The sequence below is a fragment of the Parasutterella muris genome, from assembly GCF_943193095.1.
GTDB lineage: Bacteria > Pseudomonadota > Gammaproteobacteria > Burkholderiales > Burkholderiaceae_F > Parasutterella > Parasutterella muris.
Map to the genome: position 1 here is coordinate 1 of NZ_CALPCV010000014.1, position 56,059 is coordinate 56,059.

The 56,059-nt window shown below is 45.2% G+C and carries 61 protein-coding genes and 1 pseudogene (1 of these 62 cut by a window edge); 41 read left to right on the forward strand and 21 right to left on the reverse strand.

Features of this window, described 5'->3' with window-relative positions:
* Positions 1–524 precede the first annotated feature (524 nt).
* Together NFR90_RS06435 and NFR90_RS06440 are read left to right on the forward strand one after the other, a co-directional pair.
* Complete coding sequence (locus NFR90_RS06435) at positions 525–1,088, forward strand: VRR-NUC domain-containing protein (protein WP_251451563.1); 564 nt, start codon at positions 525–527, stop codon at positions 1,086–1,088.
* Positions 1,089–1,192: 104 nt separating this feature from the next.
* Positions 1,193–3,166 (forward strand): N-6 DNA methylase, encoded by a 1,974-nt coding sequence (locus tag NFR90_RS06440; protein WP_251451564.1) that lies wholly within the window; start codon positions 1,193–1,195, stop codon positions 3,164–3,166.
* 43 nt (positions 3,167–3,209) lie between these two features.
* Here the strand turns inward: NFR90_RS06440 and NFR90_RS06445 are convergent, their stop codons facing one another.
* From NFR90_RS06445 to NFR90_RS06470, 6 genes are all read right to left on the reverse strand, one after another.
* Complete coding sequence (locus NFR90_RS06445) at positions 3,210–3,677, reverse strand: hypothetical protein (protein WP_251451565.1); 468 nt, start codon at positions 3,675–3,677, stop codon at positions 3,210–3,212.
* Entirely contained in the window at positions 3,674–4,156 is a 483-nt protein-coding gene (mobC, locus tag NFR90_RS06450; RefSeq protein WP_251451567.1) for a plasmid mobilization relaxosome protein MobC, read from the reverse strand. Before mobC ends, NFR90_RS06445 begins: the two co-directional genes overlap by 4 nt.
* Positions 4,157–4,286: 130 nt before the next feature.
* On the reverse strand, positions 4,287–5,453 hold the full coding sequence (locus NFR90_RS06455; RefSeq protein ID WP_251451569.1) for a ParB/RepB/Spo0J family partition protein: 1,167 nt from the start codon (positions 5,451–5,453) through the stop codon (positions 4,287–4,289).
* On the reverse strand, positions 5,450–6,316 hold the full coding sequence (locus NFR90_RS06460; protein WP_251451571.1) for a ParA family protein: 867 nt from the start codon (positions 6,314–6,316) through the stop codon (positions 5,450–5,452). Before NFR90_RS06460 ends, NFR90_RS06455 begins: the two co-directional genes overlap by 4 nt.
* Positions 6,317–6,340: 24 nt before the next feature.
* Positions 6,341–6,967: a hypothetical protein gene (locus NFR90_RS06465; protein ID WP_251451573.1), complete on the reverse strand. Its 627-nt coding sequence runs from the start codon at positions 6,965–6,967 to the stop codon at positions 6,341–6,343.
* Positions 6,964–7,251, reverse strand: coding sequence for a hypothetical protein (locus tag NFR90_RS06470; protein WP_251451575.1), 288 nt, complete (start codon positions 7,249–7,251; stop codon positions 6,964–6,966). Before NFR90_RS06470 ends, NFR90_RS06465 begins: the two co-directional genes overlap by 4 nt.
* 297 nt (positions 7,252–7,548) lie before the next feature.
* On the opposite strand from NFR90_RS06470, the gene NFR90_RS06475 reads away from it, so the two are divergent.
* Complete coding sequence (locus tag NFR90_RS06475) at positions 7,549–7,695, forward strand: hypothetical protein (RefSeq protein ID WP_251451577.1); 147 nt, start codon at positions 7,549–7,551, stop codon at positions 7,693–7,695.
* Between the two features lie 58 nt (positions 7,696–7,753).
* Here the strand turns inward: NFR90_RS06475 and NFR90_RS06480 are convergent, their stop codons facing one another.
* Both NFR90_RS06480 and NFR90_RS06485 read right to left on the reverse strand, forming a co-directional pair.
* On the reverse strand, positions 7,754–8,503 hold the full coding sequence (locus tag NFR90_RS06480; protein WP_251451579.1) for an ATP-binding protein: 750 nt from the start codon (positions 8,501–8,503) through the stop codon (positions 7,754–7,756).
* Between the two features lie 14 nt (positions 8,504–8,517).
* Complete coding sequence (locus NFR90_RS06485; protein ID WP_251451581.1) at positions 8,518–9,873, reverse strand: hypothetical protein; 1,356 nt, start codon at positions 9,871–9,873, stop codon at positions 8,518–8,520.
* Positions 9,874–9,981: 108 nt separating this feature from the next.
* On the opposite strand from NFR90_RS06485, the gene NFR90_RS06490 reads away from it, so the two are divergent.
* A complete protein-coding gene (locus NFR90_RS06490) occupies positions 9,982–10,275 on the forward strand; it encodes a hypothetical protein (protein WP_251451582.1) in 294 nt (97 codons plus the stop codon).
* A gap of 30 nt (positions 10,276–10,305) precedes the next feature.
* On the opposite strand, the gene NFR90_RS06495 is transcribed toward NFR90_RS06490, so the two are convergent.
* Positions 10,306–11,019 (reverse strand): hypothetical protein, encoded by a 714-nt coding sequence (locus tag NFR90_RS06495; RefSeq protein WP_251451583.1) that lies wholly within the window; start codon positions 11,017–11,019, stop codon positions 10,306–10,308.
* A 148-nt stretch (positions 11,020–11,167) separates the two neighbouring features.
* Here NFR90_RS06495 and NFR90_RS06500 point away from each other — a divergent pair, with 148 nt between their 5' ends.
* Together NFR90_RS06500 and NFR90_RS06505 are read left to right on the forward strand one after the other, a co-directional pair.
* Positions 11,168–11,419, forward strand: coding sequence for a transcriptional regulator (locus tag NFR90_RS06500; RefSeq protein WP_160335446.1), 252 nt, complete (start codon positions 11,168–11,170; stop codon positions 11,417–11,419).
* Positions 11,412–11,699: a helix-turn-helix transcriptional regulator gene (locus NFR90_RS06505; RefSeq protein WP_251451584.1), complete on the forward strand. Its 288-nt coding sequence runs from the start codon at positions 11,412–11,414 to the stop codon at positions 11,697–11,699. Before NFR90_RS06500 ends, NFR90_RS06505 begins: the two co-directional genes overlap by 8 nt.
* Before the next feature lie 222 nt (positions 11,700–11,921).
* On the opposite strand, the gene NFR90_RS06510 is transcribed toward NFR90_RS06505, so the two are convergent.
* Positions 11,922–12,257, reverse strand: a complete 336-nt coding sequence (locus tag NFR90_RS06510; RefSeq protein WP_251451585.1) for a hypothetical protein — start codon at positions 12,255–12,257, stop codon at positions 11,922–11,924.
* A 237-nt stretch (positions 12,258–12,494) separates the two neighbouring features.
* Complete coding sequence (locus tag NFR90_RS06515) at positions 12,495–12,827, reverse strand: hypothetical protein (RefSeq protein ID WP_251451586.1); 333 nt, start codon at positions 12,825–12,827, stop codon at positions 12,495–12,497.
* 86 nt (positions 12,828–12,913) lie between these two features.
* On the opposite strand from NFR90_RS06515, the gene NFR90_RS06520 reads away from it, so the two are divergent.
* The gene (locus tag NFR90_RS06520) at positions 12,914–13,099 is read left to right on the forward strand and encodes a hypothetical protein (RefSeq protein ID WP_251451587.1); all 186 of its coding nucleotides are present in this window, start codon (positions 12,914–12,916) and stop codon (positions 13,097–13,099) included.
* A gap of 274 nt (positions 13,100–13,373) precedes the next feature.
* On the opposite strand, the gene NFR90_RS06525 is transcribed toward NFR90_RS06520, so the two are convergent.
* On the reverse strand, positions 13,374–13,946 hold the full coding sequence (locus NFR90_RS06525; RefSeq protein ID WP_251451588.1) for a hypothetical protein: 573 nt from the start codon (positions 13,944–13,946) through the stop codon (positions 13,374–13,376).
* 100 nt (positions 13,947–14,046) lie between these two features.
* Between NFR90_RS06525 and NFR90_RS06530 the strand changes: the two genes are divergently transcribed.
* The 5 genes from NFR90_RS06530 to NFR90_RS06550 all read left to right on the forward strand — a co-directional run bounded on the left by NFR90_RS06530 (position 14,047) and on the right by NFR90_RS06550 (position 22,525).
* Positions 14,047–14,772 (forward strand): TrbM/KikA/MpfK family conjugal transfer protein, encoded by a 726-nt coding sequence (locus tag NFR90_RS06530; RefSeq protein ID WP_251451589.1) that lies wholly within the window; start codon positions 14,047–14,049, stop codon positions 14,770–14,772.
* Between the two features lie 10 nt (positions 14,773–14,782).
* Positions 14,783–15,070 (forward strand): hypothetical protein, encoded by a 288-nt coding sequence (locus tag NFR90_RS06535; protein WP_251451590.1) that lies wholly within the window; start codon positions 14,783–14,785, stop codon positions 15,068–15,070.
* Between the two features lie 63 nt (positions 15,071–15,133).
* Positions 15,134–15,394, forward strand: a complete 261-nt coding sequence (locus NFR90_RS06540; RefSeq protein WP_251451591.1) for a hypothetical protein — start codon at positions 15,134–15,136, stop codon at positions 15,392–15,394.
* Positions 15,395–15,602: 208 nt separating this feature from the next.
* Positions 15,603–17,339 carry an ESPR domain-containing protein gene (locus tag NFR90_RS06545; protein WP_277612800.1) on the forward strand — a complete coding sequence of 579 codons (1,737 nt, stop codon included), beginning with the start codon at positions 15,603–15,605 and terminating at the stop codon, positions 17,337–17,339.
* A gap of 11 nt (positions 17,340–17,350) precedes the next feature.
* Positions 17,351–22,525, forward strand: a complete 5,175-nt coding sequence (locus NFR90_RS06550; protein WP_251451593.1) for an autotransporter outer membrane beta-barrel domain-containing protein — start codon at positions 17,351–17,353, stop codon at positions 22,523–22,525.
* A gap of 78 nt (positions 22,526–22,603) precedes the next feature.
* On the opposite strand, the gene NFR90_RS06555 is transcribed toward NFR90_RS06550, so the two are convergent.
* Both NFR90_RS06555 and NFR90_RS06560 read right to left on the reverse strand, forming a co-directional pair.
* On the reverse strand, positions 22,604–22,879 hold the full coding sequence (locus tag NFR90_RS06555) for a type II toxin-antitoxin system RelE/ParE family toxin (RefSeq protein WP_251451594.1): 276 nt from the start codon (positions 22,877–22,879) through the stop codon (positions 22,604–22,606).
* Positions 22,876–23,148 carry a type II toxin-antitoxin system RelB/DinJ family antitoxin gene (locus NFR90_RS06560; RefSeq protein WP_251451595.1) on the reverse strand — a complete coding sequence of 91 codons (273 nt, stop codon included), beginning with the start codon at positions 23,146–23,148 and terminating at the stop codon, positions 22,876–22,878. Before NFR90_RS06560 ends, NFR90_RS06555 begins: the two co-directional genes overlap by 4 nt.
* Positions 23,149–23,219: 71 nt before the next feature.
* Here NFR90_RS06560 and NFR90_RS06565 point away from each other — a divergent pair, with 71 nt between their 5' ends.
* A complete protein-coding gene (locus NFR90_RS06565) occupies positions 23,220–23,597 on the forward strand; it encodes a hypothetical protein (RefSeq protein ID WP_251451596.1) in 378 nt (125 codons plus the stop codon).
* A 4-nt stretch (positions 23,598–23,601) separates the two neighbouring features.
* Here NFR90_RS06565 and NFR90_RS06570 read toward each other — a convergent pair whose 3' ends face one another.
* From NFR90_RS06570 to NFR90_RS06580, 3 genes are read right to left on the reverse strand one after another with little or no spacing between them, the layout of a single operon-like run.
* A complete protein-coding gene (locus NFR90_RS06570; RefSeq protein WP_160335462.1) occupies positions 23,602–23,898 on the reverse strand; it encodes an addiction module antidote protein in 297 nt (98 codons plus the stop codon).
* 24 nt (positions 23,899–23,922) lie between these two features.
* Entirely contained in the window at positions 23,923–24,261 is a 339-nt protein-coding gene (locus NFR90_RS06575) for a type II toxin-antitoxin system HicB family antitoxin (protein ID WP_251451597.1), read from the reverse strand.
* Positions 24,258–24,518 carry a type II toxin-antitoxin system HicA family toxin gene (locus NFR90_RS06580; protein WP_251451598.1) on the reverse strand — a complete coding sequence of 87 codons (261 nt, stop codon included), beginning with the start codon at positions 24,516–24,518 and terminating at the stop codon, positions 24,258–24,260. Before NFR90_RS06580 ends, NFR90_RS06575 begins: the two co-directional genes overlap by 4 nt.
* On the opposite strand from NFR90_RS06580, the gene NFR90_RS06585 reads away from it, so the two are divergent.
* Genes NFR90_RS06585 through NFR90_RS06600 form a run of 4 tightly spaced genes read left to right on the forward strand, consistent with a single transcriptional unit; the run spans position 24,502 to position 28,249 of the window.
* Entirely contained in the window at positions 24,502–25,164 is a 663-nt protein-coding gene (locus NFR90_RS06585) for a lytic transglycosylase domain-containing protein (RefSeq protein ID WP_277612801.1), read from the forward strand. The two genes, NFR90_RS06580 and NFR90_RS06585, sit on opposite strands and share 17 nt — an antisense overlap.
* Positions 25,165–25,182: 18 nt before the next feature.
* Positions 25,183–25,464: a TrbC/VirB2 family protein gene (locus NFR90_RS06590; protein WP_251451601.1), complete on the forward strand. Its 282-nt coding sequence runs from the start codon at positions 25,183–25,185 to the stop codon at positions 25,462–25,464.
* The gene (locus NFR90_RS06595) at positions 25,465–25,794 is read left to right on the forward strand and encodes a VirB3 family type IV secretion system protein (protein WP_251451603.1); all 330 of its coding nucleotides are present in this window, start codon (positions 25,465–25,467) and stop codon (positions 25,792–25,794) included.
* Positions 25,787–28,249, forward strand: coding sequence for a VirB4 family type IV secretion/conjugal transfer ATPase (locus NFR90_RS06600; RefSeq protein ID WP_251451605.1), 2,463 nt, complete (start codon positions 25,787–25,789; stop codon positions 28,247–28,249). The genes NFR90_RS06595 and NFR90_RS06600 overlap by 8 nt, the downstream gene beginning before the upstream one ends.
* A 14-nt stretch (positions 28,250–28,263) precedes the next feature.
* Here the strand turns inward: NFR90_RS06600 and NFR90_RS06605 are convergent, their stop codons facing one another.
* Together NFR90_RS06605 and NFR90_RS06610 are read right to left on the reverse strand one after the other, a co-directional pair.
* Positions 28,264–28,530 (reverse strand): type II toxin-antitoxin system RelE/ParE family toxin, encoded by a 267-nt coding sequence (locus NFR90_RS06605; protein ID WP_251451607.1) that lies wholly within the window; start codon positions 28,528–28,530, stop codon positions 28,264–28,266.
* Positions 28,530–28,796 carry a type II toxin-antitoxin system RelB/DinJ family antitoxin gene (locus NFR90_RS06610; RefSeq protein WP_251451609.1) on the reverse strand — a complete coding sequence of 89 codons (267 nt, stop codon included), beginning with the start codon at positions 28,794–28,796 and terminating at the stop codon, positions 28,530–28,532. The genes NFR90_RS06605 and NFR90_RS06610 overlap by 1 nt, the downstream gene beginning before the upstream one ends.
* Before the next feature lie 49 nt (positions 28,797–28,845).
* Between NFR90_RS06610 and NFR90_RS06615 the strand changes: the two genes are divergently transcribed.
* The 3 genes from NFR90_RS06615 to NFR90_RS06625 are packed head-to-tail and all read left to right on the forward strand — an operon-like array spanning position 28,846 to position 31,430.
* Positions 28,846–29,565, forward strand: coding sequence for a TrbJ/VirB5 family protein (locus NFR90_RS06615; protein WP_251451611.1), 720 nt, complete (start codon positions 28,846–28,848; stop codon positions 29,563–29,565).
* 9 nt (positions 29,566–29,574) lie between these two features.
* Entirely contained in the window at positions 29,575–31,203 is a 1,629-nt protein-coding gene (locus NFR90_RS06620; RefSeq protein ID WP_251451613.1) for a type IV secretion system protein, read from the forward strand.
* A gap of 2 nt (positions 31,204–31,205) precedes the next feature.
* Positions 31,206–31,430, forward strand: a complete 225-nt coding sequence (locus NFR90_RS06625) for a hypothetical protein (protein WP_251451615.1) — start codon at positions 31,206–31,208, stop codon at positions 31,428–31,430.
* Between the two features lie 5 nt (positions 31,431–31,435).
* On the opposite strand, the gene NFR90_RS06630 is transcribed toward NFR90_RS06625, so the two are convergent.
* Positions 31,436–31,789, reverse strand: coding sequence for a type II toxin-antitoxin system PemK/MazF family toxin (locus NFR90_RS06630; protein WP_251451617.1), 354 nt, complete (start codon positions 31,787–31,789; stop codon positions 31,436–31,438).
* On the reverse strand, positions 31,786–32,058 hold the full coding sequence (locus tag NFR90_RS06635) for an AbrB/MazE/SpoVT family DNA-binding domain-containing protein (protein ID WP_160335476.1): 273 nt from the start codon (positions 32,056–32,058) through the stop codon (positions 31,786–31,788). The genes NFR90_RS06630 and NFR90_RS06635 overlap by 4 nt, the downstream gene beginning before the upstream one ends.
* 66 nt (positions 32,059–32,124) lie before the next feature.
* Between NFR90_RS06635 and NFR90_RS06640 the strand changes: the two genes are divergently transcribed.
* The 21 genes and pseudogenes from NFR90_RS06640 to NFR90_RS06740 all read left to right on the forward strand — a co-directional run.
* The gene (locus NFR90_RS06640) at positions 32,125–32,856 is read left to right on the forward strand and encodes a VirB8 family type IV secretion system protein (RefSeq protein WP_251451619.1); all 732 of its coding nucleotides are present in this window, start codon (positions 32,125–32,127) and stop codon (positions 32,854–32,856) included.
* Positions 32,853–33,698: a TrbG/VirB9 family P-type conjugative transfer protein gene (locus tag NFR90_RS06645; RefSeq protein WP_237178763.1), complete on the forward strand. Its 846-nt coding sequence runs from the start codon at positions 32,853–32,855 to the stop codon at positions 33,696–33,698. The genes NFR90_RS06640 and NFR90_RS06645 overlap by 4 nt, the downstream gene beginning before the upstream one ends.
* Positions 33,699–34,922 (forward strand): type IV secretion system protein VirB10, encoded by a 1,224-nt coding sequence (virB10, locus tag NFR90_RS06650; protein ID WP_251451621.1) that lies wholly within the window; start codon positions 33,699–33,701, stop codon positions 34,920–34,922.
* Positions 34,919–37,621, forward strand: coding sequence for a hypothetical protein (locus tag NFR90_RS06655; protein ID WP_251451623.1), 2,703 nt, complete (start codon positions 34,919–34,921; stop codon positions 37,619–37,621). The genes virB10 and NFR90_RS06655 overlap by 4 nt, the downstream gene beginning before the upstream one ends.
* Before the next feature lies 1 nt (position 37,622).
* Complete coding sequence (locus tag NFR90_RS06660; protein ID WP_160335481.1) at positions 37,623–38,138, forward strand: hypothetical protein; 516 nt, start codon at positions 37,623–37,625, stop codon at positions 38,136–38,138.
* 2 nt (positions 38,139–38,140) lie between these two features.
* The gene (locus NFR90_RS06665) at positions 38,141–41,539 is read left to right on the forward strand and encodes an LPD1 domain-containing protein (protein ID WP_251451625.1); all 3,399 of its coding nucleotides are present in this window, start codon (positions 38,141–38,143) and stop codon (positions 41,537–41,539) included.
* A complete protein-coding gene (locus tag NFR90_RS06670; protein ID WP_251451627.1) occupies positions 41,536–42,717 on the forward strand; it encodes an LPD3 domain-containing protein in 1,182 nt (393 codons plus the stop codon). Before NFR90_RS06665 ends, NFR90_RS06670 begins: the two co-directional genes overlap by 4 nt.
* Before the next feature lie 15 nt (positions 42,718–42,732).
* On the forward strand, positions 42,733–43,791 hold the full coding sequence (virB11, locus tag NFR90_RS06675) for a P-type DNA transfer ATPase VirB11 (protein WP_251451629.1): 1,059 nt from the start codon (positions 42,733–42,735) through the stop codon (positions 43,789–43,791).
* Positions 43,788–46,301, forward strand: a complete 2,514-nt coding sequence (locus NFR90_RS06680) for a type IV secretory system conjugative DNA transfer family protein (RefSeq protein WP_251451631.1) — start codon at positions 43,788–43,790, stop codon at positions 46,299–46,301. Before virB11 ends, NFR90_RS06680 begins: the two co-directional genes overlap by 4 nt.
* A 24-nt stretch (positions 46,302–46,325) precedes the next feature.
* The gene (locus NFR90_RS06685; RefSeq protein WP_251451633.1) at positions 46,326–46,748 is read left to right on the forward strand and encodes a hypothetical protein; all 423 of its coding nucleotides are present in this window, start codon (positions 46,326–46,328) and stop codon (positions 46,746–46,748) included.
* A 61-nt stretch (positions 46,749–46,809) separates the two neighbouring features.
* Positions 46,810–47,043 carry a hypothetical protein gene (locus NFR90_RS06690; protein WP_160336195.1) on the forward strand — a complete coding sequence of 78 codons (234 nt, stop codon included), beginning with the start codon at positions 46,810–46,812 and terminating at the stop codon, positions 47,041–47,043.
* Positions 47,027–47,542: an ArdC-like ssDNA-binding domain-containing protein gene (locus NFR90_RS06695; protein ID WP_251451635.1), complete on the forward strand. Its 516-nt coding sequence runs from the start codon at positions 47,027–47,029 to the stop codon at positions 47,540–47,542. The genes NFR90_RS06690 and NFR90_RS06695 overlap by 17 nt, the downstream gene beginning before the upstream one ends.
* Positions 47,543–47,557: 15 nt before the next feature.
* Positions 47,558–48,124, forward strand: a pseudogene (locus NFR90_RS06700) (zincin-like metallopeptidase domain-containing protein); the annotation flags it as partial.
* Positions 48,121–49,995 carry a DNA topoisomerase 3 gene (locus NFR90_RS06705; RefSeq protein ID WP_251451637.1) on the forward strand — a complete coding sequence of 625 codons (1,875 nt, stop codon included), beginning with the start codon at positions 48,121–48,123 and terminating at the stop codon, positions 49,993–49,995. The pseudogene NFR90_RS06700 and the gene NFR90_RS06705, both read left to right, overlap by 4 nt.
* Positions 49,992–51,101, forward strand: a complete 1,110-nt coding sequence (locus NFR90_RS06710) for a relaxase/mobilization nuclease domain-containing protein (protein WP_251451639.1) — start codon at positions 49,992–49,994, stop codon at positions 51,099–51,101. Before NFR90_RS06705 ends, NFR90_RS06710 begins: the two co-directional genes overlap by 4 nt.
* A 33-nt stretch (positions 51,102–51,134) precedes the next feature.
* Positions 51,135–51,893 carry a Fic family protein gene (locus NFR90_RS06715; RefSeq protein WP_160336199.1) on the forward strand — a complete coding sequence of 253 codons (759 nt, stop codon included), beginning with the start codon at positions 51,135–51,137 and terminating at the stop codon, positions 51,891–51,893.
* Between the two features lie 9 nt (positions 51,894–51,902).
* A complete protein-coding gene (locus tag NFR90_RS06720; protein WP_160336200.1) occupies positions 51,903–52,190 on the forward strand; it encodes a hypothetical protein in 288 nt (95 codons plus the stop codon).
* The gene (locus tag NFR90_RS06725) at positions 52,168–52,443 is read left to right on the forward strand and encodes an HU family DNA-binding protein (protein WP_251451641.1); all 276 of its coding nucleotides are present in this window, start codon (positions 52,168–52,170) and stop codon (positions 52,441–52,443) included. The genes NFR90_RS06720 and NFR90_RS06725 overlap by 23 nt, the downstream gene beginning before the upstream one ends.
* A gap of 555 nt (positions 52,444–52,998) precedes the next feature.
* Positions 52,999–54,798 carry a sensor histidine kinase gene (locus NFR90_RS06730; protein WP_251451643.1) on the forward strand — a complete coding sequence of 600 codons (1,800 nt, stop codon included), beginning with the start codon at positions 52,999–53,001 and terminating at the stop codon, positions 54,796–54,798.
* Complete coding sequence (locus tag NFR90_RS06735; RefSeq protein WP_160336203.1) at positions 54,799–55,446, forward strand: response regulator transcription factor; 648 nt, start codon at positions 54,799–54,801, stop codon at positions 55,444–55,446.
* A 43-nt stretch (positions 55,447–55,489) separates the two neighbouring features.
* Positions 55,490–56,059, forward strand: the 5' end (the start) of a protein-coding gene (locus NFR90_RS06740) for an FAD-dependent oxidoreductase (RefSeq protein WP_251451656.1). It continues 807 nt past the right edge of the window; the window shows 570 of its 1,377 coding nt (coding positions 1–570); it begins with the start codon at positions 55,490–55,492; its stop codon lies beyond the right edge, outside the window.

Genomic DNA, 56,059 nt, shown 5'->3' on the forward strand with positions numbered 1-56,059 from the left:
CCGATAGTTTGCTGAGCAAACTCAGAGCTTTGCTTTTTAGAAGCAAAGCCGGATTTTCGCCTTCGGCGTCTCTACCCCCGGCGTTGTCCACAGCCGGGCTTTGCCTACGGCTTGTGGTCAACGCCGCAAACTGCGAGAAGCTGTGCACATTTCACGCCCGAACGCTTGCGTCAGAACTGGCTGTAGTGAGCGGTGTTTGAAATCGTGCTCAGGTTCGAGCGCTTTTTTAGGAGGGTAAAAAATCGTCCTATTGAGAAAAAGTTGTTCCGGAACAACTTTTATACCAATTGCAGTATTTTTTACCCTCCAGAGAACCGATAGTTTGCTGAGCAAACTCAGAGCTTTGCTTTTTAGAAGCAAAGCCGGATTTTCGCCTTCGGCTTTTGGACTTCGGCGTTGTCCACAGCCGGGCTTCGCCTAACGGCTTGTGGTCAACGCTGCACGCTGCGAGAAGCTGTGCACATTGCGCTTAGGTTCGATTAATATTGTCAGCAAAACATTAAATATTCCCCGTCAAGAAATTTATGAAAACAAAATCTGTTGAACCTAATATTGCTGATCTAGCTAACGGTTGGTTGAAATCTTATGGACTTGACTACAAGCTGGAACAAGAAAGTCTTAACTCCGAGATAGATAAGGCCTTAGATGAATACTTGTCAAAAAGCGGCGGAAAAGGAGGTAACCGGCCCGACGCAAAACTGCTTTTACAAGACAAGGAATTAAACTACTGGCCTATCCTTATCGAATACAAGGGTTATAAAGACAAACTAGTGAAGCTTGATGCTGCCGGAAACGTAGACAACACAAAAAGCAAAGGAGAACCTAATTACCAAAATATTAAATCTTACGCTGTCAACGGGGCCGTTCATTATGCGAATGCGCTGCTTCATCACACAAGCTATACGGATGTTATTGCCATCGGCATGACCGGATTCCGTGATGAACTCGGACAGTTACAGCATCAAATTTCGGTTTATTACGTTTCAAAGAAAAATTTAGGTGTCGGACAAAAAGTCGGTGAATATACTGACTTATCATTTTTACCCCCCCCGGATTCAATAATTTTATTGAAAAAATTAGACAGTTAAGTTTAAGCCCCGAGCAAATCGAGCGACTAAGGGAACTAAAAGAACAAGAAATTCAGGCCAGCTTGACCAAGTTAAACAATGATATTTACCAAAATGAAAAAGGGTTGAGTGAAGATGACCGAGTTTATCTTGTTGCCTCATCTATCATTGCAACTCTGGGAGTTCCAGGCAAGGTCAAACCTCTTGAAAAAGATGATTTGAAGTGTTCTCAGGAACCTGAAAACACTGACGGGGAGATTATTCTTAGAAAGATTCGATCATTTCTGAAAGAGAAATCTTTACCAAGCAGTAAAAGAGACCTCATCATCAGAACCCTTCAGAACACGCTTACTAGCGACAACCTGAACAAAGTGACTGCCGGAGAAACTCAGCTTAAAAGAGTATTTAATAAGATTGTTGACGATCTGGGCCGTTATTACAAAATCGGTTTGACAACTGACTTTACCGGCAAATTATTCAATGAAATGTACAGCTGGCTTGGTTTCTCACAGGACAAGCTTAATGACGTTGTTCTTACTCCTTCTTATGTTGCGAAACTTTTGGCAAAATTAGCCAGGGTTGACAGAAATTCCTATGTTTGGGATTTTGCTACCGGCTCTGCCGGACTTCTTGTAGCAGCGATGAATGAGATGCTGATTGATGCCAAAAACAACATCAAATCACCTAAAGAACTGGCGCTAAAAGAGGCACAAATCAAAGCTGAACAGCTCCTTGGTTTGGAAGTTCTTCCGAGTGTCTACATGCTTGCCATTTTGAACATGATTCTTATGGGAGACGGCAGCTCCAACATCATCAATAAAGATTCATTAAATGATTTTGATGGCAAATACGGTTTTGGAAGAACTCAAGAAGACTTTCCGGCAACTGCTTTTATTCTTAATCCTCCGTACTCTGCTGATGGAAACGGAATGATTTTTGTTGAGAAAGCTCTTGGAATGATGACAAAAGGTTACGCTGCAATCATTATTCAGGGTTCGGCAGGGTCCGGGAAAGCGGCTGATTACAATCGCAGAATTTTAGAAAAACATACACTGCTGGCGAGCATTAAGATGCCCGATGACCTTTTTATAGGCAAATCCAGCGTCCAGACTTACGTCTATGTTTTCCGCGTCAATGAAGCGCATCATCCTGATGATAAGGTTAAGTTTATTGATTTTTCAAATGACGGGTACACTCGAACAAGCCGTAAAAAGGCAAGTGTAAATCTTAGGGATACCAATCATGCTAAAGAAAGATATGAAGAAGTCGTACAGCTTGTTCGCTTTGGAGAAAGCAAGTTAAAGCTTCTGACAAAGAAAGAATACTACGAGGGAACCATCGACCCTACCAACGGAGCTGACTGGAACCAAACCGCCCCGATCGACACAAAACCTACTCTCGAAGATTTCAAAAAGACCGTCGCGGATTATTTAGCTTGGGAGGTTTCTACCCTACTCAAGCATCAGGCCAGAGAGGATGATTCTTTGAGAAAACTCACCCCTCTTAACATGAAACTGGAACATGTTAAATGGAGCGAGTTTAAATTAGGAGATTTGTTTGATATACAAAAAACCACAAGTTTCGATTCAGACGAGCTAACCGATGGAGATGCGTATGATTATGTAACCCGTACTTCCAATAACCAAGGGATATTAAGAAAGACAGGGTTTGTTAACCAGTCAAATATAAATAAAGCCGGAGGATGGAGTTTAGGGCTGCTTCAAATGGATTTTTTTTATCGTGAAAGACCATGGTATGCCGGGCAATTTGTCAGACATATCGTTCCAAAAATTGAACTGACAAGGTCATCCATTCTCTTTTTTACTACTGTACTAAATAAACTGAAACCTAAATTGTTATCTGTTTTGGTGCGCCATGTTAATGAAGTCTTTATCAATAGCAAAGTAACACTTCCAATAACAGCCAATGGGAAAATTGATTTTGACTTTATTGACACTCTCGTGAAGGAATTGGAGACAGAACGAGTGGCGAAGCTGGAGGCATATTTAACTGTCGCAAATTTGAAGGATTTTGATAAGAAAAGAACAGCCGCAAAACAATCGGAGAATAAAAGAAGCTGCGTTGGCCACAAGTCGTAAGCTAAGGTTCGGCTGGGTCAACGCTAAAAATACGTTTTCTGCCTCACCGGGAGCGTTCATTATCTTGTTTTTTCTTTTCCGGAAACTGATCCATGAGAAGTCCTAATTTTTCATGCTCCTTTAAAAACCTCAGCCACGCAACGCCGTATTCTTTGCCTATGAAATTTTTAATTTTTTCCCATAAATGAGACTTTTTCAGCAACAGCAATTTAGAAAAAACTTCTTCAGTGTATATATCGTTGCAAATGAAATCTTTGTTCATGCCCTGGGCATAACCAAAATTGCCTTCTGAGACGAGATCGAGTAATGCTCTAATATGGTTTGCTACCTTGTGTGTACCCGGATGATCCGGCACGAGGCTATTGTCCTCAATGCCGTAATCTCCGAAAACAGAATCTTCCGACTCTCTAATCGTTAAGTTTTTCCACTGGATTCCCGGTTGGTGCCAGTCTCCGCAAGTCTCTAAACTGCACCTTAAATTCAATGCGTGAATGCCAGTGATGTATTTCATGATTTTTCTCGCTCGTCGATCTTGGATCGATAATAATGTTCCTTCAGAATGGTTTCAATAAATTTCATGTGATTGAGAACCTTTCTGTTTACGCCGTTGACTGAGCTCACGGCGGTTTCGATTACTTCGGAAGTGATTGAACCCCCTTTGTTCTGTGCGTTCAGCACTCTGGCAACTTGGTTCAGATTTGTTCCGACTTTGTTAATCGCCAAAGTGCTGTCAACTATCTGCTTTTTTGTCTTCTCATCAATCTGCGGTTTGCTCAGCAAAAACTCTCTGATGGCTGCTATGACAACGGTTTGAACGTTCTGGCCTCGCTGCAAAGAGACTCTCTTCAAAGCCTCTGCTTCGCTTTCAGTTGTGCAGATTTTGATCGGACGCGTCTTCTCCTCGATTTCATCCAAAACTGTCAGCTTCGGACTCCAATCCTCCTTAAGCGGTCCCTCTAAAACGAATTTGACATAGGCACTCAGTGACATTCCCTTTGAAAAGGCTAACTCCTTCAGTCGGAGTTTTTCCTTTTTGGACACCCAACAGGAAACAGATTCTTTTCGTTCTCTCATGCGTACTCTTCGGTTTTAAAAGGGCGGCTAATTGCCGCCCAAATCATTAAGCTTCAATGATTCTGTTGATTTGAACATCTTCCGCAGGAATTTCTTCTTCAACACCGTCGTCCCATTTCACGAAGACTCCAAAAGAAGATTTCCTCTTATATAAAAGTTCACATTCGCGCCCCTCAACCAAGCAAAGGATAAGGGGTTTTTTGAAAAGCAAGTTCGGTTCATTTGCTTCCAAAAAATCATCTGTGGCCTTTTCCACATCGTTTGAAAATTCTTCTGACCCGAAATTCTCAAGCGGTTCAGTCTCTGTGCTCTTTTCTTCATCGTTAAAAGCCTCCTCGTCAGAACCAACTTCAGAACTATCATCAGCGTTGTTATCATCCTGAGAATCCGCTTCAACCTTGCTCTCTGTCTCATAGTCATCTTCAAAATCAATGTCGGTATCGGACCCGGTTTCTGTTTTCGTGATCTCTTCGGTCTCCAGAGAAGACTCTTCTATGGCTCCTTGCTCTTCTTGCCTTTGCTCCTGTATTTCTTCGACAGGAGACTCTTCCTCAGCCGGCTTGCGGCTTGGATCAAAGTTATTGGCGTCCGATTTAGTGATAGTTTCCTTTGATTCAATGAACTGCTGAGTTTCCTCGGGATATGTCAGAAAATTCTTAAATAGGAGATACGCCGTCTGGATACTGTTAATTTTTTTAGAACGTACAGCTTCCCTGATACAGGGAGGCATTTCTACCCAAGCAGCCAACTTTGATATCTGTTCTTTTCTTATCCCTAAGTTTTTAGCGATATATGTTTGGGACTCGCCTAATTCGATTCTTCCGCACACAAATTCAGCTAATTCATTGACGTTCAGGTCCGCACGTTTAAGGTTTTCTACCTGCAAATAGCCAAGCTCTTTTTCGTCGGTATTGTTCTTAACGATTGCTTTGATCGTGTTTGAGCCGTTGAGCAAAACTGCTCTGAACCTCCGTTCCCCCGCTATGACGACGTATTGGTCAACGCTGATTTTTCTGAGCACGATCGGCTGAATCAAACCATGCTCTTTGATGCTTTCCGCAAGCTCTGACAGCTGCTCAGGATCAAACTCCTTTCTCGGCTGATTTGGGTCAGGAATGATTTTTTTGAGTTCAATTTCCTGAATCGTCAGTTCTGAGTTCACTACTCGGTGTGTGAAATTTGAACTGTTTCTTTTTAACGCTTCTAAATTCATTCATTTTCTCCGTTTATCTCAAACAATTTTTTAGTTTCCGGGTTCTGTCCAATTCGTATCGGCTTATGAATCGGAAGGCCTAGTTTGTGAACAAGTGAAATCCAAACTCTTGCCAGTTCCGCCGCTTCTTTTCTCGGTTTTCCGCCTTCGGAGAAAAAAACAGGTCGGTGAAACTGCTGTGCGGCTGTGAACTCGCTTCGATCAGAAATGAAACAGAAATCCTTCTCTTCTTTCGTTCTTGGGTCGAATTTCTTTAGGAGCAGATTCCCCGTGCTCTTCATAATTTGATCAAAATTTTCTTTCTGAATGCCCTGCATTTTGACCATGGAAAGCAGCAAACCGACAAGCTCCAGTTCAGTGTTGATCTCCTGAGAAATGATGGAGGCTCTTGTCATGGTTTTGTCAACACCACTGATACTTTCAGCTTTTGCCTGGAAGGGAATTAAATAATTAGTTGACACTGAAAGTGCCGCCAGCTGACGCACATCAGCGCTCGGCGGGCAGTCGATAATGCACAGATCAAAGTTGTCTGCAACGGTTTCAAGCGCGTTGTTAAGGTTCATCGCAACTCGTGCTTCTTCATTGAGACTTTCCAACTCCAGCAGAGTGTCATCGCCCGGTACCACTAGGAATTCAGAATCAGTTGAAATTGATTCACCGTCACGCAAAATTTGACCGCTAGAGGCGGGGTTTAGTGAGCATAGACCCGATTGAGACAGGATTTCTCCGGTGTTGTTCTGTTGATCCAGATCAACCACGAGAACTCGATTTCCAAGCTTGTATCGACAAAAGTAGCCAAACTGCGTTGTGACAAAGGTTTTGCCAACCCCGCCTTTTTCATTGATGACAGATAAGATTTTCATTTTTGCTCCTTGAACATTGAACTGCTATTTGATTTTTTTGAAAGCGACAATTTCATCCGCGTAAAAGGTCCAACCCATAGTTCTGTGCCAGGTGACGGCTCTTTGTCTGCCGTCGGAAAGCTGAACCTCAAACGTTTCTTCAGTTTCCGGTTGAAACTTTGGAAAAGCGTTCCACTCGTCAGAACTTGCTTCTGTTTGGTTTTCAAGCCATTGCGCACTTGCAGGCTGGGAAAACTCTCGAAACGCTTCAATCATGAACTCGGGAATTTGAATCCAATTTTTTTGACTCGTCAGTTTGCCGGTGATGAAGCGACCGTTTTTCAACTTAAGCAACCAGTAATCGCATTCCAGAGGTTTTCCGTCTATGAAAGGTTCAGTGTTTAGACGCGGAGGAATCACGTCCGGCCAATCGTTCCAAGCACCCGATTCATACGTTTTGGTCTCAATCAGATGCTCTCTGCCTGCAATAATTGCCAATTGTTTGTTAGTTACACTCTGTTCGGCAGAGACAGCAAAAACAATGTCGTTCGCGTTGCGGCTCTCATAAGCGGCTCTCAGAATGGAGTCTAGGTCTGCGTGATTCTTTAGGGCGCTTCGGATGATCTCTAAAAGTCGCGGATGAAATTTTGATTCGAGATCAACTTCAATCATTCGTTTTCTCCTGTAGAGGTTGTTTCAAGAGGCTCCCACGCAACCACATTGCGCGAGGCGTATTCAGAAAATCCTTTATGAGTTATGCAGTCAATCGTGAAGCAGACATCATCAAAAAACGTCAAACTCCAGTAACCTTTGGTTGTTTTGATCCCGGTGTCACTGTCCGATTTAACGGCGATTGAAACAAGCTCATAAGGCTGCGGCAAAGTACTGAGATCGTTTTCAGATACCCTTGCCCAATCGATTTTTACCCAATGGTTAGCGAGATTTAAACGAGACATATCGCCTCCTGAAATCGGATAGAATCGCAGAGCAGAATTCGCCGAGGATGTCTTTTTAAGAATGAAAGGCGGTACGGGTGTTCATTTTGGCCCCGTAAAACGGTAGCAGCCCAACTGCTGGTAACAGTCAAGCCGAAAGTAGAATTCTCCGCAATCTCTTTATTGGAATTGCTTCTTTTTGAAGCATAGGCCCCGCCAGAAATGAAAACTTCTAAATTTCTGGAGGGAAGAAAAACACGGGACTCAACCCGCACTTGCCGGTGCGGGAAGAGTCCCTGATTAATAAGGAGATTAGTCGTGCAAGCTAAGAAAATACGACTACTTCTGCTCCTTATCGTGTTGAGGGAATTATCCGTCAATGCTGACTTTGTTGTCAACTTTGAAGGCTCAATTTCCTTTGCGATCCTTGGAGCAGCGGCGCTTTTGCTTTTGATTAAGCAATAGCGTTGTGCAATGCCGGGACGGTTGTTTTGTTCCGGTATTTTTTTTAGATTTTTGGGGTTCACAGGGACTTCCTCCGCCAACTCGGCCAATTGAACACAACGATCTGAGACGATTCACAGACACGATCAAAGGATCGTTCTTCCAGATACTCCTCAATCGAATCAGTGCCCGTCAGGTTCAGGTTTGAGACAAAAATCGTCGGACGCATTGACTCGTATCGGTTGTTGATCACTTCAAAAAGCAAATCCCGATCCCTGGCAGAAGCACTTCGGTAGGCGCCGATTTCATCAATAACAAGAAGATCGACTGCTGTAAATCGTCGAATCATTTCTTCCTGGGTCGTTCCTGTTCCCGCCCAAGTTGATTTGATTTTGCACAACAGTTTGTCCACAGAGGTGAAAAATCCGGAATGCCCGGCTCGAATGACTTGAGAAAGAGTGGCACACGCCAAATGAGTTTTTCCTGTCCCGCATGTGCCGATCAACAGAAGTCCACGCCCATCTGCCAGAGAATTGGTGAAATTATCTGCAAAGTTTTGACAGGATTCGAGCGCGAGTTTCTGATTGTCCGAAGAGACTACGTAATTCTCAAAACTCCTCTCAGCAAAACGAAGTGGAATTTGACTCTCGCCGAAAATTTTCCGAATACGGCTTTCTTCTCGGCAAACAGGACATCCAGCCGATAAAAAGGTGCCCCCGCCGATCAGTCCGTCGTTGCGAAGCATGGATGCAAACCATCCATGCCTTTTACAGCATTTCGCTATGTAGCGGCTTTCATCAATTTTTTCTCTTGGGGTGAAGTTCTTCATGACAACCTCGATTCTCATTTTTTGTAATTCGGATCGATCTTCCAGGTTCCATCAGGCAGTTGGATCAAGCCCTTCGTGTAATCACGCTGAGGCCCTTGTTTGGGTGCGGCTCGAAGCGTTCCGTCCGGAAGTTTGACCACGCCGGCGTAATAATCGCGCTCGGCGAATTTCTTTGGTGCTGTGGGTTTGCTTCGGTTTCTCAGTGCGGCAGATTCTCTCTGGAGAGATTTCACAACAAACGCTATTGCCGAGCTGAGCGGTTTGTTTTCCTTGTCCTTGGCTGCCTGACAGCGAGAGAAAACAGCCTGAAAAGTTTCTAAATCAAAGTTTTTAAAATCCCGCCGAAGATCGTCAATTGCTTGCGAATTCTCGGCTTTTCGTCTCATCCAGCCTTTCAGATTTTTTTCGTCCAGACCGAAATACTTCAAAATCGATAGAAATTCATCTACCGAACATTCCCGATTTTCTTGCGCGAAAAGTTGTTCAACTTGTTTATCCGATACGGATTCCGATACCGATTTATTTTTTTTATTAATAAAATTATCCGAATCAGAATCGGACGCGCGTGCATATGTGTGCGCGCTCGCGTGAGGAGCAGGGACGGCGGTTTCATCGGCGATTTCGGTCAAATCCTCAGAATCCCCGTGATTAAAGACGTTGGGCGTTTCTTCTTCATCAATCGCAAACGCTTTGTTGGCAGTTTGTTGCGTGTTTGTAGCCGTTTTGTTAAACCTTTGTTGTTCGTTTGTTGGCAGTTTGTTGATATTTTGTTGCCCGTCTGTTGATATTTTATTGCCCGTTTGTTGACAGTCCGTTAATGATTTGTATTGTTCTTGTTGATCGTTTGCTAAATGCTTGTTGATAGTTTGTTGTCTATTTGTTGAAAGTTTGTTAAAGCTTTGTTGTTCACTTGTTGGCGATTTGTTGATGTTTTGTTGCTCGTCTGTTGATGTTTTGTTGAAAGGTTGTTGCTCAGCACGCATTTTTTTTGCCTCCGCGCTGGCTAATCCGGCTTTCCGTCGAGCAAGACGTTTTAAAACTTCCTGTTCGATCGCAGCTTCAAATTTTTCTTCAGCTTCTTGTTGAGCAAGGAGCACATTCTCTATTCGCTGATCAACATACAGGCCGTTTTCAAGAATGAAGAATTTGGAGAGAACTTTCTCTAAGGTTCTCTTTTGCTCATTTGTATACTGCGGATAAAGGCCCTCTATATCGTCAACGCTTAATGCTGAGCCCTTCAGAGAGTATCCAAGCCTTAGTTTGAAAAGGCAAATTAACTGAGCATCTGGTAGGCGCATGTAATCTTGCGTGAACTCCTCGGGTGTGATGCTGTACGCCTTCAAAGAGAAGGACAATCCAGACCTAAACATAATTAAATTCCAGTAGGCATAGTCATAGTATCTTTGCTATTAATAATAGTGGAATTTTGCTACTATTTCAATAAATTGTTATAATTAGTCAAAATAAGGAGTAGAAATATGAATCGAGTTTTAGTCCTATCTGTGTTTTTATTACTATCCAATGTGCAGGCCGCTTCGCTGCATACGATTGAAATATCAAATCTCAATTCATCAGAACTAATTAATCTCGCTAATTCACTAAAGGTGGAAAAAGATCAGTGTGCGGTTCAGGATTTAGAAGCTATCGCTGACAGGGCTAGATTTTTAAACGAAAAAAAATCTCTTACGTTAGATAATAGATTTTTAATTATGAATAAAGTTACAAAACAGCGTGTTGGATGTAGGAAGCAAAAACTTTTATTTAGACGTTAGGTTGGACGTGGCCAAGGTGGAGGTGTCTTTTTATAAAGGCTTACATTCCCAAAGCATCTTTACTTTTCCCAAAAAATCAATTTGCTCTTTATTGTCCACGACCTCTTCTAAGAGGTCGCTTTTAATAATAAGCCGCCCATCAATTAATTCAGAAATATTTCTGAATTTTGGTTTTCCATTTGTCTGTATAAGGTAGACTCCATCTCCGGCGAAAGAATTAATCGCCCTGTCAACAATGGCTATCGAGTTCCGAGGCATTGTCTTATACATTGCATTATCAGAAGTTAAATACCCGACGAGCTCAGCTTTTTCAGACTGCTTCATCGCATTTACTAAAAAGTTTGTCAATTGAATTTCTCCTTTTAATTTAGTATTCAATTGCGATTCAAACTCAGTAGTGACGATCTCGTACAAGGGTATCGACTCGGTATTATTCTCGTTTAATGGAGTTATGACTGGAGACTGGATATTCTCTAAATCGGGACGCAAAGGCTGTATTTCTTTGTGAAACTTGTCCATCCATCCAGACGGTAATCGTAAGCGAGCCTCTATATCTCTTGCTAAAGCTGTCCCCATCGTGCGGGATTTTCCAGTTGAAGGAACTATTGCTTTGTTTTTTATTTGACTTAGCGTTCCGTCTTTACGTTTTCTTCCAAGCGCGACATTAAGGTTTGCAATTGTTTTGTATTGCTCGATAAGAAACAAAAGATTTTGTAATCTGTTTTCCCTGATTTCTTCTTTCATGGCTTGCTCCAGCAGGAACTCTAATTATTAGCAGAAGAAAAAAATCAAAAGTCTATTTGCGATTCTTCACTATAGTAGCAACAGATTTTTTATAGTATAATTGCTACAATAACAGTATTAGTTATCAGCTTGAATTTAGCGAGTACTTATGAAGTTGCAAGAATACTTTTTAACAGAAGGCGCGAAAACACCATATGCGTTATCGAAGTACTTAAAAATTTTGCCTTCAAATGTTTACGGGTGGCTGCGGCACAATCGTAACATTCCGGTTGCTCATTGCGCCAAGATTGAAAGATTCACGGATGGAAAAGTTACCTGCGAAGAACTCAACCCTGGCTACGATTGGGATGCGCTGTGGAACGCACTCTCTAACCGTGAGGAGCGCAGAAAAAATGCCTAATGTATATACGCAGCTCAGAGCAGAACAGGTTGCAGATCGTCTGGGGATTTCTCTCTCCACGTTCAACCGTTTAATCAAAACTGAAACAAGCTTTCCCAAACCGATCAAGTATTCATCTCGCTGGGTGGCTTGGTTTGAGCTTGAGGTCAATGACTGGATTTTGCGTAAAGCAGCGGAACAAAGAGGAGTCGAGCCGGAAGTTCTGCTGAGTCATTTGCGTGAAATCGCTCCGCAGCCTGAACAACAACCGGAGCATTTTAATCAAGCAGGGGCTGCGTAAAAAAACAAAAACACAATCCCCCGATAAAAACAAAACTGATCTCAAGGAAAGATGATGCGAACAACTTATGAATTAACGGCAAGTGGAAAAGAATTTTCTTTTCCATTTGCGGCTGACGCTCGTCTTGTAACTAATAAGTATGATTTCATGCGAGTTTTACATAGTGTTGAAGGGTTATGCCCCAAAAATCCTTGTTGCACTCCTCTTCTTTGCCTTAACAGTTTATTCCTGTTTTTTTCTCCGGCCGCCTTTTATGCACAAGGTCCGAGAATGGACAGACAAAGAGTCCCTTCTATATTCTCTTCTGCTAATTCTTCTTTTTGGGATTGCTTTTATTCTTTTCAAAGTGTTGGAGTCCGGTTCGGAGCTCTTTTGTTCAATTTGAATTTTCGCGTCCCTTACTTCAGCTACAGCAAAGGCCGAAAACAAAGCACAAAACATAGACATTGCAGTACACAAGAAATCTGTAAGTTTGGGTTCTTTGTACCAACAAAAAATCAGTGCGAAAAGGCTGGCAGCCAACCAACACATAAATTTATCAGCAGAAGTAAATTTCACTTTTTCCTCCGGGTATTGGGTCGGGATTTTTTTAGGGATATTCAAATTCTACCCAGTACCGCGGAGACCTCAGCCAGACGTCCGATAGTCAAAAACAATCATGACGGATTTAACCTTCTTCAGAACAGTTGTTATCGTATTTTCTACTGTCGCAGTTTTTGTCTGCGCCTGGCAAAACGCGCTTCCTCAAATTACAAATCTTTTCTTGGGACGACCTCTTTCTTCAAACGACAAGCTTTATTTATTAGCCGTTTTGTTTGGGTCAATTATCGGTTTGACTCCAGCAGTCTTAGCAGTGGTGTACGCAGAGGAATTAGTTTCAGCGTTCTCAGATTTTTTCTCTTGAATCAATTGCCTGCTTATAGAAAGAGCAAGCCAAGCACAGCCGGCAGAAATAGCTGTTCCGAGAGCTGTAACGATATCGCAAAGATGTCCTACTTCGTCAGGGTAGCGTTGCTGAATGTACAAGAGAGAATAAGCCAAGGCTACTACGGCAACAACAACGTAAAGGATTTTGAGCGAACTTTTAATCGTGGTCTGAATCAGTTCGCAAATTATTTGAGATTTCATAGTTTTCTCCGCGTATTGGGTTGGGATTTTTTATTGGATTTTCAAATTCTACCCAGTACCGCGGAGACCTCAGCCAGGAGGATCGGATGATGCCTGAACTGTTTTTCTTCATCATTTTCGGCCTGTGCTGCCTGACTATTGCGCCTCTGTTTTTGTTCCAAAACGATGGAGACCCAGTGTCCTTCACTGCACCGGGACTAATGCTGATCGGCATTATGTTTGTCCTCATTGGCTGCTGCGGATTTGTAGGGCTGGAGAGTTACGGGAGCTGATGTGATGAAAACTTTCAATTATCCGATAGGAGACATGGTTATTCCCTATGTCAACTCTATTATTCCTGACATTTTGTTCTTCTTTGTTTTGTGTTTTTTACTACTTTCAATATTTGAAACTCTCCATTGTCTTTTTCTGTTGCAATCAAAAGATACGGAAAGGGTCAAAAAGGAACTTTTCAAGTTGCTGATTGTCACTACATTCCTGTTGCAAAGTGTTGGAGCCTTCTTTCTGTTCAAGGCAATTCTTTCGCCAGCACCCGCATCTGCTTATTTACTCGATGACGGCCTCAACCTTAATAAGTTCTTCTCTAAGAGAGGTATGCAAGCTAATCTGCAAACAATAATCCTCAGGGTAATCCAAAGGGGATAAAACATGAAAATGCAATTCTTGTGCTGGAAAGCTACCTTGATTGAAATGAATTTGAGTGTTTTGAACGAACGCGTTTTTTCTCCTATCGGAAAATTTCCAACCGGCAGGAAGCTGAATTTTGTACACAATGAAGGGGACGGAAACATTGGGAAAGCTTATGTTCAAATACTTTCCCGAAACCCCATCTTTTATCTTGGTACAGCTTGCTTCTATAGCTGGAAGTCTTTGATCCATACGTACGCGTTTTCGATTTGCATCAAAGGAGAAGAAACCATTAGCCATAGTAGCAACACAAGTTATCCCTGTGCAAACAGGGATAACGAAATCCGATATTCGAGCAGTCGGGTTATCTTTGATGTAGAACGCCCACATAACAATAAGCGCCACTGCAAAAGCGTAAGGAGCAACAACCACCCAAATGAAAATGCCACTGAACCTGTCTATTTGTTTTATCGATTGATAGCTAAGTTTCATAAGTTTTTCCTCCGAGGGTTGATTAGTAATTTAAGTGTGCAAACTAAATTCTATTCTTCCCCTCGGAGACCACTACCTATCGCGTTTTGAGGACTCAATAATGAAAACAATCCATCAAATCCCAAAACTTAAAACACTTTTGAGTGCAGCTGTTGTCAGTTCTGCGCTGTTTGCATACGGCTTCCATGCGTTGGCTGAAGACCTGACGGATTACTCGTCGATTCCGGGAATGCCAAAAATTGATCTTTTGAGCGGGGATGATCGCTGGGGCTGTGAAGTGCTTTTATGCCTGGCTAATCCGAACGGTCCTCGTGCGGTTTCGGAATGCAGACCTCCGATTGACAAGCTTTTTGACTGCCTCTCCTGGAGACATCCCTGCAAATTTCCGTCCTGCCCTATGGCTGGAGACGGCAATTACGCAAAGCAGCTGAATGACGGATTTGACCCCTGCTCGATCAGCGGAATGGAAGATGCGCCTCGCGGATTCGTCGTTCAGGGAAATTTGAATGATCCAGAACAGTTCTCAACCGGCAGAAAAAATCAAAAGTATTTGAGAGGTAAATCCACCTTCAATTACGGCGGTGAACATTATTTTGAATCTGATAACAGCGGCTATTGGGGCGGCACTAAAGCCTGCGTCAAAGGTTTTCAGGGGACCGCACTTGAGGCTTATAGCTGCCAGCAGGAATCAGGAGACAGCAGCTACTGGACAACGTGCTACAGGACAGTGCGTGTTTATGACGAAGTCGTCTGGCAAAAATTCCAATCAAGAAGGGCTATTGATGTCGTGATCAACGGACAGACTTGGACACGCGTTCACTGGTGAGGGAAACAACATGAGAATCAACGATAGGATTATTGACAATGCACAAATTTCAATCGTTTCAGACAAAAAGGTTCAAGCCGCAAACGGACTGAAACGCGTAACACTTTTTGAAGCAAAGGTTGCACGAGGGAAAAAGTTTTTGACAAAACAATCCCACAACCTTTCTGAGCTGCTTGAATGGATTTCAGATTGCAAATCCTTGAGCAATGCAAAACCTCTGCCCAAAACGTCAGCCCTTCCGGGGGGTTGGGCTGAAGAGAGGGTTAACTCTTTTTCTACCTCGAGATCAACAACTTGACCCGCGGGCAGAGGTTCTTTTTTTCAAAACAGTTTTCAACCAAGAATTTACAAGGAAGAAAAAATGACAGACAAAAAACACATTCAGAGATTAAAGCTGGTGCTGAAATGCGGCGGTGAGTTCGCAATTGATTTCAACGCTGAAGAAAACGGAAAAATCAATCCGCAGATCGAAAAGTTTGTCCAGCTTTTTTCGGACTTCGATCCTGAAGAGGACCACTCTATTGTGTTCGGCGGAGAACGCATGATCGGAGTACGCATAAGCGAAATCGCCGCATACGAGGTTCTGAGCCTGACTTTCACTCCGAAGAAAGAGAAAGAGTAAAGCGCCGATTTTGTCCGAAGCGGTAGCTGACGAATTTTAAGTGAGCGCTTCCTTGGCCGGCGGCTCTCAGCCGCTTCGGACATCCTCTATGTTAACTAATTATTCGTCAGCGAAGGCCCCGCAAGAAAGAAGCGGTGATGGTTGATTCTTTCTGAACGTTCATTTCGTCAGCGACAAAGCCGGCCAAGTTTTTGATCAAAAAACGAATATGAACAAAATCTTCAAATCCGTATGGAACAATAGCAGAGGCTGCTTTGTGGCAGTTTCTGAGGCAGTATCTTCGCATTCATCTAATAATGGACAATGCGTGATTCCCGGGCTCGTTCTGTCTCTTGTTCTGTCATCTGCAAATGCCATGCAGGTACAAGTGGGAACAATAGGTCAGACATTAACTGGAGGAACAATCTCTCAGAACGAAGACTTCACGTTCTCAGGTTCTAATGCATCAACCGAAACAGTTGGATTGTTAATTGCCACAGGGGCAGATGTCACAAACAATGCCAGCTTAAATTTTCGCAGAGCCGCCTCTTGGAACGGACTGGAGCAACCAATAACTGATATCGGGTTTAAAAACGATGGAACGTTTACCAACAATGGGGAATTGAACTTCAACGGCGGCAATGGAGATTATGGTTCCTTCAGCCATGCCGGAGATGGCTTCCAAATGGTCAACAATGGGCACCTCATTAACAGAGGCACTATCTCCATTAGAGACTGGTTTTCTTATTCCAATGGCAATGCCATAGGTTTTCAAAATAACGGAGTTTTTGATAATTACGGAACATTCACAATTCCAAGATATGAAAATGACTACAACGGTACAGGCAAAACCATGTACGGTTTCTGGAATACCGGTACCTTTAATCATTATTCAGGAACTTTTTATATTAAAAATGACGGCGGAAAAAAGACCGCTTCCAATCAATTTTTCTACAACACTGGAACAATGAACCTTTGGGGTCCCATGAACTTTGAAGGGAATTTCAGTCATGGAAAGTTAACCAACAAAGGAGGCACAATTAACTCTATTGCTGCTAATTTTGTCAGCATTGCAGCCGGAGCACCGATTCCTTTAGATGTTATTGATCCCAATAATGCCGTCACAACTATTACCGCAAACAGCTATAGAGGTGAATCAACGTTAGGCGAGACTCCCGAATGGTACCCACATATGGTTTTTGACGGAGGTACGTTAAATATTATTGATTATGCGCCAAGCTCCCCTGTAGCTGCCAAACTAAGAGAAAAATTCAATGGACAAAACGGAGCACAACTAATTTTTTCCGGCAGCAGGACCAGTATGGCTGCGGACGAATGGAACCTGGCAACAATCAGAGCCATTCAAGCCGAAGGGTTTAATGATTATATTTTTTATCGAAACGATTTAAATGCTCAGAATGCAGGGGTCAATGTAGGTAATTCTTCAAGTATTGCAAACAACATCGGATTTAGGACAATTAACGGTACTTCATCGATTTCCGTAACTAACGGAAGACGATTAACCGTCACCGGGATCGGCTCAGGATATGCAGTTGACAGAGATGTATCAATCAGCAACGGTACATTGCGATTGGGACACTCTTCTGTCGGAACTAACGGAGGCTCAATTCATAACATTGCCTTTTCCGGAGGCGCCTTGGAGATCGCACGGGGAGCTTGGTTAGGCAGCACTGTTCAAGGAAACGGTAATCTCAGTGTTGCTCAAAATTCGAGCCTAGGGCTGGCGGAGATTAAGAACATCGACTGTATTACAAACTCAGGAACGCTGAGCGTAAGTCGTGATGTTGCTGTTAGCGGAACAATTAATAATACAGGCTATCTAACAGTTTCCAATCTATTGAAGTTCGGGACAAACGCTAAATTAATTAACAACGGCGGCACTCTCCAGACTAACAATGTTTTTAACATTTTCGATTCCGTTGGAAGCAGGGGGCGCAAGAACTGAAGTACGTCACCTTGAACGCTTCCGCACCGCAGACGATCAGGACAAGCCTGAACGAATTCTTCAAGCAGTATCTCCCCGGAACTGTTGCTCAAACGTTGGTTAATCATGCCTCTTTTGCCGGTGGAAAAGTCATCGTAACCGGCGTGAATCTAACGCAGACTCAGGCCGACGATCTGACAAAGGCATTTAAAGCACAGTTTAGCGCAACGACCCTTGAGTTCCAAGGCAACATCAGCGGACTTTCATCAAATGATATTTTGACCGTCGCCAAAGCCAATGAACTTTATAACAATGTTGGAGAGCTTCAGAACGTTACAATCCTTAGCCACACGTTGGAGGGTGAAGGGAGCTCAGTTGAGATCGGTGAGAACGGTGTCAAACATTCCGCTGGTTTCAAGGGTGTCAACGATGCAGCCTCTATTACGGTCAAAGACGGTAAAACTCTTGAGTTAGTCGGAGAGAAAGGAGAAAGCTCAAACTTCGTGATGACAGCTGTCAATACAGTTGTTGATGGATTGTCAAAGCTGGTGTTGGGCTCCAAAGGTTTAAGTGAGACGTACTCAGGAAAAGTCGCTGAGGTTCAGCTAACTCAGACCAATGCATCACTGTTGGCAGCCGCCGGGATGTATGAAGTTCAAAGCGTTTCCGGCTCCGGTTCAGTGGAGGTTGATCAGGGGGCAAAACTTGCTGTAAAAGCGGCAGATCATTCCGGTTCTCTCAATGTTAAGGGCTCCCTCGAAGTCAAGGGAGACGCAAATTTTGGTGAAACAGAACTGTCAGCAGGTTCCTCGCTGAACAACTCAGCAAATCTTCATCTGGCATCTATTACTCAATCTCAGGGTTCGATCTATAACCAAACAGGCGGCTCGATTCAATCAGACTCAGGCTGGTTTGAAAACTCGACGCTGAACATTAGCGGCGGATATGTGGACGGGTCACTGATTAAAGACTCTAACGGCAATGCAGCCGGCCTTGGAAATAACACAATTAATATTTCCGGAGCAGGCAAAAACCCGATCATTGTCACAACCGATCCGGCTGAGAGCAAGAAAAATTGGAAGGATTCATTAACGGTTGTCTATGCGCCAGAGTTGACCAGTGAAACGAAAGTCAATATTTATGCTGGCGGAGTTCTACAGGCTGACAAATTGAGCTTTGACGGTACAACTGAGAATTCCGTTGTTTTAGCCGGCGGCGCATTAGAGACAAAGCTGGACCAAGTCTTTAATGACGTCAAACGTGATCTTCTCACCATTGACGGTACAGATTCAAGCGGACAGATTGGAGTTCCGACACACGTTTTAGGAGCTACGAGTGTTGGTTCGCTGAAGGATGACGTAAAAACAGCAATTCAAGGCTCAAGCGGGCTAGTCGTTTTCAACGACCAATATCTGAAAATGTCCGGTGTTGTCCAGGCAATGCAGAACTTTGCAGCTGAAGCTGAGAATCCCGGGACAATCAATCCCGACAATCCTAGTTCTCCGGGAGATACCTCTGATGGACTCTATCTCGCATTTACCGGACAGGTCGATGGGAAATTGACAGTTGATCTAGCAAATCAGTTTGACACAGAGCAAACCGGCGGAGGAGCTCTGACCGGTGTCGTTCTAAGTCATACAAAACTGTACAACGAGTCAACTAACGACCCGGATGGAAACAATCGAAACCTAGTAATCGGCTTTAATGAACATAATCACGAGAATGCAAACGTGATTGATGTCAATAACGGTATTGGATTTTTGAGTGTCGAAGGAGCAGATCAAGTCCATATTGAAAGTGGTAAAGAATTCGCTCTAGTTGGTCATCACGATGATGACGACATCAGAACTGATGAGGACCGAAACAACGTACACAGCGTTCCTGACAGCGTTTTGTTTAACGAAAATACAGCGCTAATCAAGAACGACAACAATGACGGAGGACATGTTGAGGTCTCTGGCAAATTCACCTATGGCAGCTTTGCAGCCCACACTCCAACTCTTGGATGGATTGGTTCTTTGCAAATCCATGAGTCCGGAGAAGTTGAAGCCAAAAACGGCGAGTATGCCGTATGGGATATTGAAAACAACGGGAAAATCCATATCAATAAAGGATCGATCCTTCACTCTCATAATTACACAGGAAACGGGGATTGGCTCAATGAGGGCCAAATCTGGCTTGGCAATTCTCACTCCGGTCAAGTTTCCGATAAAGACCATATACCGTTTGAGATCAAGGGTAAATTTGAAAATGCAGAAGGAGCAATTTTCAGTTCCGCCAATAAGACCAACCTTATTGTCAGCAATGAACTCTTGAATAAAGGCACCGGGCTTTATTCAGTCCTGACAGTTGCTAAAGACGGTTCTTCACACAATAAAGGTGAAGAAAGCGGTAAAGCAATTGATGTTCAAGAAGGAGGTAAACATGTCAATGAAGGCAGCTCTTTCTTTAAGAAAGTCTCTGTTGCCGGTTTGATCCAGAACTTCAAAGACTTCGTTATTGGAAGCGACTCATCAACTTCCACATTAGCTGATCCGGACACGGATGCGGATGCCGATCAGAAAGCTTTTGAAGTAGCTGTCGGAGGTCGATTAGAAAATAAGGGGAATTTAGCAGCGTCTGGCATTCAAACGTCTCAAATCGCCGGTGAATTAGACAATACCGGAGTAGCCAATTACAACGACATGGTTATTGCTGCCACCGGCTCTTCTACCACCTCCAATTATGAAAAAGGAGAATGGCTGACAGTCAACGGAACGCACAGCAATAGCAAGGTTTCAATTTGGAACCGCATTGATGTTGCAAAGACCGGTAAACAAGAAAACTCCGGTTCTTTGGACGTCGGCTCAAGCTTTAATGTAGCCGGAGAATTCGTCAATACGACAACAGGAGTTCTTGATGCTTCAAAAGTTGAGAACACTGAAGTTAGCGGTACTCTGACTAATGCCGGCCATGCTCAGTACAAGGACATGACAATTGCTGCCGGCGGAGACTCAATCAACAGCGGCTATGAAAAGGGTCAGTGGCTGAAGATTGAAGACGGCGGCTCGCACTCTAACTCAGGCGTTTCCATCTGGAACGGCTTGGATGTAGCGGGCGACATGACCAATGAAAAAGACGGAAATCTTGACGCCACACAAGTTGAAAATACTCTCGTTACAGGCAACCTGACAAACGACGGCACCGCTAATTATGACGACATGACGATTAAGGACGGCGGCGTATCGGATAACAGAGGTTATGAAAAGGGTGATATCAAGACCGTCGGTCCGGATGGAACTCATAAGAATTCCGGAACCTCTATCTGGAACGAAATCAAGATTGACGGGGGGATTTTTGAAAACACCGGCAAGACAGATACCGACAAATTGACGATAGATGACGGAAAAGTCGAACTCGGAGGAGGAGAACTTAATGCTAAAGATATCGACTTAAACGGCGGTGATCTAGTAATTGGCAACGATAAGCCTCTCTCAGAGGAAAACAAAGCTCAGGTAGAGTTCGTGCTGGAGAGCAAACCTATTGATACCAATATCTATGTTAAAAACAACGGTGACCTCGGTTTAGGTGAAGATGCGCTGGATTTTGCCGATGTTAATCAGGCACTGGGCATTCCGGATGTTCCCAGTCGTCTCGTGGTAACGGAACCGGTCGTGACGGGTCCCGGCGGTGGTATTGCCGTTGGACCTGAAGTCTGGACAAATGAAAATGAGCATGTGCAGATTGGCAATGGCGACTTGTATTTTGCTGACGGCAGCTACACTGTTGTTAAGGCTCCGGTAGCAGCTGATACATCGATCTTTACGACCACTAGCGACATAGCCAAAGTTACAGTGGAGCCCGGAGCTACTCTAGTTCTCGGAGGACTGGAAGAACCGGGAGATTACTCGATTGTCAGCGGATTTATTACAACCGGTAATGAGGATGATACCGGCTGGATTGGCGGATGGATAGCCAAAGACAATCTGTATGCGTTAGCTCAGCAAGGAACAGGTCTGGAATGGATTCTGACTCTGCACAACGATCCGAAGAATATTTGGGTCAATGCTCAGCTCGCGGATGTCAGAACGCTTTACCCGGATATTGTCATTCCAAATAACGTTAATAAAGCCCTCAACGGTCCCTGCAACGGCGGAGTCGATGAGCAGTTGATCTGCAAAATCCTCAAGGATCAGACAGCCGGGCGCGACCTGAAAACCAAGCTGTTGAATTCAATTGTGGTGATCGGTCAAGCATCCGGTGCTTTGTCTATCACTAATGACTTGGCAGACAATGCAACTGATTCGATTGAAAAACATCTGTCCTTCCGAGACTACGGCTACGCCAACGGTTATCTGAAAGATTACTCAGGGCTGCACCTTTGGGCTGATATTTTGGGCACTCATCTGAAGACTAAATCTCTGGACGGAGCCGGTAACATGACCGGAGGCTATAAGGCTTCTGCCGGAGGACTGGTTCTTGGGGCAGATCATCAGTTTGAGGCTATGCCTTCTGTCAGAACAGGGCTCGCGGCTTCCTTCCAGAAAGGTAAAGCTGATTCCCTCGGTGATTACATCGACACGAAGAACAAATTCAGTCAATGGATGCTCCACGGCTATGTAGCCAAGGACTTTGGTAATGAGCTGAACTGGATTAGTTCAATCAACGTTGGACAAAACATCAGTAAAGCGTCTCAAGGACTGCCCTCTTGGTCAGGCTTCAGTAAAGCAGAAGCTCGAATTAAGAATACGGTGGCTAATGTCGCGACAAAGCTGGAAAAGAATATCCAAGTTACTGACAACTTCCAAGTTGTTCCTCATGTCGGAGTCCGCTGGCTGCGTACGCATACTCAAGGCTATACAACCTCGCTTAACGGTCAAAAGGCTTTTTCCTATGGTCAGACTTCAACCAACTTACTGCAATTGCCGGTTGGGGTCGGACTGCAAGGAGAGGTCAGTTTCGGGCGGTGGACCGTACGCCCACAAGCTGATCTGACTCTGACCTACAGCATTGGAAATTTGAAGAACTCAACAAAAGTATCCGGTGTTTCTATCGGAGAAATGGACTCTATGAGCAACGAGTTTGCAGGCAGGTTCTCGTCCAAGCTTCAAGCAGGTCTGCAAGTTGAAAGAGGCAATGTAACCGGCGGACTTCAATTGGGTTTGACGAAAGGTTCAGCAGGGAAGCTAGATACCGGATTCAAGCTCGAAGGCCGTTATCGCTTCTAACCATTAAAACGAAGAACGGACTCCGCAAGGAGTCCGCTCAACACCGATCAATCCAAAGAAGAGAAAAGTATGAACGAATTACCTTTTCACTTTATTGAAAAGCTCACTGTGAGAGCCAAGTCTAGACAAAACAATCGCTCCCGCTTCAATTCGGTAAACCAAAAGAAAATCAGAAGCGAGGTGCAGTTCCCTGTGAGGAACCCAGTGCCCTACAAGAGGATGATCCTTCCATTTAGGGTCAAGGCAGCCATTTTGAATCTGGTTAATAACTTCTTCCAAATGTCCAATGCTTCTGCCAGATTTCCTTGCTTTCTTCAAATCCTTTTTAAAGGATGGAGAAATTTTGACTTTCATTCTTTAGAGCTTTCTTTGTCAACTTCTTCAATTAAAGCAGAAAAAGAGTCGTATTCGAGTAAGTCTTCGTCTTTGGTATTCATCGCTCGAACAGTCTCCTTATTGGGTACATACGTACTAAAGGGTAGATCTCGTTCGGCAACCAATTTTGTCAAAGTCATCCGCACTAAATCGGATATAGACAGGCCCATAGCAGAAAGAATTTCGCTCGCTTCTGATTTCAATTCTTTGTCGAGTCGGACTCGAATGAAAGAATCAGCTGTTGTCATATCAACCTCCTGTTTTAATTCGCGCCTACATTGTAGCACTTTGAGAGACGCGACTATGGCGGGGTATTGATATGCCAGCAATCCATTGCCCAAAACAAACACATGCTGACCGTTGGCAAAAAATGGCTCCGGATGCAGTTGTTCGCCGCTGTATTGCTGAAGCGCTTTTTGCCCGAGGTGCAACGCTGAACGAAACCGTTGAGACATTGAATCTCAATCGCCACACTGCCGAAGGCTGGCGCTACGTCTATCTCTGCGGTTTAAACGGCAGCGTTTGCAGATTGTTTGATCGAGCCAGCCAGAGGGAGTTCATTGTGCCTCTGCTCAAAGACGGTTTTGGCTACAAGGCCATTTCAAGAACTTTTGGTCTTGACTTGTGGTTTGTCAGAGACACGGCAAGATCGTTCAGGCGAGGTCTTCTCGATTATGAAGGAGGTCTGCATGAATGAGAAATCAAGCAGGCTGAACGTCCAGCTGAACCCCAAGAGCCTTCAGAATCAGGCTCATTGTTGTAAAGCCGGGATTGCCTTCAGGACTCAGTGCTTTATAAAGTCCATCTCTAGACAGTCCGCTTTTACGGGCAACTTCTGTCATGCCTTGAGCTTTGGCGATGTCGAGAACGGCGGAACGGATCAAAGAACCGTCTCCCGGGTCTTCATCAAAACAGGCTCGAAGATACAGGATGTAGTCTCTTTCGTCCGTCAGATAGTCTGTAGGATCATAGGCCTTGCCAAGTTCTGTCTTTCTCATTTAATCAATTGCGAAAGTAAAAGCCTATTCTTGTACGAATCGGTCGATAGCAGAACGAATCACATCATTAATCTTGATGCCGTGCTTACGTGCATAGGCAGCAAGAGCTTGATGCCGTTCAGAGCCCAGGCGAATATTGAGGTTCCCGGAAAAAGGTTTTTCCGGACTGATATTTTCGTTTTTACAGTAGGCCAAGTAATCGTCCACAGTTTGATGAAATGCCTTTTGGAGTTCAATCAATGTCTGAGCTTCGTAAACCAAACAGCAACGAACCCCGAGAACTCTTCCCGTCAGAAGATTATCCGAAAAATCGCAGTCAACCGACCCTTCGTACCCCTTGTATCTAAGCATATTTACTGTCATAAATACCCCATTGTTCTCAATGATTCAACAATATTACGTATGGTTCCTCTTCCCAAAACATTTCTGGGATGGGGGAGAGCACAAAAAATCACGTCGCTTTTAGAACTGCGTGAAACAAAACGCCCGTGTGAACCACCACGATCGCCTATCCAATCAAAACCAAGTGAACTAAGCACAGAGCAAAGCTCATTGAAGGTTATATCCGATGCGGTAGGAAATTTGGTTAGACGGATTAGCAATTTGTCGTTTTTAGTCAAAATATTTCCTCCACTCGTTACTAATTTTAGTAACAAACCAATATTAAAGCAATTTATCTTCGTTCTGTGTGTTGCTGCACCACTGCACCTCGCTCAGGCTGATGAGTTTGCCGATCTTGCTCAGCGCTGCGCTCCGAGTGTTGCCGTTGATACTCTGAGAGCAATTGTGAAGACTGAATCGAACTTCAATCCGTATGCGATCGGCGTTGTCGGCGGCAGCATTCCTCAGCCAAAGTCATTTCACGAGGCAATGGCCGCAATTGCTCGCCTGGAGCTCGCGGGCGCCAACTACTCGGTCGGACTCGGACAAATCAATAAAAGTAATTTTGCAGCCTTTGGAATTGATGCAGCCAAGGCGTTGGACGCCTGCACAAACCTGAGCGTTGCGGCTCAGATTTTGGGCGACTGCTATGCCAGAGCTCAAAAAAACGGCACCACACAATCTAAAAACCTGCATGACGCACTGTCTTGTTATTACAGCGGAAATTTCAAGCAGGGCTACAGCCACGGCTACGTGAACTCTGTTCGCAAAAACGCAGGTTTGAAAAAAATTCCTTCTCTTTCTTCAACAGAAGAAGAGAAGCCTTCAACTCAATCAACTCTGATTGTTTCAACCCGAGACTCTCAAAGAGGCCTCATTTTTTAACTCTAGCAAGGAGAAAACATGCTTAAAACTTTAAAAATTCTTTCCCCCGTTTTGTTCGTTTCGCTCATGATTTGTGAGCCTGCACTGGCAGCCGCTGGGACACAGAGCGTAAACACATTGTTCAACACGATTCTCTCAACCCTTCAGGGCGTATCTCTTGCTGTTGTGACGGTCGCCATTGTGTGGGCAGGCTACAAGGTTTTGTTTATGGGTGTTGCGCTTCAGCAGGTTGCCGGACCGTTCATGGGGGCCGTTGTGATTGCTGCTGCTCCGTGGCTTGCAGAACTGCTGGTGGGTTAAATGCAAATGTCGAGTCCTTTGTTCAAAGGGGCGACGAGGCCCGCGTGCATCGCGGGCGTCCCAATCAAACCTTTTGTTCTGAATCTGGGGATTTGGATTCTGCTTGCAGTATACGTCTGGATTCCACTCATGCTGGTGTGTCCAATCACGCATTTCGTCCTCAGCAAATTTGCTGAAAAGGACGATCAGATTTTCAACCAATGGTTTTCGTACTTTCGGCTGAATCTTCTGGGACATAAGAACCGCCTCTTTTGGAACGGAATCAGCTCATTCAGCCCTCGTCAGCAAAAAGAACTTTTTGTATTTGAAAAAAGAGAAAAGAATGTTTGAAGAAAAACGGAAATTGGCCAACGGGGAGAGGTCGCTTTCGCACTACATCCCGTTTAGTGCGGTCATTGACCGCGGTGTCGTAATCTGCAAAAACGGCGATCTGGTAGGAACCGTCCGAATCTCCGGCCGCGTTTTCGAGGCTGTCAGCAACGAGGTTCTCCAGAGAGACGCTGAAAGGCAAAACAACTTTTTGAAGGTGATGGCGGCTTCGTCCAGCACGGACGAAATGAGCATCAAAGTTCATCGTATTCGCAGAATCATTCATGACGAACTTTCAGCTCCGTCGGACCCGAAAACCGAATTTGTCAATGATTTCATCCGGTCCTACAACTCGGGATTGTCAACGGATTCGCTAATGGCAACAGAGCTGTACGTGTCGCTTATCAGCCACAAAGCTACAAGCGTCAGACTCGACAAGGCAAATGTTGACGAAGTCAAGGAAGAAATCCTAGAGCGTCTTTCGATATTCAAAAAGGTCTTTTCGAACCTGGTTGATTCGCTTGCGGATTATGAACCGGAGATTCTGCGTGAATACAAAAAGAACAACGAAACCTTCAGTCACCAATTAAGTTTCTATAACTTTTTGCTTACGGGTTTTTGGCAGCCTGTCCGAGTGCCGTGCATGCCGTTATCTGAAGTGCTGGGCAATGTCCAAATTTTTTGCGGAGCGGATACGCTTCAGTTTCAGAGCGCACTCTCCACTCAATTTGCTCAGTCAATTGAGCTGAAGGACTTCCCTACAGCCACCTATTCGCGGCTGTTGGATGTGATGCTATACAACAGTGTTCAGCAGGATGCCCCCTATTGTTTCATTGAAACTCAATCTTTTACCTGCATGAGCAAACTGAAGGGGCTGAAGGTCCTCAAACAGCAGCAGAATCAGCTGAAATCTGCCAATGACGACGGTGTTTCCCAAATTCAGCTGCTGTCGTTTGCGCGCGATATGGTTGCAAACGGCGAACTCGTCATGGGTGACTACTCATATTCATTGTTGGTTTTCGGCGAAAACGAGAAAGCCGCGACCAAAAACGCCAACGACTCAATCAAGAAATTGCAGGATGCAGGATTTTTGCCGATTAAATCAACTCTTGCGTTGTTTGCGTGTTTCCTGCATCAGCTTCCCGGCAGCAAGGAACGAGCGAGAATCGCAAAAATCACGAGCATGAATTTTGCGCATCTTGCCTCATTTCACAATTTCCCCTGTGGAAAACGAAACCGAAATCCTTGGGGTGAGGCGGTTGCACTAATGCGCATGCCCTCAAACCAACCCTACTATTTCAATTTTCATTACACCGATCCGAATGTTGACTCAACCGGAGATGTGCCGCTCGGCAACACAGCAATTCTTGGTGCGTCAGGTGCCGGGAAAACGGTTCTTTTGAATTTTTTGCTTTTTTCCGCTCAAAAATTCAGAACCGAAGAAAACGATCTGTCAATCATCCTGTTTGACAAAGATAAGGGCGCTGAACTCGCAATTCGAGCAATGGGCGGCGGCTACCTGTCCATCGAAAACGGCAAGCCCTCCGGGATCAATCCGTTCCAGATGGAACCTACGCCGGAAAACATCCAGTTTCTGATCGGATGGACAAAACGGCTCATTGCCAGAGACGGCCTGCCGATTGAACCGCTTGACGAAAAACGCCTTGCGGACGCCGTTCAAACAGTCATGAGTATGCCGAAGCAATACCGCCGATTAGCAGTTTTGCCGCAATCTCTGCAACAGGGAGATCGGGCTGAGGACGCAAAAAAATCTCTGAAGATTCGCTTAAACAAATGGATCACAACAGGAGCCCTGGCATGGTGCTTTGACAACGAGGAGAACACGCTCGATCTGAACGAATTTAAAAATTTCGGAATCGACGGAACGGATTTTCTTGAAAATGAAGAATGCCGCGGGGCATTCACCGAAATCGTCCTCTATCTGATCGAATCGCAGGTGATGAAAGACAAGCGGCGAACGATCATTGTCATGGATGAGTTTTGGAAGTATCTGGCAGACCCTGCCACCGCCAAGTACGCCTTTGACAAACTGAAAACGATTCGTAAGCAAAACGGGATATTCGTTTTCGCCTCTCAAAGCCCCGAGGACATTCTCAAAAATGAGAGAGGAAGTGCCTTCATCGACAACACGGCAACAAAAATTTATCTGCCGAACCCGGACGCGAACGAACGGGATTATGTCGAGGGATTCAAAACGACGAAGGACGAGTTCAATTTGATCAAAAGCCTTGATCGACAGAGCCGAATGATGCTGGTTAAGCAGGGCTCCGTTTCTGTTCTGCTGAGGCACGACTTGGGGAACTTCCGAAAGGCACTGAAGATTTTAAGCGGCTCAGCAGGAACGACAGCCTTTGGGGAAAAGCTGTTTGAGCTGGTCGGAACTGAACCGAACACGTGGATTCCGTATTTTTTCGGTGAGAAAACGCTACCTGCGCAGCCGAAGGAAGAAGTATGAGTAAAGAAAACCAATCAAAAAAGATCGGAATGAGTTCCGGTACGCACCGCAATGATTTCTTTGTCAGTCTTTTTATAGATCAAAAGCCAGTCAGGTTCCATGTGCAGTTCCCGATAACCTCTCCAATTGCCCTTAAGCGGATGATCACGCAATTGATAAGACAGAGCCTCTTCACAGATAAGGGACTGAAGGACGCGCTCCAATTTTCCAATGTCCTTCCCGCGTTTCTCCATCAAATCCAAATCCTTATCAAAAAGCCTGGTCGTTCCAAAGCGGAGCATTACTTGCCTCGATTTTTAAAGTATGAAGACACACTCTCGTGGTATGTCACGTCCCCATTTTCAGTAGCTTGCATTGCCCGAATCGTTTCTTGGTTTGGAACGTCGATTGAAAAAGGCATTTTCTTTTCATTGACTAATTTGAGAAGAGAAATGCGAAAAAAATCAGAGAAATTTAAACCCATGGAGCTTAAAAGTTCTGAGGCTTCCTTCTTGAGTTCTTTATTAACTCGAATTCGGATTGAGTCATTACTAGCAGTCGTGGGCATTTTTGACCTCCGTTATAACAATGTTGCCACGCATTATAAAGGAAGATAAATGAAATACAAGAAATTATTACTCGCAGCGGTTCTTTCTGCCGGATTGACTTCCGGGGCATTTGCCAGCGGCATTCCAACGGTTGACGCCGCAGCTATTGCACAAATGGTCCAGCAATTGACTCAGCTGCAACAAATGTATTCGCAACTACAGGCGCAGTACAACACTGCCGTCAGTCAGCTGAATGCCATCACGGGCAATCGCGGACTCGGAATGATCCATTACGACTCAAAACTGAGGAATTTGATTCCGCTGGACGCTCAGCTTCGCTTGAACGCGATTGTGCGCGGAACCGGTTCTTTGAGTTCTCTCGGCAAAGAAGTTTTTGACAGGCTGAACCTTGGTCAGGCTTGCGAGAACTACACGGGGGAAGTCAAAGAAAACTGCCTTAAGAGTCAAAGTTTCGTCGCTGAACAGCAGGCAATTCTTGAAGAAACTCAAAAAACTGTGACTCAGAGGCTGGAAAAAGTCGAACTTTTGATGCAGCAGATCAACAGCGCAACAGACGCCAAAGCGATTGCCGATCTTTCCGCCCGCATTCAGGCTGAGCAGGTTGCTCTTTCGTCCTCGAAACTTGCCGCTGAGTTCCAACAGGCTCAAATGAATCAACAAGCTGAGATCGTCAAGGAACAGGCTCGGCAAGAGGCGATGAAGCAAATCTTTCCTGAGCTGACTCAGGAAGATGTGAAAAACGCCCTGAAACCGATAAAGGTGCGATAAGGAGCAAATATGAGCGGGGTTTTCGCGACTTTTGGTGAAGGCATCCGAAGCAGTCTGACTAATTTTGCAGAGGCTGCCTCCGGGCAAATCGCCTCAGAAATTGCGATTGTCGTCTACACCGGCGTTCTTCTCTATTTCATGATCCGTGCTTATCTGCTGATGACGGGGCGAATTGAGGGTGCAATTCCTGATTTGGTAACTCAATGCGCAAAGATCGTGCTGATCGCGTTTTTTGCCTTGAATGCAGGGAATTTCGCAACCTATGTCATTCCGGCGGTCTACGGCGTTGAAAACATGCTTCTTGGTGCTCTTTCAACAGCTGCGGGCCTCGCTGACCTCAATAACTGTTGGTCGATAGTTGATATGACGTGGGAGTCATTCATGAAAGGAGTCTCAGCAATCCAAAACATCTGGAGCAAATTGAGCTGGGGTGTTTTTGGAGACTCAATGGCACTGATCGCGTTTGTGCTCGCGATGCTCGTGCTCATCTTTTTTGTGTCGATCTACTTCATGTTTTTCGCGGTCGGTTATCTCATGCTGTACGAGATATTTCTTGTGATGGGACTCTCCTTTGGACCGCTGTTTATTTGCACCCTGATGTTCCCAGCAACACGCAGCTGGTTCGACGGCTGGCTCAGGGCAATCATTTGTTGGGTTTTCACTCTGGTTGCAATTGCCGGGATGCTTTGCTTATTGGATGGAATTTTTACCACCAATATTGATGAGTTAACTTTGGCGGCTGAAGAAGCCCAAGCTGCTAAGAATTTTTCCACCCTATCTCTAAAACTTGCGACGTTTTCCGTCATCGTTCTTGCGGTTGCGACGGTTGTCAAATCGATTCCGTCCTTTGCCTCCGGCATTACGGGCGGTGTTGCGCTTCAGGCCGCAAGCGTTGCAGGCATGTTCTCAAGTGTCGGTAGAACCATGGCGGCAGCTACCGGCGGAGCGATTCTCGGCTATGGAGCGGCAACTCACAATGACGAGCTGAGGGAGAAAGCACGAAACATTCTTGGCTCGGGAGGATTGACGAACACCGGGTCTTTTGCCTCCGCAGCTATGGGCTATTCATTGGGCTCTGCGGCTCGTCTTTTCGGCTTTGACCATGCAAATGGAGAAACAAACGGAGCAACAACAGCGCCGCCCTCTCAGCAGCAGACTCCTCAAGAGGAAGCTCAAGCGGCACGAAACGCCGCATCGGTCGGCGTTCCCGGTGCATTTGGAGAGTCGTCCGCTCCTTCAGCCGGAGCAAGCGGTTCTCAAAGCGCGTCCGGACCGGCAGGAGCTCCGGGTACAGCAGGATCAACAGGGGAAGCCGGAGCAACAGGAGCCAGCGGAGCAGCCGGGTCCACAGGAACGCAAGGCGCAGCAGGAGCCGCCGGAGTTTCAGGTGTTTCGAGTGCAATGGATAAAGATTCTAATTTCAGCACTGATCACTCACAGTTCGACTACAAGTCCGATTTCAGCGCGTCTGAACACAAGGCTACGGAGGCTGAAGTGCCTCAATCAGCATCCGGCACATCTACTTCCCAATCTGTACCAACAGAAGCCGAGCAAATGGAACAGCAGCAAGAAATCCGCGCTCAGGCCAACGAAAAGGCCGCCGCCGAAATTTTGAAAAAACGAAACGGAGAACAGTAAACATGAAATTCAAACTGATATTTGCAGCAGTTTTCATCCCATTTTTAGCCGGATGCGGCGCCCCGAAACCGCCACAGCCATCCGGCCAAAAGGTTTCAATTGAGGCTTTTGCTCAAAAGCGTTCAGAGGAAAACCGACTGAAGGTTGCCGCCGCACGAACAGGACATCAATCCAAGACAAATTTCCGATTCGGTTACGAGGATGGAAATAAGGAGTCAGGGCAATGAAGAACCTACTCGTCTATTCCAAGGATGAGAGCAAGTTTGCCAAGAACTTCATCGACGATGTATTGAGGAGCGGATTCAACAAAAGCAGCCCTTCTAGCATTGACATCCATCGTTCGGATTTGATCACAAATAATGACTCCGGATGTCTGAAGTCCGGTTCCAATGAGTGGGACCGTGAGGCCATGTTCACGATTAAACGCAGCCCCATTGCTAATGGCGGCAACAATAACTCGATTAGAAAGAGCATTAACCTGTCGAACGCTGACAACGAAAGCAGGACGTACACCCTGCTGTTCCTGTCCCATCGAGGGATCAAAGCCTATGCGAATTATGTCGCCTTGCTGAAGAACTTTGTTCATAACATTTCAGTCCCAACGGGTTTCATTCGATCCCACGCCGCATACTCTTCTTCAAGCAAGGGCATGATTTGCTTGTGTTCTTCAAGCAGCTGGTTCAAGTCATATTTCGGAAGTTTTCTGCGCTTTGGCTTTGAGTCAATGACGAGCTTCCCATTATCAAACGTGTATTCAACGTTGTCCCCGGCTTTTGCATTCAGCAGATCCAGCAGCGTTTTCGGGAGTGTGAGGACAACAGAACCTCCAACCTTTCGCAATGCGAGTGTTGCCATAAGTACCTCTTAACACAAAAAGTTATTTAAAAGTTAACAAAAATTATATCAATATTAGGGAAAAATATGTTTTTAAGAAAGAAATCAAGTCCCAAGATTGAGGCTAAACCTCAGGAAAAGAACGCTCAGGACTACAAGTATGCGGAAGCATTGGATTGGACCGCCGAGCGCCTCGCTCTGAAGGAGAAGCAGGCCAGGCTTGGTTGGAACGTCGCCAAAATCCTCACTCTTGTGTTGGTTTTGGTGTCCATTGTTGCAATCGTGATTGCGCTCAAAAAGGAAAGCTATCCATTCATTGTTGAGCTCGATAAATCAACCGGAACAACACGAGTCATTGACATTCGCGACCCACAAAACATTCCGGTTGACGAGATGATGGATAAGTACTGGCTGAACCTCTACACCTTAAGTCGTGAAAGTTATGATTATCGAACACTCGAAAACGATCACGCCAGAGTTCGTCTGATGAGCGTACCCGAGGTTTTTTCCCCGTACGACAACCAATACGGAGTAGACAACAAGAAATCTATTCAAAACCTGCTCGAAGACAAAAAGAAAATCGTCTGTGAAATTGAATCAGTCGTTCCAAATGGCAACGGCATTGCCACCGTCCGATTCACCAAGCGTCTTTTAGACACGTACACAAATCAGGAAGAGGCAAAAAATTCTTGGCGTGCAACGATCGGCTACGAGTACAACCCCACCTTTGAAATGAGTGAGTCTCAGCGCCTTATCAATCCGCTGGGATTCACAGTCACTTCTTGGCGTGTTGATCCCATCATGGGAGGTGCACAATGATGAAAAAAATGCTCCTCTCTCTGATGCTTCCCGCCGCATTTCTCACGTTTTTTGAGTGCGACGCTCTTGCTCTTGAAAAAACTCAGGTCAGCAGCCTGGACCGCCGAATCCAGCACACTGAATACAAAGAAGGCCAAGTCTATCCTGTAAATGCGGTAAACGGTGTTATCACCACAATCATTTTTTCCCCCGGTGAAAAGGTCTTGGACTACGGTTCTGGGTACTCCACTGCTTGGGAGTTCATGGCAAGAGAGAACCACTTCTTTCTAAAGCCAAAAGCTTTCAACGGCACAACGAACCTTGTTGTGGTTACCAACAAGCACACCTACTTTTTTGATGTGAGGCTTGTGGGCAACCGCCCGTCCGCCACATACAGTCTTGCATTCAGCTACCCGGCGGAAGAAGCTGCAAAAGCTCAGGAAGAAGCCCGCAAAAAAGTCATCGACTCCTTACTGGATGACAAAACAACTCCTGAAGCCGCAGCAGAAAGCAAGGCAATTAACAGAAGTTACACCGAAAACTTTGGGTCGTCAGAACTGAGCCGTGAAATTGCACCGCTTGAGGTTTATGACGACGGACTCTTTACATATCTGAAATTTGATCGCCAGACAGATTTTCCTGCGGTCTACAGGGTGGCGGAAAACAACGTGGAAACGCTGCTGAACAGTCACGTAAAGGGAGATTGGCTCGTTATTCACGGCGTTTACAAAGAACTCAGGCTGCGCGCCGGGTTTGCCGTCGTCGGAATTTACAACGAGGCCTTCACAGGCGGCGGTCAAAGCAGTGATTCCGGCGTTTCACTGCCCGGGCTCAAACGAGAACTGATAAAGCAGGTGAATTAAATGACAGACACGACAAACAAACCGAATGGAACCGAAGCCGAGAAGACAGAGAGTCTTGGGATTCCAAGCGTCGCAGCTCGAAAGCAAAACAACTCTAGAGTCGGAACTTTCTCTGCACTGCTTCTGATTCTGGTTCTTTTAATCGTTATTGGTTTTGGGTTTTACCAAAAAAACAAAACCAACTCAAAGCCGGATGACAAACCGCAGGTTGAACGAGGTTTTTCGTCAAAATCTTTGACGCTGCTTCCTCTCTCGGAAATTCAGCCGATTGAGGAGCCTAAGCCCGTCATTAAGGAGCCTGAACCGCAGCCGGTTCAGCTTCAGCAGCCAGAGCCTCAAATCGTTCCTCTCAGTGTTCCCGATCGGGCGATAGCGATGAAAGAAGAGAAAAAGGAACCGACTTTGGAAGAAAAGCGGAACATGGCTCCGATGATGGGACAAGCCAGCTCGATTGCGAGCGATACCGAAACCAAGGGTCTTGCTGCGAGCTTCCGAGAGGAAGGCTACAACTCAGGTCAAGGGGGCGGAGGAAAGCTCGGCAACCTGCTTTCATCCGTCTCGACGCCTGCAACCCGTGCGGCCATGATGCCAGATAGAAATCTTCTTCTGGCCAAAGGCACATTTATTGACTGCATCTTGGAAACGAAGCTGGATACAACAGTTCCCGGGATGACGAGCTGCGTTTTGCCCAGAGACATTTATTCAGCAAACGGAAAAGTGCTGCTTCTGGAAAGAGGTTCTAAAGCAATCGGCGAATACAAAGGGGCAGTTGAAAACGGCCTCAATCGAATTTTCGTGCTTTGGACCCAGATTCAAACGCCTAAAGGCGTGCGAATCAATTTGGACAGTCCGGCAACCGATTCGCTCGGAGGAGCCGGCATGGCCGGAGACATCGATTTTCATTGGTGGGCTCGTTTTGGCAATGCCCTCCTTTTCACATTGGTTCAGGACGCGTTTGAGTTTGGCATGACCAAACAGAGCGAGAACAACGGCGGCGTGAATTACTACCAAAATTCGGAAGACGGCATGAAAGAAATAATCCGTGAGGCGATGCGCCAGAGCGGAAACATGCCGCCGACGCTGACAAAGAATCAAGGCGAGCGCGTGGGAATTTTTGTCGCGCGTGATGTCGATTTCTCCACGGTGTATCGACTGAATCCTATAAAGAACGTTGTCAATAGCGTTATCGACTCATCAAAGCCCATAGGAGTAAACAAACAATGACGGAAAAAGACGAATTCATCAAATTTTCAGATGACATTCTGTCCAGACAGGATGAAATTTCTTTGAACACTACCATTGGGCCGGTGTTTGTGGTTGAGGACAACTACTACAACGCCTGGGCAAGCTCCTTGACAGAAGAAGAGCAGAACGCGCTGGATGAAATCGTTCCCTCCGAATTCGTCCTTCCGCAGCAGTTTGACGCAAGAGCGGCTGCCGAGGCACTTGAAAAAATGACCCAGGCCGCGGAACTTCGATTTGAAGATTTCCTCAAAGGCAAATCGGTCAGTGAAGATGAGATTTCCGAGAAGCTCAGCGAGATTCCTGATTTCGGTGCAAACGCCTTCGTCAAATGTGCCGACTTGCGTGTCCGCTTTCCTCTCAATGCAAAGGAGTCTCCTGTCAAGTCCTTTGAGAAGATCGGGAACGAATTTGCGCTCACTCTGAATACACAGAAACTGCATGATCAGGATCGAGACGAACTGATGAATTGGAGAGACCTGGAAGAGCGAGTCCGAGATGGATTTTTAGTGAGAAATCTGTTGGATTTCGACGATTTTTCAAACGAAAAGATCAAAGCATTTTGGCAGGAGCATGTGAAAGCGCCCATCAGAGAGCACTTAGAGAGAGCAGCTCAGCCGGAGTTCAGTCTGAAACTGCACAACAACGAATTTTCACTCTCGGAGGCCGTTTCCAATCGAATTTTTGAACCTGCCAGAGAGTTCTTCAGCAAACACAAAAATGAACTTATGTCAGAAAAAAACGAAAACAAATTGAATGAAATCAATCAGAATTCTTACGAGGAACTCATCAGCAGGTATGCCGAGCAGGATGAGTTCCGTCAGAATCCGAAACTTCTTTCAAGTTTAAAAACGCATCTTCATCTACTTTTTGAACAGGCACAGGCCAACGGAAAGGAAATCCCGAAGGATATCTTTGACATTGGTTTGAAAGCCGCTCCGGCTGCCGAGCCGGCAATGAATGAAAATGACGTGCCCATCGGATATTTTTCTCTTCACTTTGATCTGAATGCCGACTACTTAAAAGAATTTTCGCCAAAGACACAGGAAGCTATCAAAAACGCCTTCGGGCAAGCGTCGATTGAGGACGGGGCACGGCTTGGCTCCTCCACCCATAATGCGATTGAAAAAATTAATGCCTCCATCACTCAGACTGCGACAAAAAATGGCGAAAAACAAGCCGTTGATATTGAAAAACTGATTAAGGACTACCAAATCACAGCGCATCTGGGGAACATGAAGCTGGTTGTCGCCCAAAAGGAACAGAACGGTTTGCGTCCGGAAGGACACAATCCGTTCTACTTGGGCAACGAAACGTTATCAATCAATCAGGCTCGATTCGACAAAGAAAAAGGCGGTTTTGTTTTCCAGGTGAAGGAAATTTGTTATTTACCAAATGAATGTCAAAAGATTGAGGCTTTATTTTCAAGTAAAAATCTGCCGCGCCTTGCAGAGAAATTTCGGAGTATGGAGCCTGCATGCTCACAGTTTGATGCAGAGCCCTTAAAGCGAATCCTTACGCGTGAGGCCGACAATCTCAACCGACAGCTGAGGACTGATTTCACCAATCCAATTGAACTGATCCTTCCTCCGAAAGCAGAGACTTTAACAGAGTGCGTGGAACACACTTATCTGCGCAACTGCGCACAGAAAATAAAAGAACTTTGCCGAAATGAAACAGAGTACATTCTGTCGAATCAAAAAAAATTCACTGACGACATTCAACGTTGGGGTACTGAGGAGATTCGGGTTGTTAACAACAAACCTCTGAGTACGGAAGGCCTGGATGCTGAAGACCTGAAAGTTGTTCAACAGGTTATTCCTGAGCAATTTGTTTTGCCGAGAGACTACAACAGCATTAACCTCAAAAAGCCCGCTGAAACGTTTGAGCTCATGACTCAGAATGCGGAATTTCAGCTGTATGACCATTTTGAAAAAAAATATTCACCGGAATTTGCAAAAAAGCAGCTCGATATCGTTCCGCTTTTTCTTCTTAATGCCGAGATTCGCTGCGCCGATCTGAGAATCCGTATTGATCCCTACGATCAGGAATACTCGCCGGTTGTTGATTTCACTCGTCATGGTGACAACAAATTCTCCGTGGACATTGACTGTTCTAATCTCGTTGGCACTGAGGTTGAACACCTGGCAATGGATAGAGAAATCTCCGATCTGGTTAAGGATCGGTTCATCAGTGAAAAGCTTCTGCGTGAGGAGGATTTTTCAAATCCAAACGTCGAAAAATTCTTCGAGCAGGAGGTTAAAGAGGTCGCAAAAGAGTTGAGTGAAAAAGCCGACCAAGGAGATTGCATCCAATTAGATTTCCACAGAGGCGAAACAACTCTGAGGGAAATCGCGGTCAACCGAATTTTTGAACCTGCCAAAGAACATTTCAATGAGCGAAAACAAGAGCTTCTAGCCGAAGAAAAAGACACGTCAGGCGGCCTCAACAGAGCCAATCAGCAGGCATTTGACGTTCTTGTCAAAAGCTATGCCGAAAAGAGCGAGTTTCAAAACAACCCCAAACTGCTTTCAAGCCTGAAAACCAACCTTCATCAGTTGTTTGAACAGGCTCAGGCCAACGGTCAGGTGGTTTGTCTCAATCGCTTTGCGATTGATGCTCCAAGCCGCAACGCCACAGTGGTTCAGATGAAGCAGCCGGCAAGAGAAAAGGAGAAATAAAATGACGATCGAATACTCGGAACAGCTTGAAAAATTCAGCTTTGATAGCTCCATCTCTCCCCAATACATTCCTTACATAGTCTATGGGCCGGACAGCCTCGGCGACAGTGTTTCCGAAGCAGAGGTTCAAAAAATCGATCAGTTCCTTGAAAAATACGAATTCGTTAGTTTTGACGAGAACAGACTCGAATCACCTGATTTCGGAAGATGCAGCATTTCCGGTATGCAGGGCGAAGTTGTTCCGGCAGTTTTTATCAACAAAGAGGCTGTCAAAGAGGAAGAGCAAAGACGCGCAACTCAAGAAAAAATTTCCGGCATGAGTGCAGAAAACCGAGAAACGTTTGAAAAGGTTTTCCAGGCGCATGTCAATCAGAAGGAATTCAAGGAGCATCCGAAGCTCGTTGAGTCGTTCCGATCAAAACTTGCTGACGTGTTTGTTGATGCCAGTCGCCGTGGAATTCAATTGAAAGCCTCGGAAAAAGAAGCACCGGCAAAAGAAATCAACCGAGAGAGGTGAAAATGTCACTCATTGCTGAACAGCTAGGTTTCGACTTCTTCTTTGCTTCTGAAGTTCAACGCACTGAAGATACTGCGAAGACCGAAAAAATTCATGAAGAAAACAACCAACGCATCAACGACGATTTCAGCACACATCCGATTTATCAATGGGTCAAGCAAAACGCTCCTGCGGTTAAAGAGATCGACGGTGAAAAAATTCTAAAAGCATTTGAAATTCCCGGGCTGCTTAAGCAGTTGGAAACAGAAAATGGGAACTTTCTAAGACAACCTGAACAGCTATACGAAGCAAAGCGGAAAACTTACCAAAATGGTAAGTCTTTGGACGGAGAAGGAGAACGACTTCTTGAGCAGGCTGCCCGTTTGAGCATGCTTAGCGAGATTGTTCATTTTGTAGGATTTGTGAAGCTCCCTACATCAGAACTTTCTTTGCCAAACGATTACGCAAGCAAACTTTTCAATCTGTCATACGAAGCTGACACTGCGTTTTTTTATCACAGAGACACCCTCAAACACAATAAAGACGGTTCTCTAAAGCTAGAAGATTTCGGAGAGGATTTAAACAACACGCGCAAAGGCAGAGGCGCAGGCAAAAGTGCGGATCAAGAGCTGCCATATGACCCGGCAGGCGATTTGGAAAAGCGGCTTGCATCGAACTCACTTGAAAAAGTTTGGCCAAAAGAATCGATCATTGAGCTGCACAAGAAAAATCCCAAAGCTGCAGCCTGTCTCTGGTTGGTTCGTGAATCTCTGGGCGAAAGACGGCCTAAGAAAGGGTCATACCCGTATCGAAGCTATCTGAAGACGGCGGCAGCCGCCATCAATCTGCATCGGCAGGTCGTCACCGGAAAGCTCGCACCGGAAGCTGAAACTGAGGCCTTCGACAGCTTCTACAACGCACGTGACAAATATGAAACGTTTTCACACATCAATCCGAAATACTGGAGGTTCTTTAATTCGAGTCATCTCAACAATGCCAAAGATGTTTGCAAATGGAACCATCTGAATTTATCAGACGGAAGCGACATTAATTCCTACAAATTTCAGTGCATCCTTCCCGGAGCAATGAATCCAGAGAACAATCTGCTCAGTCTAAAGACTCACAAAGGAGTTGTGCTTGACTATTACGCCGTTGCGGTGGGCAATACTGCGGAGGAATTTGAAAAAAATATCGAAAGGCAGCTCAGCGTCACTTTTGCGGATTGGGAGCAAACTGCCGACAAAGCCTCACAGGAAAAGAAACCAAAAACAAAACCGGAACTGCCGATTCGATTGTTCGGACGCGGCAGACGCGACACAAACACCTTTGAAATCTACGGTAAACAGGGATCAATTGAACTTCAGCTTACAGAGAAGATTTCGTTTGAATCGGAAAAGGCTTTCCGCGACTATTTCAAAGATCATAGAGTTGAGCTCGAAAGTAAATACCGCGAATTAAGAGCCGAGTACTCGAAAACTGAAAAAGATTGGAGAAACGGTTCTCCCATTCGCGAGAGAATCGGTCCAGATTGGCGAAACGGCAAAGATGCAACGCCAGACATGTTCATGAACACCTTCGGTTTCAGAGGCGTCGAATTCGGCAACTGGGTGAAACAAGGAAAAAACGGCAGAGAGCGCCAATGGATGCTCAACAATGCATATGATGCACTTTATGATCTCTCAAAGATTTTGAACATTCCCCCCAAAGCGGTTGCCCTGGACGGAGAGTTGGGACTGTGCTTCGGTTCGAGAGGCTTTGGAAGTGCATCCGCGAACTATGAGCCGGAAAATCGAATCATTAACCTCACTAAAACCAAGGGTTACTCAAGCTTGGCTCATGAATGGTTCCATGCACTGGACCACTACATCGCACGAACAAACTACGAAACCAAATTACAGCAAAAATCCTTCATGAGTGATTTGGCCGATTCCAGGATCGACTATTTCCTGTCCGAAACCGCAAAGAAAAGAATCACAGAAAAAGCAGCCAAGGTGTTTGCTGCTGACGCTCCTCAGAGCGCCGCTACAGAAATTGAGTTCATGCTTAAAACCGATGCGAAAATCCGCAGAGAGCTTGAGCAATTGAATTGCGGCGAAAGATCAAGCGTCGATTTTGAATTCAAGCGCAAAGAGCGCTCAAATTGGCCCGAAAGAGTCATTCCAGTGTCGCTGCGAAACAGTGACTTGATCCTTAGAGAACGCGGAGACAACGGAGTTGTCAGAGAAGTGCTGCATGACGCATGGGCCGATACGATCAACAGCATCAGAAACTCGGATATGCACCGACGAATGCTTAGGAAAAATGACTACTGGCACTCCAAGATCGAAGAAGCTGCCAGAAGCTTCGAGGCCTTTGTGTCGGTAAGAAGCAAAGAGATGAACGTCAGAAACGACTTCCTCACAAACGATACATTTTCTGAGAAAACGTTTGGCAACACCGGGTTTTATCCGTATCTGGACGGAAAGGACGTTCAAACAGTCGCCTCCAAATTTGAGCGCCTTTTTAAAGTACTGAAAACACGGGAAACCGAAAAAGGCATTGCCCTCTACTCAAAATCGAAGTCCGAACCGATTTTCACGAAGAAAAGTGACATTCGCGATGCACTAGTTGAGGCGTTCGGGAAAGAGGGACTTATCAGTCTCGTTGACAGCGATCGCTTTTACCTGGCGCAGACAGAAAAAGAAGCGCTTTCTGCTGCAATGGTTGAACAAAAAGCCAAGTGCGGCATGTCATCGATTTCATTGCCTCAGGATCACCATGTTCTTGGATTCCATGATCCGGTTAACCACAAAACATATTTAATTGCAGACAACCTGACCCGGGAAAGCGCCTGCGCGGTAATGCTGCATGAAATCGGCGTTCACATGGCAAATGATTCAGAGTTGCGCGACCAAACACAAAACCTGATCAAAACGGCAGTGAACCTCTATGAAGCCGGTCTCAAGAAGGGTGAGCCGCTCATGAAGCGAGTGAGCGAGCGGCTTCAGGTGAGCAAAATTTCTCCTCACCACGTTGACTACAAAGAAGAAGTTTGCGGCTACCTGGTTGAAGAGGCCGCAAAACAACATTCAATAGCTCCAGCAGTAATTCGCCTTTTCAATGAGTTCAAATCAACCGTCAATGTCTGGCTGGTCAAACACGGTGTTCGTGATTCGAGCAAACTCACTGCGCTTGACATTGCCACTATTGCGAAGGCCAACGTAAAGGAACTCGCAAAACTGCCGAAACAGTACGAATTAAGCAAAAAAGGCAAGGAAGTTCTGGCAGAGCACGTGAAAACTCTGAGCACGAAATATTCAAAGATTTCCGACGCGGATGCCGAAATCCGATCGCTTTACAAAAGATTCTCCGAGTTGGAACAAGCCGGGAAACCCCTGCCTCAGGCACCGAAACTTTCAAAGAACAAGGAGCATGAAAGATGACAATTATCGGTGAAAAGGATTGGGTATTTGGCACGCAAAAAGCTGATCCTAATGAACAGATTCCTGTACTTTCGATTGAGCCTGAGTGTCACATAAAGTCAAAAAAGGAGGTAATCGACAGATTAAGTTCATGCCTCTCTATTGGGGTCATAAACAAAGACACTGGATTTCTTCTTCAAGCATCAAGAAGCGATGCAAAGAAAACTTTATTCCGGAAAGATATTTCCTCTCCTGTTGTAAAGGCAATATTTAAAAGTGCACAGGTAATCGCATCCTCAGCAGTTTTAATTGAATCTCACGCTGATGTACTGCATGAAAATGAAAAAGTTCAAGCGATTCATATTTTTGCTGTTCCGACTAGAGTGGAAAACACTTTGTATCGGGTTGAGCTCACTGTTCGTGACTACATTGAGAAAGAACACGAAAGGAAAATGATCCATTCTATAGATGGCATCAACATCAAGGAATATGAAAAAGCGTCCGTTTGGGAACCCCCGGTCCAAGAGGTGGCTTCGAAAAGCACTTTGCAAAAAACCGGTCAACCAACCAACGAACGCTATAAAGACATTTTAAATGAAGAAACATCTTCAGTATCCCTAGGGAACCTACTACAGGGATATCAGAGAGCAGACGGAAGAAATTTTTTTGACAAGATTCCTTCAGAAGAGTTCCAGCCGGATGGTGTTTACCAAAGTGATGTTAGACAGCTGTATGTAAATCGTTTTCTCTTCCGCTCTTTCATACATGAGTATGGGCATTTATTGGAGAAGAATAAGTTTTCTCTTTCCGAGAGAAATAGACAGCTCCTATTCTTAAATTTTGAAATTTCTGCGGATGATTTTTGGATCAGTACGAAGGGCCTTACAACAGACAAAAAGAGCTTGGAAAAAATCATTTCCAACAAAGCATCCTACCCAAAGCTAAACCCAGTTGCTCGTAGTGTTTTTGAAGAAGCAAGTCAGGCGGTTGACAAAGGTAATTTTCAGTCCTGTTTGAGCGAAAACGGACAGAAAATATTACGGCTTCATATACAAGCTTTGTCAAAAAAATATTCAAAGATCTCCGACGCGGATGCCGAAATCCGATCGCTTTACAAAAGATTCTCCGAGTTGGAACAAGCCGGGAAACCCCTGCCTCAGGTACCGAAACTTTCAAAAGATCGCGGAAGCGAAAGATGATTAAGAGGAAAAACTATGAGTTCAGATGTTGAAAAAGATTTGTCGGTTCGACTTCAGCTGAACAAGGCACTGCAAAAGTACTTGGACCGCACTGATATCACTGAAATTGCAATCAACCGACCGGGAGAGGTTTGGCTTGAAACAAAAACAGGCTGGGAATGCCTGCGGGATGCAAGTATGTCTTATAAGTATCTCGACGAACTGAGCAACATATGCGCCGTTTACGGCGGAGAAAATAAGGTTTTCGATTCCGCACATCCGATTCTTTCAGTGGAACTTCCGGACGGAGAAAGAGCCCAATTTGTGATGCCGCCCGCCTGTACCGCCGAAACGCTCAGCCTGACGGTAAGAAAAATTTCCAAAAACGTCATTGAACTCTCCGACTATGCAAACAGCGGCTTTTTTTCCAGAGTCCGTGCCAGTGGATCGGTCGATCCGGTCAGCGTGGAGCTGCACTCGCTTTTCGGGAAAATCCACAGCGGGAGCGACAACGAGAAAACCGAGGCGCGAACCAACTTTCTTCGCCGCTGTGTTGAAGCCGGGAAAAACATTGTGATAGCCGGCGGGACCGGCAGCGGAAAAACCACTTTCATGAAAGCCTTAATGCAGTACATCCCGGTTTCACAGCGCATCATCACAATTGAAGACGTTCCGGAACTTGTTTTCGGTTTACCAAAACACAAAAATTTAGTGAATTTATTCTATCCCTCAGAAGCGACGGAACAGTCAACGGTTACGGCTGCAAGTCTAATGAGGTCCTGTCTGAGAATGAAACCGGACAGGATTTTGCTTGCGGAGCTTCGCGGCGGCGAAACATACGATTTTTTGAACATTTGCCTTTCCGGACACTCAGGTTCGATCACGAGCTGTCACGCAGGAAGCTGCGAACAGGTTTTCGACTATTTGGCGCTGAAAGTTCTGCAATCTCCGACCGGACGACAGCTTCCCTACGAGGTCATTCAATCACTGCTTCAGCAAGTGATTGATGTCGTTGTCTACGTTGCAAACGACCGTGTAGTTGGCAGGCACCTGACAGAAATTTTTTACAACGATCCCCTGCGAGACGAAAAATGAAATCTCAGCGAGCAGCGAAAATTGCATTCATTGTGTTGGCGGGCTGTCTCACGATCACGATGCTTTACATGCTGGCCAGCTTCATTCTGATGCGAATTTTCAATCTCCCGATTGAACAGTGCAGACCTTGGACGATCATCCAATACTGGATGACGTATCGAGGTTCGAGCTCGAAATTCATTCGCATTGCTGTCAATGTGTGCTTTCTGCTTCCTCCCGTTTTACTGGTTTCGGGCGTGATCTTTCTCATCGCTCAACGAAACAAACGACCGCTGCACGGAGCCGCCCGCTTTGCCAATGACGCAGAGGTGAAGAAGGCGGGTTTGATCGACCCGCCTGAGGGCCTCGAAAAAACTATTTTGGTCGGAAAATTCAAGAACCAATATTTGACATACGGGGGCTTTCAATTCGTTCTGTTGGCGGCTCCGACTCGAAGCGGTAAGGGCGTTGGTGTTGTCGTTCCGAACTGCCTGAATTACAGCGACAGTTTGGTTGTTCTTGACATCAAAGGTGAAAACTTTGACATCACTTCCGGATTCAGAAAGGCATGCGGACAGGAAGTTTTTCTTTTCTCTCCCTATGCTGAAGACGGAAAAACACATCGCTACAATCCTCTGGATTACATCAGCACGTCCCCCGCTGAACGACTGGGTGACATTGATGCGATCGGGCAAGCCCTGTACGCCGGCGAAGGAAACAACGACAAGTTCTGGAGCGAAAATGCGAAGGACTTTTTCTGTGGCGTTTGTCTGTTCGTGCTTGAATCTCCGGAACTTCCCAACACACTGGGCGAAATCCTAAGACAAGCATCCGGAAAGGGCAAACCGGTAAAAGAACACCTTTTCGAGAAAATTCAGCAGGCTCAGGAAGCCGGAAGACCCTACTCGAGCAACTGCGTTGACGCCCTCAACCGAGTTCTCAGTAACTCGGAAAACACACTGGCCGGTATCGTTGCGACGTTCAACACAGCGCTGCTGTCGTTTCAAAATCCCAAGGTCGATCTCGCGACAAGCGCCTCGGATTTTGATTTGAGAGAGGTTCGGCGAAAAAGAATGAGCGTCTATTTCAAAATTGAGCCCACGAAGCTCAAGGATGCCAGGGTTTTGATCAACCTCTTTTTTGATCAGCTTTTGAACCTGAACACGCGAACCCTCCCCTCTCAGGATAAAACCCTGAAGTATCAATGCCTCGTTCTGTTGGACGAAATGACATCCATCGGCACTGTCAGCATGATCAAACAGGCTGTTTCGTATATGGCGGGCTACAACATGCGTCTTTTGACGATCATCCAAAACAAGTCACAGCTTGAAGACGTTTATGGAAAAGCCGGTGCCATCACGCTGCTTTCAAACCACGCGCTCATGATTATGTACGCGCCGAGTCCTGCAACTCAATCTGACGCAAACGAATACTCAGAAATGCTCGGCTTCCAGACGGTTAAAAGCAAATCTCGCTCCAGTGGCAAAGGCGGCGGTTCAACGAGTGAGTCTGATCAAAGACGAGCGTTGATGCTTCCGCAGGAAATCCGCGAACTGGGTCAGGATAACGAAATCGTCACACTTGAAAACACGAAACCGATCTTTTGCAAAAAAATTAAGTACTACGAGGACCCTGTTTTCACTAAGCGAGCCAATTGGCAGGTTCCGGAAATTCCTTTCAGGGACGTTGATCTCTTTGTCGCCAAGCTCGAAGCGCGAATCAGAGCAGCCACTGAAAGCGAACTTTCAGATGCAAACATTTCTTCTTCAATCGTCACAGGTGACACTTCGCTTCCCGATGACATGAAGAATCTACCTGATTCAGCCTGGAGTCAGGATCAAATTGAAGATTATGTGGAAAATCTCATGACCCGCAGCATTCCTCAGTCGATCTCAAATTTTGATGCGCTCAAAAATGTTCGCAGTTCCGTTGGGGAAAATCTGGGGACCCTTGAGAGAATGAACTCCGCTGCTCAGCAAACCGCCGCAGACAGCGAAACGAAAGAATCAGCACAAGAGCCAAAGAGTGAATCCAAAGAACAAAGCGATGATCTTTTGAGTGTTCTGGAAGATTGCGGACTCGATGAGGACGATGAGGAGAGTTCCGATCCGATCTCTGATGCGGCTGAAAAAAGCGAGACGGAAGCTCAGACAGATGCCGATCAAATCCTGATTAATGCCGAGATCACCGCCAATACGGTTTCCACCGTCGAAAAAAACGAAGAAGGCTCAGAGAAGCAGCTCAACGTTCAGAGAACAGTAGAAGCCAATGTCAATGCCAGCATCGAAGCTGCCGACTGGAGCGAGGAAACGTGTGCAAGATTCGTGACGAGTCTGGTTGAGCAAATCAAGAAACAGCTTCACGACTCTCCGAGCTCAGCTGATACAACCGAGTCAGCTGATACATCCGAATCACCCGACACAACCGAGTCATCCGAGCCCCTCGGCCGAGTCGATTTTGCCAACATAAAAAAAATCAGAAATTCATATCGCAGAGCCGGAAAAAACCCGCTTTTCCGACCCTCTGTTTAGTCACTGCGGGATACGAGATTAACTATGGATTACAAACCGTTCAGCAACACCGTCGTCGTGTTCAAAGAGCCGACAGTCAACAAGATCGTTCCCAAGAGCGGTCAGCGCGCCGGAAAAGACACTTTCGTTGTCGAATTCAAAGCCTACCATCCGACTTTTGAAAAAAAGCAGGACGGCTCGTTTGAACGCAAGGATTCTGTTTTTTTCACCGTTCAACAGTTTTTCGGTTCTGAAAAAACAGCCAATACCCTTGCTCAGCATGTCAAGGAGGGCATGACGCTCGAAGTTCGCGGCGATTGCGTTGAGAAAAGTTTCCAAGGCAGGGACGGAACTTCTAAAACAGAAAACATCATCACTGCTAAGGGGATTGCGGCCTCTTTGACGCAGCCGGGACTTTCTGTCAGCTACGAAAAACCCAAGGCTAAGTCTAAAGGCCAAGAGCGATAAAAAGTTTCATTTGAGCCCAACCCCTCTTTTATGGAGGGAGGGCTCCTTCCCGGGGAAACACATGAGGACCACAACCACTGAAAACATCAAAATCATCATCAATGTTTTCATCAAAAAACTATGCGAAGAGCAAGCGGAAAAAAGACTCAGCATGTCGGAGACAGAAGCCGCCGAGTTCGGAGTGTTTGATGAAACGGCGCTGGAAGAGCAGCAAAAGGATAAATTTTACGAATCCTTTGTCTTAAAGAGTTTTGCAAAAGTTCCTTCCGGAGGCGAGTATGAAGAAAGCCAGTAAAGGGAACAACAAATTTTTCAATGATTATGTCCAGAGCGTTGCCGAACTTTTCATTAACGAACTGGAAAAAAACAATGCTCCTTGGCAGAAATCATGGACGGCAGCTGAACTGCCTCAGAGCGCTGTTTCCGGACAGCCCTACAGAGGCGTCAATTTGCTTTATCTCATGGCTGCGCAAATGTCCAACGGGTTTTCAGACCCCCGCTGGATCACATTCAAGCAGGCTAAAGAGCTTGGAGGAAGCGTTAAAAAAGGTGAGCACGGCACCCAATGCATTTTCTGGAAAAAATTGCTGGTAGAAGGTCCGGAAAACAGCACTCAGGAAACGTCTTGCAAACAGACTGAAACCCGGCTGATCCCCTGTCCGTTCACAATTTTCAATGTGGAACAATGTAACGATTTGAAGCTGGAGCCGCTAGCTCCTCAGAATCGTGAATGGACGCCGATAGAAGCCGCTGAAAGGCTGCTCAAAGCCTCAAAGGCAACGATCCTGGAATAGGTCCAGGATAGCGCATTCTACAGCCCTACAGCGGATGTCATCGTTCTGCCCTCGCGCAAACAGTTTAAGAGCGCAGAGGGGTTCTACGACACGGCACTTCACGAACTTGGTCATTGGACAGGACACTCCAGCCGCCTAAACCGGGACATGAGCGGAGGATTCGGCAGCCAAAAATACGCAAGAGAGGAACTTCGGGCCGAGATTTCTTCCTTCATGGTTGGTTCCGCAATTGGTCTTGCGCACGACTGCTCCAGGCATTCCGGTTACGTTTCATCGTGGCTTCAAGTCCTGCGCAAGGACCCGAAAGAGATTTTCCGAGCCGCAGCAGATGCGGAAAAAATCAAGAGTTTCATTTTCGGGCTCGACAAAAATTTAAACCTTGCTGAAGAAACAAAGGAAAGCAGCAAACAACAGAAGACAAAAAACGATCTCTCTCAAATTGCACCGGAATTTTTAAAACTTTCTGAAGCAGAGAGAAAAGGCGTTGCAGCCAGAATTGCAGGGGCTTTGAACATCAGAGAACCTGTGAACGCCTATAGGATTCCCGGAAAAACACCGCAAAGAAAGGAACAGGAAAGATGAAATTATGGATTGCTGAAAAACCAAGCGTGGCTAAAGCGATTTGCGCCGAATTAGGGATTGTCAAAAAAGGAGCCGGTTTCAACGAATGCAAGGGAGGAAACGTTGTGACTTGGTGTTTTGGCCATTTGCTCGAACAGGCTGAACCGGATTTTTATACGGACGCAGACATTCCGGTCAATAAGAAAGGAAAAAAAATCTGGCGAATGAAAGACTTGCCGATTTTCCCGAAAATTTGGAAATTGAACGCGAAAAACGACAAGGGAGTCAAAGCTCAGCTCAAGACAATTAAAGGGCTCCTCGTTCGGGCGGACATTGTTGTCAACTGCGGCGACCCGGACAGGGAGGGACAGCTGTTAGTAGACGAGATTTTAGAGTTTTTTAAGTATCGAAAATCTGTTCAGCGTTTCTGGGTGTCCGCACAAGATTCAGCCTCAATTCGCAAGGGTTTAGCTTCACTTCAGCCCAATGCTAAATTCAAAGGAATGAAACTTGCAGCGGAAGGCAGAAGCCGCGCCGATTGGCTTCTGGGAATGAATCTCACAAGGGCCCTCACTCTTGCCCATTCAACGAATCAACAGAGACGGCTGATTGCTGTCGGTCGCGTCCAAACTCCGACACTGGCACTGGTTGCGCAAAGAGACGAACTTGTTAAAAATTTCAAGCCACTGCCTTTCTACAACCTGCGCTCGCTGCTTTCCAGCGGTTCAGCTTCGTTCACAGCAACTTGGAAACCGTCTGAAGGGCAAATCGGTTTGGACAGTGAGAAAAGGCTGATCAGCAGCGAAGAAGCGAAAAAACTTTTCAATGAACTCTCAAATGCTCAGAGTGCGACCGTACTGAAAGCTGAGAAGACGGCGAAAAAAACATCTCAGCCAAAAGTTTTCTCATTGGCGGACATCCAGCTTGAAGCCAGCAACCGATTTGGTTTTACAGCGCAGGAAACGCTTGACACTTGCCAGAGTCTGTACGAAGTTCACAAGATTGCGAGCTATCCGAGAAGCGACTGTCAGTTTCTTCCTGAATCGCAGCATTCTGACGCAGCATCTGTGCTCTCCGCTATCGCAAAAACAGACCCTCAGCTCGCGAGCCTGACTCAGAAGGCCAACCCAAACATAAAATCAGCGACTTGGAATGATCAGAAAATTACTGCGCATCACGGAATTATTCCAACCCAGCAATCTGCTGACTGGTCAAAACTTACCGAGAAAGAAAAGAAAATTTACGAACTGATTGCCCGAAGATATTTGGCTCAATTTTTCCCTGAGCATTCTTTCGACGCTTCTTCTATTAGCCTCAAAATCAAAAATGAGACATTTTCCGTAACCGGAACATTCACAACAAATGCCGGCTGGAAAGTGGTCTACGGAGATTTTTCCGCCGAAGAGGAAAAAGAGGAAAGCAATCAAAGTCTGCCCGCTCTTCGGGTAGGCTCAGTAATCCCGGTGAAAAAGATCGAGATCGTTCAAGACAAAACAAAAGCACCGGCCTTCTTCACAGAGGGTTCTTTGATCGCGGCAATGGAGAAAATTCATAACGTCGTCGAAAATCCGGAACACAAAAAACTTTTAAAAGACGGTGACGGCATTGGAACTCCTGCAACACGGGCTGCAATTATCACAGAATTGAAAAATAAAGGCTATTTAGAGTCAAAGGGGAAGAAAATCCATGCAACTCAGGAGGGTGTTGCACTTCTTGATCTAGTGCCGGCACGTGTGAAAAATCCGGTTCTCACTGCGATTTTCGAGCGAAAACTGAAGGAAGTTGAAGCCGGAAAAACTGAACTTGAATCGTTTTTGCAAGCTCAGAAAAAGTTCATTCAGCAAGAGGTGTCGAAGGCTAAAGCGCTGCTGGAAGAGAAATCTGCAAAATGAAAGACAATCCTTTTCTTGACGATTTGTTTCCGGATGCGTTCCGAGCACGTAAAGGTCGAGTTGCCCGCTCATTTGAGCACGTTCCAAGTACCGCGGCTTTTCGCTTTTCTGCGCTTTCATCGCGAAAGAAAGCTGAAGGCGTGGCAAATAACCGGGCAGAGGTCATGCTGCGCATCGGAGCGGCCAATGTAAAAAGTTATTTGCATGTCATTAAGACAGCCGATTACGTTGCGCGTCACGGGAAAATTGAACTGCGAGATCAGGACGGTCAAGTTTTTTTTGATAAAGCCGCTTACCGACAGAAACTGTATGACTGGAAAATTCTTTCTGCAATGGGTGACGGAGAATCAAAAAAGGGACACGTGCGCCGAATCATACTTTCAATGCCGCAGGGAACGGATGTTGAGAAATTCAAGTCCGGCTGCAACGACTGGGCTAAAGAGATGCTGAGCGGCTTTGACTATTTGATCGCGTTTCACACCGCGGAAAATGATGAAAAAACAACTCAGCCGCACTGCCACATTCTCGTGCGCACGCTTAACAAGGAAGGAAAAAGATTCCATCTCGACAACGGAGAATTTCAGGCATTTCGTGAGCATTTTGCGAGCTGTTTAATTCGTTACGGAATTGAGGCAAATGCGACTCGTCGTTGGTCGAGAGGAAGGACGGAAAAAGCCGTTTCTCAGGCGGAGCATCATGTTTCAAAGAACCGCAGTTTGAGCAATGAAGATCGAGCCCGCATCTACGCCATGAGCAAAAAACGGGACCTGCTGCGACGACAGAAATCACGCATCGAAAATGTCGTCTCAGCAAGCCGCCGTGGAAAACCCATCGAAGACCACCCGTCAATTGTGAAAGCAAAAAAGACAAGGAAACGAGTCGCCGAACTTGTAAGCAATGCCGTTGAAGTTTTGAACTCTTCGGACGAAACCGACGATCGGATTCTGGCTGAGAAACTTTCCTCCAGATACAAGCATCTCGCTCCCGTCGAAAGCGCAGAACAGCGGATGCTTCGAGAGCTGAACGAAGCTAAGGCCAAAACAATTAAGCGAATGCAGGCAATGAAAAAACGCCAAAGGAAGGCCGATCCGATAAAATATAGATAGATTAAACATCTGACAAATTCTGGGCAATCTTCTATGAAGCAACATTTGAACGGGATCTATTGGAAGAGCAACTCTTTCAAGTTTGAGCTGCCGTACATTGGTGATACTTTGAAAAGTTGCTGTATTTTCCGAAAAAACATTGTTGAGATCACATGGAACTCAATGCGGTCCTTGGAAAATAACCCAACAACTCTCCCTCAAACCGCAACTATTCTGTCCGGGCAGTCGGTGGGAGGGATCAGTATCTTTGATCTAATGCAGGTTAAAAATTATGCGGACGGAGCCAAACTTCTCTTAGCGCTGCTTCAGCAGAAAAAATTTGATTTATCGACTTCCACTGCTTGTGCAATCCATAAGTTCGTAGGCAAAGAAGATGCGTTGGAGTGGGGAGTGATTCGTAATAAAGATGTCAGTCTGCACAATATTTCTTTCGTTCCACCAACTCAAAACTTAAGCAGAATTATCGAAGACGGACTCAAGTACCTAAAAACTGAGATTCATAACCCGGTAGAAAGGGCTATTGGCGTGTTTTTGTTTTTAGCAAGAAACCAGCCTTTTTACGATGCAAATAAACGAACTGCCTCTTTAATGATGAACGGTTCATTAATGAACGACGGATATTTTCCGATTACCGTTCTCAATAAAAACTCAGAACAGTTTCATGAAAAATTAGGGCAGTTTTATGAGTCCGGCAATGCCAATCCGATGTTTGAATTTTTTAGCATGACTATCAATGAGCTGTACACAAAAAAACAAAGGACAGACTTTCAAAAAAGAGACCCAGAAAAATAGGAACGGAGAATGAATAAGGCAGAAATTGAAAACTGGATAGAATTCATAGATACCCATCGAGGGGTCGAGCTTGAATCAATTGAGCTTTCACTGGAAGATTTTCTGAAAATTTTAAAAACCCTAAACGACCCATTTTGCACTGTGAACTCGGCTGCAAAGCATATGTGCCTCAGCTTGATTTGGCTTTACTCTGAGCAGAAGTTCCAGAAGAAAATGGGCATTTACAACGCTATTAAGCAAAACAACTTCAACCAAATATTGGAGGAATGTAAAAATGAACAAACAGGAATTAGTTGAAAAAGTCGCTGAAAAATCCGGAATCAGCAAAAGCCAGTCCGCTAAAACAATCAATGCTGTTTTAGAAACTGTCACCGAAGAGCTGGTTAACGGAGGTTGCGTTAATCTCATCGGTTTCGGCAACTTCAAGGTCACCGATCGCAAATCTCGCCCGGGCCGTAATCCCACAACAGGAGAAGTCATTGAGATTCCTGCTGCCAAAGTACCGCGTTTTACGCCGGGAAAAGCGCTCAAAGATTCAGTCAATAAATAATCTACAGGCCCGGTTAGGGCCTGTATCTTGCTGGTTGTCACGTGCAGATCAAAACAACAATGATCTGCACGTTTTTTTTCTCATATCGTTTGAATGAGCAAATTGGAAGTAGTGTTAAAAAAATCGGAAAAATTCGTTTTTAGATGAAATATCCCCAAAAAATATGGTACCTTTCATGGTTCTTATTTTTATTAAAATTTATAACTAATTGATTTATAAATAGTATAAACTCTCTCCTTCTCCGCCAACCTTCTCATTATTTTCCCCAGCCTTATTAGCTATCGTTGAATATCTGTAATCCCAATCACAACGGGCGTTTCCCTGTTGCCCTACATCATTGGATGTTATTAGTATTCATTGAATTCGAATTATTGAATTTGCGTTGCTTAGATACAAAAACTACTTCACTTTGAAGCTAAAGGCATTGTTCTTTGGATTTGCTGATTGAGTTGCTTAGAGCGTTAGGGTAGAAAGTTTTTTGAGGGAAAATGCGGTTGAATGCTTTACATGCGCCATAGCATAATCCCATAGATAATCTCTCTGTAGAACCTCATAATGCCTTTAGTTCGTTTGAAGACTTCTCTTGTCTGTTCATCAATCCTGTTTTTCAGTTTTGTGACGGTGCAGACTTGTTTAGCTCAGCCTGTATCGCAAAATACACAGGCAGCAGAGATCGTAAGAATTGGCGTTGTACAGCTCGAAGACCCATATTTTTACTTGGATTCTTTCGGTCCGACAATGGCTTTTTTAAGACAAAAGCATCCGGATATTGTTTTTGAAAGCGAAGAAATTCCGATGGATATTCCAACTGCTGAACTGAGCCGGAAGAATTTTGATTTTTTAATCTCTCCGAGCGGTTTCTATGCGGCGCATAGCTTCTCTGCCGGCCTGAGACAAATCGTGACAAGAAAGCCTGATTCCTCGAGAGATCCCTCTTACTCAGTCGGTTCGTTATTTGTAGTAAGGAATAATTTTGAAGGCGAGAGCCTGGCTTCATTAAAGGGTAAAAGGGCAGTTGCTTATGAGAGTAATTCCCTTGCGGGCTGGCTTAGTGCGATTGCCGAAATAATTAAAGAGGGTTTTGATCATAATCAATTTTTCTCGTCTGTTGTTTTTACCAATTACGGTACGCCTTCTCCCATTAATTATTTACTGAGTGGTCGAGCTGATGTAGCAATACTTCCGACCTGTGAGTATGAAAGATTTCTGTTGTCTCGAAATACAGTCCCGGATGATTTCAAAGTTATCGGATCAAAAGAATCCAGCCTAAGCTGCCAAACCTCCACAGCTCTTTATCCGGATGTGGTTTTTTCGTCATTTCCAAGCGCAAAACCGGAATTAGTCAGGCTGATAACTGTTTCACTGCTTACTAATCCGTCTGGAATGATCAAAGCCAGCTGGAGTATTGCTAACGATTTTTTGGCAGTCAATAGGCTTTTTCAAACTTTAAATATTGGGCCTTATGCTAAACAAGAGATTTCTCTTCTCTCCCTATATGAGCGTTTTAAGCGTGAGATTTTTTTAGCCATTCTGCTTCTGGCCGGTATGTTGTTCCACATTTTGCGAGTCAATCAGCTCGTGCTGAAGCGTACTTCAGAATTAAGGATGGCGATTGCCCAAAGAGACGCTGTTGCTCAAGTGGCAAGGAGTCGTTTAAAGCGATTAAATTACATTGAAAAGAAAGGGATGGTTTCGCAGCTGTCTTCAATAATTGCACATGAATTAAAGCAGCCGTTATCGTCAGTATCAAATTATTCAGCAGGGTTGATCAAATATTTATCTAACACCGGCAGTAATGATGATAATTTACGCGAGGGCTTATCAGAGATTCACAGGGGAATTAAGAAGGCAGCTTCTATTGTTGATAAGGTCCGAAGTTACTCAAAATACGGGGCATACGGAACGGTTGGAATTGTATCTTTGTCAGAAATAACAGAGAAGGCTCTTTCCTCGATTGAGGCTTATGTAGCCGGGAACTCACCTATTACATGCAAGTTGGAAGAATCTACTTTCATAGAGGCAGATCCTTTGGAATTGGAGTTATTAGTATTTAATGTGCTGAAAAACGCATTAGAAGCGATAGAACCAATGGGCAAAGAGGGCAGGATCTTTTGTAAGGTTTTTTCTTCTCAGCATAGGGTAGTGCTTCAAGTCGATGACAACGGTCCCAAAATTAAAAAAGAAAAACTGGAAAGTATGCGAAAAGCCTTACAAGAATCCATAAAAGCGGAAGGTTTGGGTTTAGGGCTGACGATAATCTTAGGGATTAGTGAAAAATATGACGGAGCTGTGGAGTTTGAACAGCGCGAGCCGCAGGGAATCAGAGTAACAGTCTCATTTCAAAAAAGGGAATAAATGATTAAGCCACACAAAAACTTGTCGCCGTTCGTAAGGTTAGTAGACGATGATGAAATGGTTTTAAGAAGTGAGAGTTTCTTACTGAGGATGGACGGCTGGCAGACGGTCGAATACTCGTCTGCGGAGGACTTCCTTGCGTATGACGACACACAAAGACCAGGATGTGTTGTCCTCGATATAAGAATGCCGGGGATAAATGGAATAGAACTCCAGAGGATTATGAAGGAAAAGGGTTTTGATCTGCCAATCATTTTCCTGACAGGGCACGGCGATATTGATATGGCAGTCTCATCATTAAAGAACGGGGCAACGGATTTTTTAGTAAAGCCCGCAGATGAAGAAAAACTACTTCAAGCTGTTCGAAAAGCAGTGGAATCTAATATTGCATTTAGGAAGAGAAAACTTGCAATAGATGAGAGGAAGCTAATTTTTAATGGCCTGACAGAAGGAGAAAAACTGATCGCTCCTTTAGTGGCAAGCGGCGTTGCAAATAAAGTTATCGCCATAGATATGCAAATCTCGGAGAATGCGGTCAAAAAAAGAAGAGCTTCGCTTATGGAAAAACTCAATACGAAAACGATTGTTGAGTTGACAGATTTCCTTAGGGATATAAATGTAATGGTAGGAAGGCAAAGTGATAGCTAGACGAAAATTCTTATATTCGGTTGGAGCGGCCACTTTGGGAGGAGTGATTTTAACTGCCGCTTACAATCGCTCAAAGGATTTTGAAGAGTCTGCGGATATTGTTGTTGTAGGCGGCGGAGGGGCAGGAGTTGCTGCGGCGGCAAGAGCGTCAGAACTCTTTAAGGGGAGGATCGTTCTTCTCGAAAAGAGAGCCGAGATCGGAGGGAATACTCTCATAAGCGGCGGATTTTTAGGAGTTGTTGACCCTAAACGCCAGATCCCCTTGGGAATAGAAGATTCTGAAGAAAAGCATTTTAAAGATATATTTGAAAACGGGGATCGCTCCGGCAACATTGAACTTATTCACCAACTAGTTTCAAATGCTCCTCGAATGCTGGAGTGGATAGAAAGACAGGGAGTTCAATTTCAGAATTCAGTGATCGAAATTTATGGTTCTCATTTTCCTCGATGCCATCTGCCTAAATCGCCGAACGGGCGTGAGTATATTTCTGTCTTGAGTCAAAAAGCACTGCAAAGGGGAGTAGAAATTAGGACTAATAGTCCGGTAATAAAGCTACTGACCGATAACAATGGCACGGTTACGGGAGTCGAGTACGAGACAGAGGGCAAGATA

Coding starts and splice junctions, on each gene's coding strand:
- NFR90_RS06490 (WP_251451582.1), top strand. CDS start 9,982: ATGAATCGAGTTTTAGTCCTATCTGTGTTTTTATTACTATCCAATGTG.
- NFR90_RS06535 (WP_251451590.1), top strand. CDS start 14,783: ATGAGAATCAACGATAGGATTATTGACAATGCACAAATTTCAATCGTT.
- NFR90_RS06620 (WP_251451613.1), top strand. CDS start 29,575: ATGAGCGGGGTTTTCGCGACTTTTGGTGAAGGCATCCGAAGCAGTCTG.
- NFR90_RS06465 (WP_251451573.1), bottom strand. CDS start 6,967: ATGATTGAAGTTGATCTCGAATCAAAATTTCATCCGCGACTTTTAGAG.
- NFR90_RS06610 (WP_251451609.1), bottom strand. CDS start 28,796: ATGCCCACGACTGCTAGTAATGACTCAATCCGAATTCGAGTTAATAAA.
- NFR90_RS06735 (WP_160336203.1), top strand. CDS start 54,799: ATGATTAAGCCACACAAAAACTTGTCGCCGTTCGTAAGGTTAGTAGAC.
- NFR90_RS06590 (WP_251451601.1), top strand. CDS start 25,183: ATGCTTAAAACTTTAAAAATTCTTTCCCCCGTTTTGTTCGTTTCGCTC.
- NFR90_RS06730 (WP_251451643.1), top strand. CDS start 52,999: ATGCCTTTAGTTCGTTTGAAGACTTCTCTTGTCTGTTCATCAATCCTG.
- NFR90_RS06495 (WP_251451583.1), bottom strand. CDS start 11,019: ATGAAAGAAGAAATCAGGGAAAACAGATTACAAAATCTTTTGTTTCTT.
- NFR90_RS06595 (WP_251451603.1), top strand. CDS start 25,465: ATGCAAATGTCGAGTCCTTTGTTCAAAGGGGCGACGAGGCCCGCGTGC.
- NFR90_RS06625 (WP_251451615.1), top strand. CDS start 31,206: ATGAAATTCAAACTGATATTTGCAGCAGTTTTCATCCCATTTTTAGCC.
- NFR90_RS06445 (WP_251451565.1), bottom strand. CDS start 3,677: ATGAAATACATCACTGGCATTCACGCATTGAATTTAAGGTGCAGTTTA.
- NFR90_RS06455 (WP_251451569.1), bottom strand. CDS start 5,453: ATGAATTTAGAAGCGTTAAAAAGAAACAGTTCAAATTTCACACACCGA.
- NFR90_RS06640 (WP_251451619.1), top strand. CDS start 32,125: ATGTTTTTAAGAAAGAAATCAAGTCCCAAGATTGAGGCTAAACCTCAG.
- NFR90_RS06530 (WP_251451589.1), top strand. CDS start 14,047: ATGAAAACAATCCATCAAATCCCAAAACTTAAAACACTTTTGAGTGCA.
- NFR90_RS06505 (WP_251451584.1), top strand. CDS start 11,412: ATGCCTAATGTATATACGCAGCTCAGAGCAGAACAGGTTGCAGATCGT.
- NFR90_RS06635 (WP_160335476.1), bottom strand. CDS start 32,058: ATGGCAACACTCGCATTGCGAAAGGTTGGAGGTTCTGTTGTCCTCACA.
- NFR90_RS06660 (WP_160335481.1), top strand. CDS start 37,623: ATGACGATCGAATACTCGGAACAGCTTGAAAAATTCAGCTTTGATAGC.
- NFR90_RS06540 (WP_251451591.1), top strand. CDS start 15,134: ATGACAGACAAAAAACACATTCAGAGATTAAAGCTGGTGCTGAAATGC.
- NFR90_RS06470 (WP_251451575.1), bottom strand. CDS start 7,251: ATGTCTCGTTTAAATCTCGCTAACCATTGGGTAAAAATCGATTGGGCA.
- NFR90_RS06720 (WP_160336200.1), top strand. CDS start 51,903: ATGAATAAGGCAGAAATTGAAAACTGGATAGAATTCATAGATACCCAT.
- NFR90_RS06520 (WP_251451587.1), top strand. CDS start 12,914: ATGATGCCTGAACTGTTTTTCTTCATCATTTTCGGCCTGTGCTGCCTG.
- NFR90_RS06435 (WP_251451563.1), top strand. CDS start 525: ATGAAAACAAAATCTGTTGAACCTAATATTGCTGATCTAGCTAACGGT.
- mobC (WP_251451567.1), bottom strand. CDS start 4,156: ATGTCACTGAGTGCCTATGTCAAATTCGTTTTAGAGGGACCGCTTAAG.
- NFR90_RS06685 (WP_251451633.1), top strand. CDS start 46,326: ATGGATTACAAACCGTTCAGCAACACCGTCGTCGTGTTCAAAGAGCCG.
- NFR90_RS06555 (WP_251451594.1), bottom strand. CDS start 22,879: ATGAAAGTCAAAATTTCTCCATCCTTTAAAAAGGATTTGAAGAAAGCA.
- virB10 (WP_251451621.1), top strand. CDS start 33,699: ATGACAGACACGACAAACAAACCGAATGGAACCGAAGCCGAGAAGACA.
- NFR90_RS06545 (WP_277612800.1), top strand. CDS start 15,603: ATGAACAAAATCTTCAAATCCGTATGGAACAATAGCAGAGGCTGCTTT.
- virB11 (WP_251451629.1), top strand. CDS start 42,733: ATGAGTTCAGATGTTGAAAAAGATTTGTCGGTTCGACTTCAGCTGAAC.
- NFR90_RS06680 (WP_251451631.1), top strand. CDS start 43,788: ATGAAATCTCAGCGAGCAGCGAAAATTGCATTCATTGTGTTGGCGGGC.
- NFR90_RS06480 (WP_251451579.1), bottom strand. CDS start 8,503: ATGAAGAACTTCACCCCAAGAGAAAAAATTGATGAAAGCCGCTACATA.
- NFR90_RS06615 (WP_251451611.1), top strand. CDS start 28,846: ATGAAATACAAGAAATTATTACTCGCAGCGGTTCTTTCTGCCGGATTG.
- NFR90_RS06600 (WP_251451605.1), top strand. CDS start 25,787: ATGTTTGAAGAAAAACGGAAATTGGCCAACGGGGAGAGGTCGCTTTCG.
- NFR90_RS06670 (WP_251451627.1), top strand. CDS start 41,536: ATGACAATTATCGGTGAAAAGGATTGGGTATTTGGCACGCAAAAAGCT.
- NFR90_RS06725 (WP_251451641.1), top strand. CDS start 52,168: ATGAACAAACAGGAATTAGTTGAAAAAGTCGCTGAAAAATCCGGAATC.
- NFR90_RS06630 (WP_251451617.1), bottom strand. CDS start 31,789: ATGAACAAAGTTCTTCAGCAAGGCGACATAATTCGCATAGGCTTTGAT.
- NFR90_RS06515 (WP_251451586.1), bottom strand. CDS start 12,827: ATGAAATCTCAAATAATTTGCGAACTGATTCAGACCACGATTAAAAGT.
- NFR90_RS06705 (WP_251451637.1), top strand. CDS start 48,121: ATGAAATTATGGATTGCTGAAAAACCAAGCGTGGCTAAAGCGATTTGC.
- NFR90_RS06655 (WP_251451623.1), top strand. CDS start 34,919: ATGACGGAAAAAGACGAATTCATCAAATTTTCAGATGACATTCTGTCC.
- NFR90_RS06710 (WP_251451639.1), top strand. CDS start 49,992: ATGAAAGACAATCCTTTTCTTGACGATTTGTTTCCGGATGCGTTCCGA.
- NFR90_RS06695 (WP_251451635.1), top strand. CDS start 47,027: ATGAAGAAAGCCAGTAAAGGGAACAACAAATTTTTCAATGATTATGTC.
- NFR90_RS06500 (WP_160335446.1), top strand. CDS start 11,168: ATGAAGTTGCAAGAATACTTTTTAACAGAAGGCGCGAAAACACCATAT.
- NFR90_RS06565 (WP_251451596.1), top strand. CDS start 23,220: ATGCCAGCAATCCATTGCCCAAAACAAACACATGCTGACCGTTGGCAA.
- NFR90_RS06715 (WP_160336199.1), top strand. CDS start 51,135: ATGAAGCAACATTTGAACGGGATCTATTGGAAGAGCAACTCTTTCAAG.
- NFR90_RS06525 (WP_251451588.1), bottom strand. CDS start 13,946: ATGAAACTTAGCTATCAATCGATAAAACAAATAGACAGGTTCAGTGGC.
- NFR90_RS06605 (WP_251451607.1), bottom strand. CDS start 28,530: ATGCTCCGCTTTGGAACGACCAGGCTTTTTGATAAGGATTTGGATTTG.
- NFR90_RS06690 (WP_160336195.1), top strand. CDS start 46,810: ATGAGGACCACAACCACTGAAAACATCAAAATCATCATCAATGTTTTC.
- NFR90_RS06645 (WP_237178763.1), top strand. CDS start 32,853: ATGATGAAAAAAATGCTCCTCTCTCTGATGCTTCCCGCCGCATTTCTC.
- NFR90_RS06665 (WP_251451625.1), top strand. CDS start 38,141: ATGTCACTCATTGCTGAACAGCTAGGTTTCGACTTCTTCTTTGCTTCT.
- NFR90_RS06485 (WP_251451581.1), bottom strand. CDS start 9,873: ATGTTTAGGTCTGGATTGTCCTTCTCTTTGAAGGCGTACAGCATCACA.
- NFR90_RS06560 (WP_251451595.1), bottom strand. CDS start 23,148: ATGACAACAGCTGATTCTTTCATTCGAGTCCGACTCGACAAAGAATTG.
- NFR90_RS06460 (WP_251451571.1), bottom strand. CDS start 6,316: ATGAAAATCTTATCTGTCATCAATGAAAAAGGCGGGGTTGGCAAAACC.
- NFR90_RS06575 (WP_251451597.1), bottom strand. CDS start 24,261: ATGACAGTAAATATGCTTAGATACAAGGGGTACGAAGGGTCGGTTGAC.
- NFR90_RS06570 (WP_160335462.1), bottom strand. CDS start 23,898: ATGAGAAAGACAGAACTTGGCAAGGCCTATGATCCTACAGACTATCTG.